At 41.6% G+C, this 57,671-nt stretch carries 47 protein-coding genes, 1 other RNA gene and 2 pseudogenes (2 of these 50 cut by a window edge); 31 read left to right on the top strand and 19 right to left on the bottom strand.

All coding sequences use genetic code 11. From position 1 onward, the window contains the following. Positions 1–882 carry the 5' portion of a hypothetical protein gene (locus tag ACGEDC_RS12285; RefSeq protein ID WP_394493500.1) on the bottom strand. It extends 87 nt beyond the left edge of the window, so the window shows 882 of its 969 coding nt (coding positions 1–882); the start codon lies at positions 880–882; its stop codon lies beyond the left edge, outside the window. Positions 883–1,120: 238 nt separating this feature from the next. On the opposite strand from ACGEDC_RS12285, the gene glnE reads away from it, so the two are divergent. The 3 genes from glnE (at position 1,121) to ACGEDC_RS12300 (ending at position 5,622) form a co-directional block, all read left to right on the top strand. Next, entirely contained in the window at positions 1,121–3,982 is a 2,862-nt protein-coding gene (gene glnE / locus ACGEDC_RS12290; protein WP_394498332.1) for a bifunctional [glutamate--ammonia ligase]-adenylyl-L-tyrosine phosphorylase/[glutamate--ammonia-ligase] adenylyltransferase, read from the top strand. A gap of 210 nt (positions 3,983–4,192) precedes the next feature. Next, the gene (locus ACGEDC_RS12295; RefSeq protein WP_394493502.1) at positions 4,193–5,161 is read left to right on the top strand and encodes a sensor domain-containing diguanylate cyclase; all 969 of its coding nucleotides are present in this window, start codon (positions 4,193–4,195) and stop codon (positions 5,159–5,161) included. Between the two features lie 179 nt (positions 5,162–5,340). Continuing rightward, positions 5,341–5,622 carry a DUF3081 family protein gene (locus tag ACGEDC_RS12300; protein WP_055022620.1) on the top strand — a complete coding sequence of 94 codons (282 nt, stop codon included), beginning with the start codon at positions 5,341–5,343 and terminating at the stop codon, positions 5,620–5,622. A gap of 70 nt (positions 5,623–5,692) precedes the next feature. On the opposite strand, the gene zapE is transcribed toward ACGEDC_RS12300, so the two are convergent. Then, positions 5,693–6,889, bottom strand: a complete 1,197-nt coding sequence (gene zapE, locus ACGEDC_RS12305; RefSeq protein ID WP_394493504.1) for a cell division protein ZapE — start codon at positions 6,887–6,889, stop codon at positions 5,693–5,695. A 276-nt stretch (positions 6,890–7,165) separates the two neighbouring features. After that, positions 7,166–7,786 (bottom strand): helix-turn-helix transcriptional regulator, encoded by a 621-nt coding sequence (locus ACGEDC_RS12310; protein ID WP_055022619.1) that lies wholly within the window; start codon positions 7,784–7,786, stop codon positions 7,166–7,168. A 226-nt stretch (positions 7,787–8,012) separates the two neighbouring features. On the opposite strand from ACGEDC_RS12310, the gene ACGEDC_RS12315 reads away from it, so the two are divergent. From ACGEDC_RS12315 to aroG, 6 genes are all read left to right on the top strand, one after another. Beyond that, the gene (locus ACGEDC_RS12315; protein ID WP_394493507.1) at positions 8,013–9,371 is read left to right on the top strand and encodes a polymer-forming cytoskeletal protein; all 1,359 of its coding nucleotides are present in this window, start codon (positions 8,013–8,015) and stop codon (positions 9,369–9,371) included. Between the two features lie 449 nt (positions 9,372–9,820). Next, positions 9,821–10,159, top strand: a complete 339-nt coding sequence (locus tag ACGEDC_RS12320; protein ID WP_055022618.1) for a P-II family nitrogen regulator — start codon at positions 9,821–9,823, stop codon at positions 10,157–10,159. Positions 10,160–10,169: 10 nt separating this feature from the next. Next, positions 10,170–11,420 carry an ammonium transporter gene (locus ACGEDC_RS12325; RefSeq protein ID WP_055022617.1) on the top strand — a complete coding sequence of 417 codons (1,251 nt, stop codon included), beginning with the start codon at positions 10,170–10,172 and terminating at the stop codon, positions 11,418–11,420. A gap of 115 nt (positions 11,421–11,535) precedes the next feature. After that, on the top strand, positions 11,536–11,880 hold the full coding sequence (locus ACGEDC_RS12330; RefSeq protein WP_065109834.1) for a hypothetical protein: 345 nt from the start codon (positions 11,536–11,538) through the stop codon (positions 11,878–11,880). A gap of 187 nt (positions 11,881–12,067) precedes the next feature. Next, entirely contained in the window at positions 12,068–13,288 is a 1,221-nt protein-coding gene (locus ACGEDC_RS12335) for a tetratricopeptide repeat protein (protein WP_394493510.1), read from the top strand. A 385-nt stretch (positions 13,289–13,673) separates the two neighbouring features. Further along, positions 13,674–14,726 carry a 3-deoxy-7-phosphoheptulonate synthase AroG gene (gene aroG / locus ACGEDC_RS12340; protein WP_080914932.1) on the top strand — a complete coding sequence of 351 codons (1,053 nt, stop codon included), beginning with the start codon at positions 13,674–13,676 and terminating at the stop codon, positions 14,724–14,726. A 41-nt stretch (positions 14,727–14,767) separates the two neighbouring features. On the opposite strand, the gene ACGEDC_RS12345 is transcribed toward aroG, so the two are convergent. After that, a complete protein-coding gene (locus tag ACGEDC_RS12345; RefSeq protein ID WP_119967651.1) occupies positions 14,768–14,941 on the bottom strand; it encodes a hypothetical protein in 174 nt (57 codons plus the stop codon). A gap of 366 nt (positions 14,942–15,307) precedes the next feature. Here ACGEDC_RS12345 and ACGEDC_RS12350 point away from each other — a divergent pair, with 366 nt between their 5' ends. Together ACGEDC_RS12350 and ACGEDC_RS12355 are read left to right on the top strand one after the other, a co-directional pair. Then, on the top strand, positions 15,308–17,095 hold the full coding sequence (locus ACGEDC_RS12350) for an ABCB family ABC transporter ATP-binding protein/permease (RefSeq protein WP_394493513.1): 1,788 nt from the start codon (positions 15,308–15,310) through the stop codon (positions 17,093–17,095). A 138-nt stretch (positions 17,096–17,233) separates the two neighbouring features. Then, the gene (locus ACGEDC_RS12355) at positions 17,234–17,482 is read left to right on the top strand and encodes a hypothetical protein (RefSeq protein WP_055022612.1); all 249 of its coding nucleotides are present in this window, start codon (positions 17,234–17,236) and stop codon (positions 17,480–17,482) included. A 97-nt stretch (positions 17,483–17,579) separates the two neighbouring features. Here ACGEDC_RS12355 and ACGEDC_RS12360 read toward each other — a convergent pair whose 3' ends face one another. Continuing rightward, positions 17,580–17,780: a hypothetical protein gene (locus tag ACGEDC_RS12360; protein WP_231919181.1), complete on the bottom strand. Its 201-nt coding sequence runs from the start codon at positions 17,778–17,780 to the stop codon at positions 17,580–17,582. Between the two features lie 212 nt (positions 17,781–17,992). Continuing rightward, a complete protein-coding gene (locus ACGEDC_RS12365) occupies positions 17,993–19,474 on the bottom strand; it encodes an FMN-binding glutamate synthase family protein (protein WP_394493516.1) in 1,482 nt (493 codons plus the stop codon). Between the two features lie 292 nt (positions 19,475–19,766). Between ACGEDC_RS12365 and ACGEDC_RS12370 the strand changes: the two are divergent. From ACGEDC_RS12370 to ACGEDC_RS12395, 6 genes and pseudogenes are all read left to right on the top strand, one after another. After that, positions 19,767–20,368 (top strand): annotated as a pseudogene (locus ACGEDC_RS12370) (DUF5610 domain-containing protein). Between the two features lie 58 nt (positions 20,369–20,426). Continuing rightward, positions 20,427–21,176, top strand: a complete 750-nt coding sequence (locus tag ACGEDC_RS12375; RefSeq protein ID WP_119967649.1) for a ferredoxin--NADP reductase — start codon at positions 20,427–20,429, stop codon at positions 21,174–21,176. Between the two features lie 322 nt (positions 21,177–21,498). Beyond that, positions 21,499–22,518: a Fe(3+) ABC transporter substrate-binding protein gene (locus tag ACGEDC_RS12380; protein WP_394493519.1), complete on the top strand. Its 1,020-nt coding sequence runs from the start codon at positions 21,499–21,501 to the stop codon at positions 22,516–22,518. A gap of 53 nt (positions 22,519–22,571) precedes the next feature. After that, positions 22,572–24,203 (top strand): ABC transporter permease, encoded by a 1,632-nt coding sequence (locus tag ACGEDC_RS12385; protein WP_394493521.1) that lies wholly within the window; start codon positions 22,572–22,574, stop codon positions 24,201–24,203. A 1-nt stretch (position 24,204) separates the two neighbouring features. Continuing rightward, positions 24,205–25,233: an ABC transporter ATP-binding protein gene (locus tag ACGEDC_RS12390; protein WP_394493523.1), complete on the top strand. Its 1,029-nt coding sequence runs from the start codon at positions 24,205–24,207 to the stop codon at positions 25,231–25,233. Between the two features lie 109 nt (positions 25,234–25,342). After that, a complete protein-coding gene (locus tag ACGEDC_RS12395; RefSeq protein WP_394493525.1) occupies positions 25,343–26,281 on the top strand; it encodes a Dyp-type peroxidase in 939 nt (312 codons plus the stop codon). A gap of 118 nt (positions 26,282–26,399) precedes the next feature. On the opposite strand, the gene argR is transcribed toward ACGEDC_RS12395, so the two are convergent. Next, entirely contained in the window at positions 26,400–26,870 is a 471-nt protein-coding gene (gene argR / locus ACGEDC_RS12400; protein WP_055022603.1) for a transcriptional regulator ArgR, read from the bottom strand. Between the two features lie 315 nt (positions 26,871–27,185). Here argR and mdh point away from each other — a divergent pair, with 315 nt between their 5' ends. After that, on the top strand, positions 27,186–28,121 hold the full coding sequence (gene mdh, locus ACGEDC_RS12405) for a malate dehydrogenase (RefSeq protein ID WP_055022602.1): 936 nt from the start codon (positions 27,186–27,188) through the stop codon (positions 28,119–28,121). Positions 28,122–28,183: 62 nt separating this feature from the next. On the opposite strand, the gene ACGEDC_RS12410 is transcribed toward mdh, so the two are convergent. Both ACGEDC_RS12410 and ACGEDC_RS12415 read right to left on the bottom strand, forming a co-directional pair. Next, positions 28,184–29,044, bottom strand: a complete 861-nt coding sequence (locus ACGEDC_RS12410; RefSeq protein ID WP_394493528.1) for an SDR family NAD(P)-dependent oxidoreductase — start codon at positions 29,042–29,044, stop codon at positions 28,184–28,186. Positions 29,045–29,047: 3 nt separating this feature from the next. After that, complete coding sequence (locus ACGEDC_RS12415; RefSeq protein WP_065109844.1) at positions 29,048–29,437, bottom strand: thiol-disulfide oxidoreductase DCC family protein; 390 nt, start codon at positions 29,435–29,437, stop codon at positions 29,048–29,050. A 141-nt stretch (positions 29,438–29,578) separates the two neighbouring features. On the opposite strand from ACGEDC_RS12415, the gene ACGEDC_RS12420 reads away from it, so the two are divergent. The 7 genes and pseudogenes from ACGEDC_RS12420 to ACGEDC_RS12450 all read left to right on the top strand — a co-directional run bounded on the left by ACGEDC_RS12420 (position 29,579) and on the right by ACGEDC_RS12450 (position 38,420). Further along, a complete protein-coding gene (locus ACGEDC_RS12420; protein WP_394493531.1) occupies positions 29,579–30,664 on the top strand; it encodes an efflux RND transporter periplasmic adaptor subunit in 1,086 nt (361 codons plus the stop codon). A 1-nt stretch (position 30,665) separates the two neighbouring features. Beyond that, positions 30,666–31,781 carry an efflux RND transporter periplasmic adaptor subunit gene (locus ACGEDC_RS12425; protein WP_394493533.1) on the top strand — a complete coding sequence of 372 codons (1,116 nt, stop codon included), beginning with the start codon at positions 30,666–30,668 and terminating at the stop codon, positions 31,779–31,781. Positions 31,782–31,848: 67 nt separating this feature from the next. Beyond that, positions 31,849–34,917: an efflux RND transporter permease subunit gene (locus tag ACGEDC_RS12430; RefSeq protein WP_065109845.1), complete on the top strand. Its 3,069-nt coding sequence runs from the start codon at positions 31,849–31,851 to the stop codon at positions 34,915–34,917. Between the two features lie 129 nt (positions 34,918–35,046). Next, positions 35,047–35,403: a dihydroneopterin triphosphate 2'-epimerase gene (gene folX / locus ACGEDC_RS12435; RefSeq protein WP_055022743.1), complete on the top strand. Its 357-nt coding sequence runs from the start codon at positions 35,047–35,049 to the stop codon at positions 35,401–35,403. Positions 35,404–35,470: 67 nt separating this feature from the next. Next, positions 35,471–36,115 carry a GTP cyclohydrolase I FolE gene (folE, locus tag ACGEDC_RS12440; protein ID WP_055022597.1) on the top strand — a complete coding sequence of 215 codons (645 nt, stop codon included), beginning with the start codon at positions 35,471–35,473 and terminating at the stop codon, positions 36,113–36,115. A gap of 115 nt (positions 36,116–36,230) precedes the next feature. Beyond that, the gene (gene folM / locus ACGEDC_RS12445; RefSeq protein WP_394493536.1) at positions 36,231–36,956 is read left to right on the top strand and encodes a dihydromonapterin reductase; all 726 of its coding nucleotides are present in this window, start codon (positions 36,231–36,233) and stop codon (positions 36,954–36,956) included. A 185-nt stretch (positions 36,957–37,141) separates the two neighbouring features. Next, positions 37,142–38,420, top strand: a pseudogene (locus ACGEDC_RS12450) (O-acetylhomoserine aminocarboxypropyltransferase/cysteine synthase family protein). A 95-nt stretch (positions 38,421–38,515) separates the two neighbouring features. On the opposite strand, the gene ACGEDC_RS12455 reads toward ACGEDC_RS12450, so the two are convergent. The 6 genes from ACGEDC_RS12455 to ACGEDC_RS12480 form a co-directional block, all read right to left on the bottom strand. Further along, positions 38,516–39,091 (bottom strand): 5-formyltetrahydrofolate cyclo-ligase, encoded by a 576-nt coding sequence (locus ACGEDC_RS12455; protein WP_394498335.1) that lies wholly within the window; start codon positions 39,089–39,091, stop codon positions 38,516–38,518. 462 nt (positions 39,092–39,553) lie between these two features. Continuing rightward, the gene (locus tag ACGEDC_RS12460; RefSeq protein ID WP_394493538.1) at positions 39,554–41,440 is read right to left on the bottom strand and encodes a hypothetical protein; all 1,887 of its coding nucleotides are present in this window, start codon (positions 41,438–41,440) and stop codon (positions 39,554–39,556) included. Positions 41,441–41,494: 54 nt separating this feature from the next. After that, positions 41,495–43,912, bottom strand: a complete 2,418-nt coding sequence (locus ACGEDC_RS12465) for a hypothetical protein (RefSeq protein WP_394493540.1) — start codon at positions 43,910–43,912, stop codon at positions 41,495–41,497. Between the two features lie 139 nt (positions 43,913–44,051). Further along, entirely contained in the window at positions 44,052–45,503 is a 1,452-nt protein-coding gene (locus ACGEDC_RS12470) for a glycerophosphodiester phosphodiesterase (RefSeq protein WP_394493542.1), read from the bottom strand. 328 nt (positions 45,504–45,831) lie between these two features. Then, positions 45,832–46,014, bottom strand: a non-coding RNA gene (ssrS, locus tag ACGEDC_RS12475) — 6S RNA. Positions 46,015–46,071: 57 nt separating this feature from the next. After that, complete coding sequence (locus tag ACGEDC_RS12480; protein ID WP_055022592.1) at positions 46,072–46,377, bottom strand: cell division protein ZapA; 306 nt, start codon at positions 46,375–46,377, stop codon at positions 46,072–46,074. 542 nt (positions 46,378–46,919) lie between these two features. Between ACGEDC_RS12480 and ACGEDC_RS12485 the strand changes: the two genes are divergently transcribed. The 6 genes from ACGEDC_RS12485 to gcvP all read left to right on the top strand — a co-directional run bounded on the left by ACGEDC_RS12485 (position 46,920) and on the right by gcvP (position 55,225). Then, positions 46,920–47,495: a UPF0149 family protein gene (locus ACGEDC_RS12485; RefSeq protein ID WP_055022591.1), complete on the top strand. Its 576-nt coding sequence runs from the start codon at positions 46,920–46,922 to the stop codon at positions 47,493–47,495. A gap of 76 nt (positions 47,496–47,571) precedes the next feature. Further along, positions 47,572–48,912: a 2-octaprenyl-6-methoxyphenyl hydroxylase gene (gene ubiH / locus ACGEDC_RS12490; protein ID WP_394493545.1), complete on the top strand. Its 1,341-nt coding sequence runs from the start codon at positions 47,572–47,574 to the stop codon at positions 48,910–48,912. Positions 48,913–48,964: 52 nt separating this feature from the next. After that, positions 48,965–50,176 (top strand): FAD-dependent oxidoreductase, encoded by a 1,212-nt coding sequence (locus ACGEDC_RS12495; RefSeq protein ID WP_394493547.1) that lies wholly within the window; start codon positions 48,965–48,967, stop codon positions 50,174–50,176. Between the two features lie 231 nt (positions 50,177–50,407). Then, the gene (gene gcvT / locus ACGEDC_RS12500; RefSeq protein WP_394493548.1) at positions 50,408–51,502 is read left to right on the top strand and encodes a glycine cleavage system aminomethyltransferase GcvT; all 1,095 of its coding nucleotides are present in this window, start codon (positions 50,408–50,410) and stop codon (positions 51,500–51,502) included. A gap of 253 nt (positions 51,503–51,755) precedes the next feature. After that, on the top strand, positions 51,756–52,145 hold the full coding sequence (gene gcvH, locus ACGEDC_RS12505; protein ID WP_394493549.1) for a glycine cleavage system protein GcvH: 390 nt from the start codon (positions 51,756–51,758) through the stop codon (positions 52,143–52,145). 176 nt (positions 52,146–52,321) lie between these two features. Then, a complete protein-coding gene (gene gcvP / locus ACGEDC_RS12510) occupies positions 52,322–55,225 on the top strand; it encodes an aminomethyl-transferring glycine dehydrogenase (protein ID WP_394493550.1) in 2,904 nt (967 codons plus the stop codon). 231 nt (positions 55,226–55,456) lie between these two features. Here gcvP and ACGEDC_RS12515 read toward each other — a convergent pair whose 3' ends face one another. The 4 genes in view from ACGEDC_RS12515 to ACGEDC_RS12530 are tightly spaced (at most 36 nt apart) and all read right to left on the bottom strand, a layout consistent with a single transcriptional unit that may run on beyond the window. Next, positions 55,457–55,822 (bottom strand): hypothetical protein, encoded by a 366-nt coding sequence (locus tag ACGEDC_RS12515; RefSeq protein ID WP_394493551.1) that lies wholly within the window; start codon positions 55,820–55,822, stop codon positions 55,457–55,459. Further along, on the bottom strand, positions 55,822–56,064 hold the full coding sequence (locus ACGEDC_RS12520; protein WP_394493553.1) for a hypothetical protein: 243 nt from the start codon (positions 56,062–56,064) through the stop codon (positions 55,822–55,824). The genes ACGEDC_RS12515 and ACGEDC_RS12520 overlap by 1 nt, the downstream gene beginning before the upstream one ends. 18 nt (positions 56,065–56,082) lie before the next feature. Continuing rightward, positions 56,083–56,946, bottom strand: a complete 864-nt coding sequence (locus ACGEDC_RS12525; protein ID WP_394493555.1) for a hypothetical protein — start codon at positions 56,944–56,946, stop codon at positions 56,083–56,085. 36 nt (positions 56,947–56,982) lie between these two features. Further along, on the bottom strand, positions 56,983–57,671 hold the 3' portion of the coding sequence (locus ACGEDC_RS12530) for a DUF6765 family protein (protein WP_394493557.1). Its footprint extends 385 nt past the window's final position; the window shows 689 of its 1,074 coding nt (coding positions 386–1,074); its start codon lies beyond the right edge, outside the window; it ends in the stop codon at positions 56,983–56,985.

Below are 57,671 nucleotides of genomic sequence, written 5' to 3' on the forward strand. Positions count from 1 at the left end.
TGAGCTAGCACTTCTAGTGCCTGTGGTACTTGCTTTGGGAGCAGAAGTACTTTGACGTGATAAGCTCGTTGAGCCAGTACGGGATTTAGCGTACGGGCTATTAAATTGTTTACCCTGAGAGTTAAAGGTTTTCTTGGTGTTTTCATAAGTGCGATTTTGAGCACTTGCTTGTTTTGGAGACGTGTAGCGATAACGACCAACGTCATTGTAATAGCTGTAACCACGATTGTTTGACCAACGATCATAACGCACTGGGTTCATGATATTTGAAAACATCGAGTACATGCCGTACCACGCCCAAAAAGACATGCCACTTGAATTCGTTTGCCAGCTACCATATGAAGGGTTACCGACGAGTTGACTACCTGCACCAAAATCTTCACTGCCATTAGCCAATGCAGCGGCTTCACGACTTATTGAGTTCACCCGTGCTAATTGACCGCCAGATAAGTCTGCTACAACGTTAACAGGATCAGACAACATGTCATTATAGAGACTTGGGTCTGCAGCTTGATAAATGTTCTGCGCTTCTTCGAGCTGTTGATCTAAATCGATAAAGTTGGCTGAATCAGAAAGCTCGCTTGTGCGTCGTTTTAGCGATTGAAACATTGGCCCTGTGGTGCCAGCATCTTTTGCTAACTCATCTAAAAGCGGCACCAAATCGGGTTTGCTGCTTTTTAATAATTGCGTGTATTGCTTTAATAAAGTGGCATTACGCAATTCACCAGCATCTAGCATGGCGCCAAGCTGAGTTATTCGTTGTTGAGACAATTGCTGATATTGCGCAATTTTTTCAGGACGGTCATCGCCGCAACCTGAAAGTGAGATGCATAATATCAACCCGGAAAATACTGTGAGGACACGGGGTAACAAACCAGCCATGTTTTCTCCAATGCTATAAAAATCAAATTAAAATAATTAACAAACCGAATAAATATGTATTCATATTCGACCAAATATTTATACGGTTAGGTATAACTGCTATACAGGTTATAGTAATCTTAATGCTATATACAATTAAGACTTACATTAAACTTTTGTTATGAATGGTATAGCATAATTCGACATATTATGTCGAATTAAACCTGCCATATCATGTGTAAATTGCCGAAGGGATCGAATAATAATGCTAATCGAAAGTAACTCTATTTTATCTGCCGAATTATCAGAAATTGCAGAACGTTACTGGTTGAGGTTAGGTAATTCTTCCCCCGAAGTCATTGATAGGTTATCAATCGACGAGCAAAAGGCATTAAAGTCAGTCTTTGGTTTGAGTGACTACATTGCAGAACAATTGTGTCGCCACCCTGAATGGATAAGCTTATTACTTGATGGCTTATTAACAGAAGTCGATAGGCAAAGCTTTGCGATTGAATTAGCAAATAAACTTGCTTCGATAAAGTCTGAAGATGAAGTTAAATCAATCCTGCGTCAATATCGTAACTTCCAGATGGTGAGATTAGCTTGGCGCGACTTTGGCAACTATTCAGCATTAAAAGAGTCATTACTGGATTTGTCTGCGTTAGCTGAAGCCCTCGTTATTGCCGCGAGAGATTGGCTATATCAAGAAATGTGTCAGCAGCTTGGTACACCGTCAGATGAACAAGGTAATCCTCAGCCATTATTAATTCTCGGTATGGGTAAACTTGGTGGGCGCGAGCTTAACTTTTCATCTGATATTGATTTAATTTTTACTTTTCCTGAGCATGGCGAGACTGTCGGAGGCCGTCGTGCCCAAGCTAATCAGCAGTTTTTCATACGTATGGGTCAGCGATTAGTTAACCTACTTGATCAAGTGACCGTTGATGGCTTTGTTTTTCGGGTTGATATGCGTCTGCGCCCATATGGTGAGAGTGGCCCATTAGTGGTGAGCTTTAGCGGTCTTGAAGATTATTACCAAGAACAAGGCCGAGATTGGGAAAGATATGCCATGGTCAAAGCCAGAGTATTAGGCCCATGGACTCAATTTAGCGATGACTTACATGACTTATTAAGGCCCTTTATTTATCGACGTTACATCGATTTTTCAGCAATCGATTCATTACGTAAAATGAAGCAATTAATTGCGCAAGAAGTGCGCCGTCGTCAGCTTACCAATAATATAAAACTGGGGGCGGGCGGGATTCGAGAAGTGGAGTTCGTGGTGCAAAGCTTCCAGCTTATTCGAGGTGGAAGGGAGCCAGCACTGCGTCAGCAAAGCCTTTTTGGTGCAATTGATACGTTATATAACTTAGGTCAACTCGAGTATCTTGCCGTTGATGAACTCAAAAAGAGCTATATCTTACTTCGCCGAGTAGAAAACTTACTGCAAGCTATTGATGATAAGCAAACTCAGACATTGCCAGATAATGATGTCGACTGGCAGCGTTTATGTTTTGCGATGAACTGCGAAAATGAAACGGTGCTGCGTGCTGACATTGATAGAGCAATGCGACAAATTCATAGACACTTCAACGATACTGTTGGTGGCGATGATGCACATGAACAAACGGAACATTGGACTAGTCAATTATGGGTCATTGAAGATCCCGACAACGCCGCAGCGCTATTAGAAGAACACTTAGTGGACGATGCTAATTTTTGGCCGACATTAACTGAGTGGCGATCTATAACGGTTAAACGTTCAATTGGCCCAAGAGGAAGAGAGACCCTCGAAAAGCTGATGCCAAGATTATTGTCCGAGCTATTAGAACATGCTTCACCTAGCGCGGCATTAACTGCCGTATCAGGGGTTTTAGAACAGATTTTAACCCGCACTACCTACCTTGAGTTATTGTGTGAAAACCCTGGTGCTCGACAGCAGTTAATTAGTTTATGTTGTGCAAGCCCATGGATTGCCCAAGAACTTGCCAATTTCCCAATGTTATTGGACGAGTTGATTGATCCTGCGCAATTATACGACACCACCTCTGTTGATGATTACCCTAGTGAGCTAAGACAATATTTGCTGCGGGTTCCAGAAGAAGATATGGAGCAGCAAATGGAAGCGTTGCGCCAGTTTAAGTTATCTCAACAATTAAAAATTGCAGCTGCGGATGTCACAGGTGTATTACCGGTAATGGAAGTCAGCGATCATCTGACTTTTTTAGCGGAAGCAATAATTGAACAAGTCGTATTGCAAGCATGGCACCAAGTGGCGAGTCGACATGGTGTTCCTGCTGGTACCAGCCCAGACAAAATGGGCTTTGCGGTAATTGGTTACGGAAAACTCGGTGGAATAGAGCTAGGGTACGGATCCGATCTGGATTTAGTGTTTCTGCGAAATAGCGTCAATACTGGTGAAACTGATGGCAAAAGACCCATAGGTATTGGCCATTTTTATTTGAAGCTTGCTCAACGAATTGTGCATTTGTTTGCAACACGTACGACATCGGGTGAACTATATGAAGTGGATATGCGTCTTCGACCTTCTGGTGCATCTGGTTTATTAATTACTGAAGTTGAGCAATTTAAAGAGTACCAACAAGCTGAGGCGTGGAACTGGGAGCATCAAGCATTAGTTCGCTCCCGTTTTGTATATGGTGATAATGCGTTGGCCGCCCGTTTTAGTGAGATTAGAACTGAGATTTTATCTAAACCACGTGATTTACCTGAGTTAGCTAAGCTGGTTCGGGATATGCGAATTAAAATGCGCGATCATCTATTAAAGGTAAGTCCTGATAAATTCGATTTAAAACAGAGTCCTGGCGGCATCGCTGATATTGAATTTATGGCGCAGTATTTGGTGCTAGCCCATGCTAGCAGCCATAAAGAGTTGGCGATTTGGTCTGATAACGTGCGTATATTTCAAATGTTAGCTGAACTAGAAATGATTCCATTTATGACTGCGCAGCACTTAACGCAGACCTACTGCTGGCTAAGAGATGAAAACCATCGACTGACATTGCAACAGCAAAAAGGACAAATTGATGTTTCAGAGGCAGAAAAACACGTTGCTCAGGTGATTGATATTTATCAGCATATTTTGGGAGAAGCGGATTAATAATACGCTTAATACCAATATTGAAACCCTAAAGGCAATAATCGAATTCGCATATTCTAGTGGCTTTAACGTTGATATGGTTTGCTACATACTTGTTAGTTAGTCAATTCGTTCACCCTAACTAGTAAATTTAACCTATTGATTTATTGCCATATCTGCTATTTGATATTAACGTTAGTATATTGTGTTTAATATTGATTGGCAGGGATTATGCTTACCGCACCAATACCAGAAAATGACGCTGCGCGTTTAGCGACACTGCGAAATTTAAATGTGCTTGATACTGCCGTAGAAGAACGGTTTGACCGCATTACCCGCCTAGCAAAACGGTTATTTTCAGTTTCTATCTGTCTAGTCAGTTTAATTGATGAAAATCGACAATGGTTTAAATCCTGCCAAGGGTTAGTCGCGAATGAAACTCCTCGAGATATTTCATTTTGCGGTCATGCCATCCAATACTCTGAAGCATTCGTCATTACCGATGCCTCAAAAGATGCACGCTTCAGCGATAATCCTCTGGTTACTCAAGCGCCTCATATTCGTTTTTATGCAGGTCACCCACTGACAATGCCAAATGGGATGAGAGTCGGGACCTTATGCATTATTGATGATAAACCCAAAGAGCTAGATAAAGACGAGATGCTAGCGCTACAAGACCTTGCAGAGATGGTCGTTTCAGAGCTGATTTCTATCCAGCAAACAACCCTAGATCAGCTGACAGGTATTTCCAACCGTCGTGGTTTTGAAGTGCTAGCAAAGCAAGCATTATCGACATGGGATCGCAATCATATTGATAGTTGCTTAGTGTTTTTCGATTTAGATTATTTCAAAGAAATTAATGATAATTATGGCCACGAGGCGGGCGATCGAGCCTTAAATCAGTTTGCTCAACTGCTTACCTCAGAATTTCGCGATTCTGATGTGATCGCTCGTTTTGGTGGTGATGAATTTTTAGTATTGTTTAGTGAGTGCAGTAAGGGTCAGGTTGACGTCGCACTTGCTCGTTTTCAAACAGCCTTGAATGCCCATAACTCACAGAGTGAAGAAGTATTTGAGCTGGCATACAGTGTGGGAGTTGCGACTCGACATGCTAATCAAAAACTTGATATAGCCGAGTATTTAGAAATTGCAGATCGAGAAATGTATCAAGTGAAATCCAAGCATCATCAACAACGTTGATTCAATTTGTTACACCTTAACCCCATATCATTGATGTTTTTTTGCTCTCTATCACTGTTCTGAATTGCGATTATTCTAGACTGATCTAACTATGAGCTCGCCTCGTATTCACCTCAGTGGTGCAATCGTCGAGTCTGTTTATAGAAAGCATCATAGAGGTATCAATCAGGAGATGTAGCATGCGAAATGCAATCGATATTTATCAAGCGTTAAAAGTCTTTAATAAAATCGTTGAATGTGGTGAAAAGCATAAAGCTGAAAATGGCTACAACTCTCGCTATCATTTATGTGGACTGCAAGCTGAAACAGGCTTTGATGGTTACACAATAACGCTGAGTGATGGCAGAACTTCGCTTAATATCTACTTTCATAATAAATATCAATTTGATTACCCTGATAACGAAGCGTTTGAAAACTTCATGCGTCGCTTCGGTGATGTGATAAAACACACTGTGCAATAATCGACAGTATGAAATACCTTAGCTAGAGTTGTAATGCTTTATCAGTAAAATCATAAGTTACTGATAAAGCTTATTTGGTTGCTGGTTTGAGCCAGCGCTGCATTTCAACTAAGCGACTCACCGTTCTACGAAACTCAAATGATAAGGCGCCGCCTGAATACAGTTCTGTAATGGTCCATTCTGAGCAGACCGTTAACGATACGCGTTGATCGTAGAGTTCATCGACTAAACTAATAAACCGTTTAGCGGGATCGTCACTGGTTGCATATTCTAATTGACGCTCGCTAGTCTTATTACTTTCAGCCCCATCTTCCGTACCACGTGCTTTTATCCAAGTTCTAATTTCACCTCCAAGTTGGGGCACTTCATCAATAATCACATGCTTAAATAAGCCTGCGAGCTCGATATAGTCTAAAGCAGATCGAGGCCCGTCACACAGTTGATCAAATTTAAACCAAATTACTTGATTCACTTTAGCTTGAAAAGCAATTGTACGATGACATATTTCGATATAGCTATGTGTTTCACAAACCGCGGCTTGATGGGGATAATGCTGTCCTGCAATAGTGACAAAATCTTGGTGGCTCATGTGCTTTGTTAACTGTATTTGTTGTTCAAGCGAACGGTCAGATTGCGCAGCTATTCGATGGTCAGTGGTGCCAGTTAAGTTAATTTCGTCTACATTAGTTTGTAAAATATCAATAAAAGGTAAAAATCGCTCACGCTGCAATCCACCTTCATATAAACGGCTAATTTCAATATTGGAGGTGGCGACTAAGATGACTCCATGAGCAAAAAGGTGTTCGAACAACCTAGCAAGAATAATTGCATCTGCAATATCATTGACAGAAAACTCATCAAAACAAATGACTTGATATTGAGCCGCATAATGACGAGCAATATGCACTAAAGGATCGGCAATCCCTTTTGTGAGGTTGAGTTCTTGATGCACCATAGCCATAAAGCGATGAAAATGTAATCTAAGCTTATTTTGCTGTTTAAGATGATTAAAAAATAAATCCATCAAAAATGTTTTACCACGACCAACATCCCCCCAAAGGTAAATACCTTTGGCAACTTGCTGCTGAAGACTGATATCAGCGAGTTCTGCTACTTCTTCATTAACATTCACATTATGTTGGAGTTGAATAAATAGCTCGTTGAGGGCAAGTAGCGCTGTATGCTGTTCAGCATCATCGTGTAATCGCAATTGAGATGATTGAGATTGTGCTATTTTGCTTTGATAGAGTTCTAATAACGTTGTCACGCCAAGACCATATTGATTGGTTTATGAGTCACAATATATCAATTAAAAACAAGCTCAAGTATTTAAGGGAAATATAACTAGCGCTATGTGTGAGCCGTCGAGTTGAAAACAACTTGAAGTAGTTTGCTACCCTTATAGGCATACCCATGGTTCAGGCTTCATTACTATCTTGTCTATATCGAGCGAAATAAGACGAGAATAAGAAAGTGCTAAAACGCGATCAACTTCGTAAACCCCGTTAGTACGTCAGACATCTATATAAACGACTAACCTAAATTACACTTGTGTAAAGACGTAAGAAAGCTGTCCACGGCTTGAAACATTTGTTTTTTTGAAAATGTTTTGAATGTGCATTTTGACTGTATTAATCGAAATACTTAAGTTTGCTGCAATTTGCTCATTAGATAAGCCTTGGCAAACCAAAGACAGCACTTGCTGTTCTTTTTTGGTGGTTAATGACAGTAGCTCTGTTTGACGTTGTGTAATAGGTTGGCGGTTTCTTGATTGAATATAATGAGACATCGCATCATGACTGAAATACAATTTATTGTTGTCCAGATTCTTAAAGGCTTCGATGATCTCAATAATCGATGCATCAAAAGACAGTCCACCATGAAACCCATTTGCGATGAGCAAACTTTCAGTGTCAGAGGTCAATTGAGGGCAAAAAGCCAAATGTTTGCCGTCTGCAAGTAATTCTGCCGATAAGTTAGGGATGTGTAATTTAGGATCACTGACATAGTGCAGTAGAATTTTTTTGTGGTGCTCTGCTTGTTGCCACTGGAGGTTAAGCGGGTCGTGGCTAATGGTATTACATTTTAAAAGTTCAGTAATCTGGCAAAGCTGTTGGGTCAAACTTTCAGGTATTTCACCTAAAAAAATATCCGATACAATCATGTCACATCCTTGTTTATAAAACTCGACTATTGAAGATCCTTAACAATAGGTTCGTGAATAATAATTATTCTTAATCACAGTGTCCAGCAATAAGTGATGAGTTAGCAATTTAATTGATTCGAAATGTTTACAAGGTGAATTTTATGTAAATGCAATGTTATTTGTTGTTTTTAATTAGTTAGTTTACTATAAGTCGAAAATTTATAATAAAAGGATACTGCTGGGTATGAATAACAAAGGAAATGGGGTGACTTTTATCGGTCCCGAGACTTCATTGGATGGAGAAATGACGGTAAAAGGACCTGCTTTGATCGCTGGTCAAGTCAAAGGTGTTATTCGTTCAACAGACCAAGTTAAAATTGAAGTAGGTGGCGAAATTGACGGTGAACTTTACTGTCAAGAGTTACGTGTTTGTGGTGTTTTCAAAGGAAAATTACACTGTAACAGTCTCGTTATCGTAAGCTCTGGTGTGGTTGAAGGTGATGTTTCGAGTCATAAAATGGAAATTTATGATGGTGGTCAATTCTTAGGTGCAAGAACTAAAGGCCCTGAGCAAGGTGTATTACCTGAGCTAGCAGCTGATGAACAGCCTGTTGCTCCTTATTCTCAACCTTTTAATGACGAGCCGGCTTACGCATCCCCAAAGCCTGAAGCGCCTATTGCAGAGGCGCCGATAGCTCAGGCTGCAAAAGTGAGTAATGTTAACGTAATGGCCGAGCCTATTACTAACGTTGCTGTTGACACTCCTAAAGTAAAAACTGAAATAAAGCCTGATGTAACGCCTGAGATTAAGCCAGAGTTTGTCGCTGATGAAATGACAGTTAAGTCCGAAGTCAAGTCAGAAAAACCGGCTCAAGCACAAGAGATTCGTACTCCTGCACCATTAAATAGCGTGCCAGAAAGCGAACCAATGCCAGCGCCTAAGCCGATGTCAAAACTTGAGATTAAGCCACAACCAAATCCTCAAGCTCAGTTAGCGGCAAAAGCAGCAGCAGAAAAAGCGCAACAAAAGAAATCAGGTGCGACTAAATTTGTTGTTGCCGGTGTGGTATTAGCTGCAGCGGCAGTTGGTGCAGTAGTTATAAAGCCTGAATTAGGCGAAGCCTTGATGGCGAAAATTAATTCAACGACGAACACGCAATCAGCAAAATCTGAACCAGCAGTAGAAGATGCAAGTATTGCCAACGTTGAAACTACTACAGCAGTTGAAGTTATTGATGCTGAAACAGCCCTCGCTGAGCTAGATCAAGCTGCAGCAGCTAAAGCCGTTGAAGCTGAAGCGGCGACAGAGCTTGTTGCAGACGTTAGCGAAACGTCTTCTGACAGTTTTGATGAGTCTATCAATGAGACTTTGGCTGATGAACAAGCTGATTTATTAGCAGAACTAGAAGGCGTTGACAGTGAATTGACTGCCGACATCAATACAGAAGCTGATGATATTGTCGAAAGTGCTGCAGCGTCAGTTGAAGATGACAAAACAAAAGTTGATAGCCTGCTTGCTGATTTATTAGCAGAAGAGCGAGCTGACTCTACAGAAGCGGCTGAAGCGACTGAAGAAGCAACGACAACAGCGGGTAATTTATAAGCCTTAAAGCTTAATTTTACATGTTTAAAGGCCCTCATTTGAGGGTCTTTTTTATGCCTGAAACCCAGTGTGATACCACTCGGCGCAACGCTTTTTTCCTCAGATTTTGACAACATACCAACTTCTTTAGCCCATCCTTTAATCTATCGTTGTTTTGATTTTTATCCGTAAGTTTACGTTTCTTCTTGGAGTTTCAATTGTTATTGAGTGCTTATTTCTATTAGAACACGAATGAATTAATAGCTCTTTTGAGTCAATTTGGGAGACGAGAAGGATGCGCTAATCTTGTGCGCACCGAAATAGCGCTGCACTTATATGGTGCGAAAGTTTGAGGTTATTGAATGCAATAAATTAAATATTTCAACAAAAACATTATCTTACAAGTTTGGCCTAATGATTGAATTGTTATTGCAAACAAATTTATAACAATCACACTTTTGGAGGTCGAGATGAAACTCGTCAGCGCTATCATCAAGCCGTTTAAATTGGATGATGTCCGAGAAGCAATTGCAGGAATGGGCATTGAGGGAATGACTGTTACTGAAGTTAAAGGCTTTGGACGTCAAAAAGGTCACACAGAACTTTATCGTGGCGCAGAATATCAAGTTGATTTTCTTCCTAAAGTAAAATTAGAAATTGCGACAAAATCTGAAAATTTAGACATGCTAATTGAAGCTATCACAACAGCAGCTCACACCGGCAAGATTGGTGACGGCAAAATTTTCGTAACTGATCTTGAACAAGCAATCCGTATTCGTACGGGTGAGCTTGATAACGAAGCATTATAAGGGGGCTGAAATGGAAGAGTTAGCAGCGTTAGGAACAACAGTAACAGAATTACGATTTGCATTAGATACATTCTACTTTTTGATTTCAGGTGCGTTAGTGATGTGGATGGCAGCAGGTTTTGCCATGCTTGAAGCGGGTTTAGTTCGTTCAAAGAACACCACTGAAATTTTAACTAAAAACGTTTGTTTATATTCAATTGCCTGTGTCATGTACCTACTTGTCGGTTACAACATTATGTATGTTGATAATGTTGAGGCGGGTTGGTTACCTTCATTTGGTTCATTAATAGGGTCACAATCAGCCGATGCGGATCACGCACTTGAGTCAGATTTCTTCTTCCAAGTTGTGTTTGTCGCTACTGCAATGTCGATTGTGTCTGGTGCTGTTGCTGAGCGTATGAAGCTATGGTCATTTTTACTTTTCTCGGTGGTATTAACAGGTGTTATTTACCCAATTGAAGGATACTGGACATGGGGTGGTGGTTTCATTTCTGCTGCTGGTTTTGTTGATTTTGCAGGTAGTGGTATCGTGCACATGGCCGGTGCAGCAGCAGCGATTGCTGGCGTACTGTTACTTGGGGCTCGTAAAGGGAAATATGGCGCGAATGGAGCAGTAAACCCAATTCCTGGTTCAAACTTACCAATGGCGACATTAGGTATGTTTATCCTATGGATGGGTTGGTTTGGTTTTAACGGTGGTTCTCAGTTATTAGTATCAGATGCTGAAAATGCATCAGCAGTAGCAAAAATCTTTGTTAACACAAACTCTGCTGCCGCATTTGGTGCAGTATCAGCACTCATTGTTTGTAAAATTGTTTGGGGTAAAGCTGATTTAACCATGATTTTAAATGGTGCATTAGCTGGTTTAGTTGCTATTACCGCTGACCCATTATCGCCTTCATTATTGATGTCTGCAGTTATCGGTGTCGTTGCTGGTGGTGTGGTTATTTTCTCAATCGTTGGTTTTGACCGCATTAAAATCGATGATCCAGTAGGCGCAATTTCAGTGCATGGTGTATGTGGTTTCCTAGGCTTAATGCTAGTGCCATTATCAAATGCTGACGCAAGCTTTGGTTCGCAGTTATTTGGTGCTGCAGCAATCTTCACTTGGGTATTTGCCGCTTCATTTGCTGTTTGGTTTGTCCTTAAAGCAACTGTTGGTATTCGTGTTACTGAAGAAGAAGAGTATAACGGTATGGATGCATCAGACTGTGGTGTTGATGCATACCCAGAGTTTGTATCGATTAAATCAGCGGGTTAATAACTGAAAAATCGTTTATAAAACCGTGTATACGTGTATAAAAGCAGAGCTATTTAGCTCTGCTTTTTTGTTATACTGATGAGATACCAATGCTCTTATTTGAATAGGTCTCACTATGGCTAAGTCACTTAGGTTAACGCTTCTTATTAGTGTTATAGCACTTGCGGGAATAACGATGACTACGCTAAGCCATGCGGGTAAAGTTGTGGTTCGTAAATCATCTGAACCCTTTGATGCCTTTGCCGTTAGAGATGCGGTTCAGCAAGATCATCAGTGGCAAGAAATGCTACGTATGCAACAACAAATTCAAATCCTTCAAGCGTTGCCTTTAGGGTGCCTCGCAGTCGCTGTTCCATACCATTATTATAATTGTGCAGGCAGTATGTACCGACCTTATATGCATCAAAATCAAGAGTTATTTATTCAAATTGACCCGCCTAAAATACCACAAGTAAAGTAATTACTATCTTCTTGGTAATGTGCTTCGCTATGTTCTTAGCGATATACATTGCCCAGTTTATTCCGTTTCAGTTGATTGTTGCTGAACAGCCTTAACCTTATTGAAAATATTTTTTGTCACATTTATATATCTCAATTTTCGTACATGCATCTATGCTTAATAAAGGTGTTTTATGCGGAGCATAAATATGTTTCAAAAATATGAAAATAACAAAAAAAATAATAATGCAATTTTACCTCGCAATAATATACAGCTAAGCCTTTGTTTGGCATTGCTATTACCTCTCTTTCTTTTTGGTTGCTCTAGCACTCAACCCCATAAAAGTTCAGCTAATGCCACGGAGTTATTTAATGACAGCTACTTCACGCCAACGGCAATACCAGCAACAGAAACAATCTATGAGTTACCTGAAGGAATGGTTAATGAGATTAAAAAAGCGTATGCCCACTCAGGTGGAGTTGTTGGAAATAAAAAGCCGGTTAATGTTTGGCTTGCTGAGTACATTGATGCAGAAAATGGTGGATTTGAATATCGTGATCATTATACGCGAATGGCCAGCGTTACCGCACAAGAACGAGCAGGCAATTGCATGTCTTTAGTTGTGCTGTCCACTGCAATAGCTGAGGCATTAAATGTCCCTGTTAAGTACCAAGACATAGATGTCGAGCCTATTTGGGATAGACGTGGCGGTTTTTATCTTGTTAATGGTCATGTGAATATGAAGCTGCTCCATCGAGACGACATCAACTCATACAGCTTTAGAGGGTCTGAAATTTTAGTCGACTTTTTACCTGAGCGTTCAATTAGAGCCTATAGAATAAAGCAGATAAACAAGCAGACTTTATCGAGTATGTACTTCAATAACGTTGCAGCAGAAGCATTAGTTAAAAACGAGTATGACTTAGCTTATGCACTATCTAAAAGAGCGATAGAATTAGATCCATATTATGTAAATAGCATTAATACCTTAGCTGTGATTTATCGCCATAAAGGTTTAAACAAACTCGCAGAGCAAGCGTATCGGCATGTATTACAGCTTGAGCCTGAGAACATTACGACTTTATATAACTTAGCCTTGATATTAGGTGAACAAAACAGATTAGATGAATGGCAACAAGTACATAAAGTATTGGAGCTTGCACGGATTAAAAACCCTTTCTACTACTTTGATATGGCGCAACAAGCTTATTTTGAAAAGCAGTATCAAGAGGCGCTAGTCTGGTATAAGCGCGCGGTTGAAAGAGCCGACTATCGACATGAGTTTTATTTTGGCCTGTCTCGCGCTTACTGGGCGACAGGTGATGAGAGGCGTGCGAAAAAGAATATGAAAAAAGCACTGGATTTGAGTATTGATGAAGTAAACCAACATCGCTACAAAGGCAAGTTGCAAGCTATGATGCGCCATTAGTCCGATAGCCCAGCAAATAAGTGTGAAAAACAAAAGCCTCGTCGTGGCTCGTTATAAAACCATGCTCAACGTGTGTTGCTCATGGTTTTTTCGTTTATGACTTTGAGCACGCTGTGCGATATTAACTCAATCTAGCTAAATAAGGGCAAATAATAAAAATTTCATATTCATTCAACTAAACCGAACTTAATGAATTTATTATATATTTTATTTTTGTTTATCTAAACTTATTGATTAACAGTCATTTAAATACATAAAACTGATAAAACCATAGATTGAACGAATTATTATGTGGTACTGTTTGAATTATAGAGCTGATCGCTATGCTTTACTGCCAATGTTAAACGTTGGCATAAATAAACTGTTTGCTGGAGTTGTATAAACTATGTATTACCAAAATGATGACGTTAGAATTGATGAAATAAAAGAACTATTGCCTCCAATTGCCATTTTAGAACGATTTCCAGCATCAGAAACTGCATCAGCAACAGTCTTTAACGCACGTGATGGCATTCACCGTATTTTAAACAGACAAGATGATCGTCTACTTGTCGTTATAGGCCCTTGCTCTATCCACGACCCTGTTGCGGCGTTGGATTATGGTAAGCGCTTATTAGCATTACGTGAAAAATATAAAGATCAGCTTGAAATCGTCATGCGAGTGTATTTTGAAAAGCCACGTACAACTGTTGGTTGGAAAGGTTTAATTAATGATCCTTACATGGACAATAGCTTTAAATTAAATGATGGTTTACGTACTGCACGTAAACTTCTCGTTGATTTAAACGAAGCTGGTATTCCTACCGCGGGTGAGTTCCTCGATATGATTACACCACAATATGTGGCGGATATGATGTGTTGGGGTGCAATTGGAGCTCGTACTACTGAGTCTCAAGTTCACCGTGAGTTAGCATCGGGTTTATCAAGCCCTGTCGGGTTTAAAAATGGTACTGACGGCACAATTAAAGTCGCTATCGATGCTATTGGGGCAGCAAGTGCACCTCATCACTTTTTATCAGTGACCAAGTTTGGTCACTCAGCCATTGTATCGACAAAAGGTAATCCTGACTGTCATATCATTCTTCGAGGCGGTAAAGAGCCAAACTACAGTCAAACTCATGTAGCAGCGATTGAAAGCCAACTAGAGAAAGCCAAGCTTGCAGCTAATATTATGATTGATTTTAGTCACGCTAATAGCAGTAAGGATTTTAAAAAGCAGATGTTAGTGGCAGAGGATGTGGCTAATCAGATTAGTGCGGGCAATCAGAATATTTTTGGTGTGATGGTTGAAAGTAATATCGAAGAAGGTCGCCAAGATTTAGTTGTTGGTAAAGCGCTTTGTTACGGTCAAAGTATTACTGATGCTTGTATTGGCTGGGCCGATACCGAAAGCTTATTAGAGACACTTAGCCAAAGCGTACAAAAACGTCGCAGCTAATTAAGTGCACTCATTTGATAAAAAAGGCGCTGAGAGGCGCCTTATTTATTGGTATTTGCTAAATATTCGTTTGCTTTAGCTAGGCTTCCAAATGCCGAGATGAGGTTGTTTCTTCCTTTGTCTTGTAGCTCAGGGTTACCTGATTCGATCATCATCCATACCCAAGTTTGTATTAGTTGTAATGGTGGGTGCTGAACTTTTGTTGCGTCTAACATGTTACTTCCTTTGAGCTGGGAAAAAATGTTAATGGCTGGTAATAAATGCCAAAAAGAATCAAATAAAGAGTACCAAATTCTTTTTCGTTTCAGAACTAGAAACAAGCCAAAATTAGCTAAATCTGCGTTTTTTTCTAAAAAATAGTCTTTTAGACTAGTCAAAAAAAGCAAAAGTAATTCTAAAGTATTATTTATCGGACATCTTACCGATATAATGCCGGAAAATCATGCAATTTTTATCGTGCTTTTTTGATTTTAAATAAGCTATGTAAAGCCGTTATAGTGTTAACGTTATGTAGAACTTAATGTCTTGCTTAACTGAAATTGTTGCATTGTGCTTGTATTCCCTCCCTATGGTGAAATTTAATGAGACCCTCTTTATATTTTGATGGCCCTGTTGGCAAACTTAACTGGAAAGTTGTGGGGCTATTATGGCCTTACTTATTCGAGTTCAAAGGGCGTATTTTTCTGGCAATGTTATGTCTTGTTGTTGCCAAACTTGCCAGTGTGGGCCTACCGTTTATTTTAAAGGATTTAGTTGATAGCTTAGATGCTCAAAAAACGGCAACAATCGTGGCCGTGCCTATTGCTTTGGTGTTGGCTTATGGCTCGGTTAGGTTTCTTAATGTCATCATTGGTGAAATTCGAGATACGTTATTTGGCCGAGTCACTGAACGTGCAATTCGACGCCTAGGTTTAGCGGTATTTGAGCATCTGCATCGTCTTGACTTGGATTTCCATTTAGATAGGCGGACTGGTGGATTGTCTCGGGACATAGAGCGTGGCACCAGTGGTGTTAGCTTTTTGATGCGCTTTATGGTGTTCAATATTGTTCCGACCTTGCTAGAAATCAGTCTGGTCATCATTATCTTTTTTATTAACTATGGAATCGGTTTTGCGTTAATCACTTTGATTGCGGTCGTTGCGTATATTGGCTATTCAATAGTGGCGACTGAGTGGCGTACCGGTTTTGTTCGTGATGCTGCCAATGCAGATTCATTATCCAATACACGGGCAGTTGATAGTTTACTTAACTATGAAACGGTTAAGTATTTCAATAATGAGCGCTATGAATCACAGCGTTACGATGAAGCATTGGATCAATGGGAAGTCGCCAAACGTAAAAACAGGTTATCGCTATTTGCTTTAAACGCTGGCCAAGCACTGATAATTGCGGTCGCGATGACAGCTATGATGGGGCTTGCTGCCTATGAAGTGACTGAAGGCAATATGACATTAGGTGATTTCGTATTAATTAACGCATTTATGATGCAGCTGTTTATCCCACTTAATTTCTTAGGCTTTGTTTATCGAGAGATTCGAGGTGCACTAGCCAATATTGAGCGAATGTTTTCTTTGTTAGATAAAGTACCAGCCATCCAAGATATTCCGTCAGCGTCTAATGTGACGCCTACTCAAGGTGAACTAGCGTTTAATCATATTTGCTTTAACTATGATGAGCGGCCGATCCTAAAAGATGTCAGTTTTAGCATTCCAGCAGGTCAAAAAGTGGCAGTTATAGGAGAAAGTGGCGCGGGTAAATCTACCCTTATAAAGCTGTTATTTCGATTTTATGACGTTGATAGTGGCTTAATAACCATTGATGGGCAAGATATTAGACAGTTAACTCAGCAGGCGCTGCGTCAATCAATCGCCATCGTGCCACAAGATACTGTGCTGTTTAATGACACCATCTATAACAATATTCTTTATGGCCAGCCAACAGCAACTGATGAAGCGCTCAAAGAGGCGGTACACTTGGCTAATCTGACTGATTTCATCGAGTCATTACCCCAAAAATGGCAAACTAAAGTTGGGGAGAGAGGCTTGAAGTTATCAGGCGGTGAGAAACAAAGAGTCTCCATTGCCCGAGCTATTCTAAAAGCAGCCCCCATTTTAGTGTTTGATGAAGCAACGTCATCACTAGATAGCCAATCTGAACAAGCCATTTTATCTGCCCTAAAAGTGGCGGCAAAAGGGCACACCAGTTTGGTGGTCGCTCATAGGTTATCTACGATTGTTGATGCTGATAAAATCGTGGTGTTAAGTGAAGGTCGAATTGCAGAACAGGGGACGCATAAAGCGTTATTATCGCAAAATGGTGTGTATGCAAAGTTATGGCGAATCCAAAATGAGCAAACTATCACACATTGATCGCATGCTTGTGTGTGTTTTCTCTCTTTGAAAGTGCAGTTTTTGTGTATAATTAACTTTAATTGCCTGGAAAGGATTGAGATCGTTTAGGTAAATAGGGAATTATCGGGTAATTAAGCCTAAGTATGGAGGTCGTTAGTGCAAAACATTTCTTTAATAGCAGCCCTAGAGGGGACACAACATAAAGTGACCACCGATTGGTTTGCGATTATGGCTACGCTTGAAAAGCGAGAAATGAACCAAGATGAACTGCAGGCTGTTTATGATGAACTATGTGCAGGATTAATTGTGACAACCCGTGGACTGACATTAGCTAAAATTAATGACAATGAAAGCGAAGACAGTTTATTAAAAGCGGATGATAGCGCAGCCGACATCTTAGTGTAATGGCACTTTGTGTCTTAATGAAAGGCAAAGTGAATGGTATTTATCCAATAAAAAAGCAATCATAATGATTGCTTTTTTATTGGATAAACTGAGTCGGTTAGCTGTTTTTAGACCAACTGTTACACACCATTTTTATTATTGCATCGCTAGTATTTAATTCCGTTAGACGAGTAATCTTGCCATGATCGAAGCAGACTTTTTCACCTTCGATTTCTGAAAGGCGCTCACAATTGGTACAAGTTAATGACATTGCTTTATGGGTATCATTATGTGCCATGATTGAATTTGTCTCTTTCAAATCTATATCCCTTCGCCAATATGCTTAACGTGATTAAAAGTGTGGTTTAAGTCACAATTTTATACTTAATCTAAAGATAGTTCAAAGTATAACCTTGTCAATATATTAGCAATTGGTCTAATAGTTTTTTCTAATAAGCGGCAATGCTGCTTAAGTTTATCATTCTACAGTGATTATCTATTAGGTTACGACTTAGTTTGCGATCAATGTACTCAATACTGTTGATAAAATTTGTCCAATGACACCGATATACCGCTCTCTGTGACAATTCTGGCGTGGTGCCGTGTTAACTGTCTTGCTTCACTTACTCCACATGAATGGGCGATAATTTTCAAGTCATGATGCAAAGAGCGATTATAATTCGCCACCCTTGCAGATTTGTTATGGGGATCTAACCCTTGTTGAAGATGCTTATTATGGGTAGTGATGCCGGTTGGACAAGTATCTTTATTACACTGTAAAGCTTGTATGCAGCCTAGTGCGAACATATTTCCCCGTGCAGAGGCAATAAAATCGGCACCTGTCGCCAAGGCCCAAGCAACCTGAGAGGGCAATATCATTTTGCCGCTAGCAATCACTTTGATTCGTTGTTTCAGTCCTTTTTGTTTAAACAGATTGATGACTATAGGTAAGCTTTCTTTAATCGGTAAGCCGACATGATCCATTAATGCTTGAGGCGCGGCGCCTGTTCCGCCTTCAGCGCTATCAAGGGTAAAAAAGTCTGGTGCACTCTCAATGCCTCGGTGTTTTATTTCTTCACATAAGTCGATTAACCACTGTTCATCACCAAGCACAGCTTTTATGCCTGTGGGCTTTCCTGTGATGTCACGAACATGGCAAATCATGTCAATAATATCCACGACGCTATTAAACTCAGCATGGCCATTAGGACTAATGGAATCTTGCCCTACCGGGATCCCTCTGATAGCTGCAATTTCTTCAGTGACTTTAACGCCAGGTAAAATGCCGCCTTTACCAGGTTTGGCACCTTGGCTTAGTTTAATCTCAAACATTTTGACATTGTCATGGGCTGCAATGTTACGGAGCTTGTCGTCATCAAGTTTTCCTTGCTCATCACGTACGCCATATTTAGCAGTACCGATTTGAAACACTAAATCACAGTTGCCTTTAAGGTGATGCTCGCTTAAGCCTCCTTCACCAGTATTAAGCCAGCAACCAGCTTGTGCTGCACCATGGGATAATGCTGTCACGGCAGGGCGGGATAATGCACCAAAGCTCATCGCTGAAATGTGGCAAACTGTTGCTGTCCTATACGGGGTTTTACAGTGCTCACCTACAGTAATAATGCTGTCTTGATGTTCATCTGAATCATATTTAGGAAATGCGGCATTAAGAAACATTATCGTGCCAGTTTTGTCGTGCACTTGGGTTGAGCCGAATGAGATGGTGCGATCGACATCTTTTGCAGCGCGATATACCCAGCTACGCTCAGCACGATTGAAGGGCAACTCTTCTCTATCTTGAGCAAAAAAGTATTGCCTAAAAAACTCACCTTGTTTCTCAAACAAATATCTAAATCGACCTATTACGGGGTAATTGTGACGAATAGCTTGTTTAGTCTGTAATTTATCTGCGATATACATATAAATCACTGAGATAAATAAAATGGCAATACAGGCGAGAAATAACCCTGTAAATATCTCTAATCCGACGATAAACCAATGTGGCTGCATTTTTGTTCCTTAAAAATGATCGATTGATATTGAGTAGATAACAGTTATTAGTGATTGATATTCGCTAAATTGTTTATTTTTTGGCTATCATCATTATGAATGAAGGTCGGTTTTTGTTCTAGGTAATTTAAAGGTACCGATAGCGACAAATGGAAATAATAACTCGCCACCATAAAGCTGCAGGTTTTTTGGTCGATAAACTCGCAAGCGTTTTTGGTTTTATCACATCATTTTTGACATCGGTATACCAAAGGTTGATACCCATTGTAAAAGTGATTATGAGGATACACTGATGGAAATTTATAACCCAACGCAGCTAAATGCTCAGGCTGCTAAAAATCAACAGCCTAGTGATGGTGCTAAAGATATTCCCAGCAACAACGATGTCTCTGGGAGTAAAGCATCAATCAGCGAGATAAGTAGGGATTTAAAAAATAGCAGTATTTTGGCTGCGCAAGAACAAGTGAGTATTCAATCTGGCGATAAATCCATGGCACTTCTTTATCGAGCAGCTATTGATTCAATTAACAGTGAATTGGCTCCAACCTTAGGCGAAAATGTCATTCAAAAAAATGCTGAAAATGAAGTGGATTATTCGCCAGAAGCCACTGCAGAGCGTATAGTCAGTTTTGCGACTAACTTTTTTCGGTGCACCAGCAGCAAAACAGTGGCATGGAGTTTAATGAGCAATTAGATAGCTTTATGGACATTATTTCTGGTGCAATTGATCAAGGTTTTAGTGAGGCCACTGAGATTTTAACCGGTCTGAATGTATTTGAAGGTGACATTGAAGCTGGCGTGGATAAAACCTATAGCTTGATACAAGCTGGGCTTGAAACCTTCAAGCAAGATACGGCAAAACAAGCGGACGTAGAAAGCGAGCAACTAACATAGAATTAGCGCATAAAGTTAGCGAATTGACATAGAGAACTGATTTTCTAAGGAACAGCTTATGTGGACAACAGGTACTGTTATTGAACGTATTGAATGGAACGATAAATTGTTTTCGTTACGCATCGAAGCCGATGTTGAGCCATTTATAGCTGGGCAATTTATCAAGCTCAGCCAAATTCGGGATGAAAAACGTATCGCAAGAGCTTATTCACTGGTCAATCCGCCAGGAAAACCTTACATCGAAGTGCTTGCCGTCGCAGTTGAAGATGGTCAGTTATCGCCAGATTTACAAGCATTAAAAGTAGGAGAGCAAATCGAAGTCAGCACCAAAGCGGCAGGCTTTATGACGCTTGAAGAAATTCCCACAGGGGCAATACAAGGACCGCATCTTTGGTTTTTGGCAACAGGTACTGCAGTAGGGCCTTTCATTTCAATGATGGAAACTGATGAGCCATGGCAACGATTTGAAAAAGTGGTTCTGGTTTATGGCGTCCGGTTAATCGAAGATTTAGCTTATTTACCGCAAATTAAGGCGTTACAACAAAAGTACCCGCAACAATTTATTTTTATACCGTCAGTGACACGAGAGCATTATTCCGAGGGGTTGTCGTGTCGAATTCCCGATGGCCTACAAAGTGGGTTAATTGAACAAACAGCAGGCATCGCGCTTAGTGCCGATAACTCTCAAGTGTTAATTTGTGGTAATCCTGAAATGATTGTGGATGCGCAATCAACGTTAACTGAAAAAGGATTAGTTAAGAACTTACGCCGAGCTCCTGGGCAAATTACGGTAGAGAAATACTGGTAAGACGCAGTGGTAGCCTGCGTTGATAACGGTTATTTTCCGCTCACTATTAAAGGCTGTATTTATCCTTAATATAGCCTTCAAAACCCCTTGTTTTACTCACTAATTAACTTACTTATTCCAAATAATACAGTCAGTAATCTTTAAAGAATACTTGCTCAAAAAGCGCCGATCTATTATCCTTTCCGCAATTGATAATTATTATCATTTCCATGGGTGATAACCTAATGCAATATAAGTAACATCTTAATTATTGGTTAAGAAAAGTGCTTAAATCAGGTTTTTGCAATAATAAAAAGCGCCGTAAGGGCAAGGAGAAATTGGAATGAAATCGTTAAAGAGTTTTGCGCTGTTAGGTCTTGCAGCTGTATCTTCAATGGGTTCTATCGCAGCACAAGCAGCAGATGATCTTACTGTATATTCTTATCGACAAGCGTTTCTTGTTGAGCCGATTTTAGAACAATTTACTAAAGAAACTGGCATTAAGGTTAACGTCGTATTTGCTAAAGATGGCATTGCTGAGCGTATTGCCCGTGAAGGTCGTCTTTCTCCTGCTGATGTTGTGCTTACATCAGATTTTTCACGTTTAATGGAATTGGTTGAAAAAGATTTGGTTGTAGACGTTAAAAGCGATACGTTGAGCAGCAATATCCCTGAGCAATATCGTTCTCCAGACAATGACTGGTATGCGTTAACCATGCGTGTTCGTAATGTTTACTCTTCAAAAGAGCGTGTGGGTAAGCTGGATCTAAATTATGAAGATTTAGCATCAGCACAGTACAAAGGTAAGATTTGTACTCGTAGTTTCAAGCATCCTTATAATATTGCACTAGTTGCTTCAATGATTGCTCACCATGGTGAAGCTGAAACTAAGACTTGGCTTGAAGGCGTAAAAGCTAATCTAGCACGTAAACCTCAAGGAAATGACCGCGCACAAGTGAAAGCGGTTAAAGAAGGCTTATGTGATGTGGCCATTGGTAACAGTTATTACTTTGGTAAAATGTTGACAGATCCTAAGCAAAAGAGCTGGGCTGATGCGGTTTACATCAACTTCCCGAATCAAAAGAATCGCGGTTCACACATCAATGTTTCAGGTATGGCTCTCGCTAAGTTTGCACCGAACAAAGATAATGCTATAAAATTAATGGAATTTTTATCATCTGATGTTGCGCAAAAATCTTATGCAGAAGTGAACATGGAATATCCAGTAAAAGCGGATGTTGCACCTTCTGAAATGGTTGCATCTTGGGGAAGTTTTAAAGCTGATGACCTTCCGATTTACAAGCTAGCAGAAAATCATCAAGCAGCAGTTAAACTACTTGATGAAGTTAAATTTGACCTATAAGAATGCAGCATTTCACCGCATAGTCATTATGCGGTGCTAACTGGAATGTATTTATGATTTTAGGCTTAACCAGAAGCTGGTCGCTCACTGGTTATGCGATTGCGGCAATATTAATATTGCCGCTTTTTGCACTTATAGTACAAGCAACAATTCCTGACGAAGCAGTATTTAGTCATTTATTTGATACTGTTTTACCAACCTATATCAGCAATAGCTTGTTACTCATGCTACAGGTTTGCATCGGCTCTTTGGTCATTGCTGTGCCTGCGGCTTGGCTCGTAGCACGTTGTGACTTTCCTGGACGGCGCTATTTCCAATGGGCGCTACTGCTACCTTTAGCAATGCCTGCCTATATCGTCGCGTATGTTTATACCGACATGCTTGATTATGCTGGGCCTGTGCAACGTATGCTAAGGCAAGTCTTTGGTTGGTCATCCCCACAAGATTATTACTTCCCCGATATTCGTACGCTAACAGGCGCAGCTATCATGTTGTCTTTAGTGTTATTTCCGTATATTTACCTGTTAGCCCGCACAGCCTTTATGGAGCAATCGTCTAGCTTATTACATGCCTCTCGCATTATGGGTTGTAATCCATGGCAAAGCTTTTGGCGCTTAGGTTTACCCATGGCAAGGCCAGCCTTAGCGGTGGGAATGGCGCTAGTGGCAATGGAAACCGCTGTTGATTTTGCCACGGTAAGTTACTTTGCTGTGCCGACGTTAACGACTGCGGTTTATGATACTTGGCTTGGCTATGGCAGCTTATCTGCCGCTGCAAAACTCTCGGCAATCATGTTGTTGGTGATTTTTGCCATGGTAGGGGTAGAGCGCTTTGCTCGCCGTAAACAAGAGTTATTTCAAAAGCAATCAAAACTGACAGAGTCAGACCGTTATTATTTAACAGGCTTTAAAGCTTGGAGCTCATTTTCTTACTGCGCTTTATTGATTGTATTGGCATTTTTATTACCTTTTATGGTGCTTGCAGGCTATGCAATTGACTACTTTGACGAAAGCTGGAATAGCCGCTTTTGGCAATACAGTTTTAATAGTTTATATATCGCAGCCGTAGTGAGTTTTATCTGTGTTGTACTGGCATTAATTATGATGTTTGTTCGCCGTGTTAGCCCACGTAAAAGTGATTTGCTACCCTCACGATTAAGCAGCACGGGTTATGCAATACCTGGCACGGTACTGGCAATTGGCGTTTTGGTTCCACTGACTTATCTCGATTTTGCCATTAATGATGTTTATGCCTACTTTGATAGCAGAGGACCTGGCTTATTATTTACGGGCAGTGTCATTGCGCTTATTTTTGCTTTTTGCGTTCGCTTTGTGGCGATTTCAATTGGCAGTATCGAAAATAGCTATAAGCGAATGTCTCCTTCGTTAGATATGGCAAGTATTACTATGGGGCAAACCCCAAGACAGCTGCTATGGCGTGTGCATTTACCTTTGTTACGTAAAGGCATATTTGCAGGAGCACTGTTAGTATTTATTGAAAGCATGAAAGAGCTGCCAGCAGCTTTACTATTGCGTCCTATCGGTTTTGAAAACCTTGCGACTCATGTTTTTCAGTTTGTTTCTGATGAGCAACTAGAGCATGGTGCTTTGGCTGCAATTGTCATCGTAATCGTTGGACTTATCCCATTGATTTACCTTAATCGTTCGCTGGAGCAAGAGAGCTAATATGTCCACACTGACCATTAAAAATGTTAAAAGTGACTACCAAGGGCAGGTCATACTTAATGGACTCAACCTAACGTTAGAGCAGGGAGAAATCGTTGCGCTGTTAGGGCCTAGTGGCTGCGGTAAAACCACGTTATTACGTGCTATTGCTGGTCTTCAAGCGATCAGTGAAGGTGAAATTATCATAAATGGTCAATCGCTGAGTGCTGATGGCGTATTTGTTCCCAGCGAAAAGCGTGGCATTGGGATGATTTTTCAAGATTATGCATTGTTTCCCCATTTAACCGTCAGTGATAATATTTTGTTTGGTGTTAAGGGGTTATCTGAAAAAGATCGCCAAGACCGCCTTGAGGATATGCTCGCTTTAGTTAAGCTTGAAGGCTTAGGAAAGCGTTACCCTCATGAGTTATCAGGTGGCCAGCAACAACGTGTTTCGATTGCCAGAGCCTTAGCGTATCAACCCGAGATTTTACTTCTCGATGAGCCTTTTTCTAATATCGATTCTCAAGTGCGTAGTGAGATGATGCTGGAAATCAGACAGATCTTAAAGCAGCGTAATGTCAGTGCAGTTTTTGTCACTCACAGTAAAGATGAAGCATTTGTATTTGCAGATAAACTGGCTTTATTTAAAGAAGGCGGAATTGTTCAGCATGGTATTGCAGAAGACTTGTACGGTGCGCCAAACGATCGTTACGTTGCAGAGTTTCTTGGTGAAGGTAACTACATTACTGTCACCATTAAAAGCGCCACGCAAGTCGCCTCCATATTAGGCTTAATAGAAAGCACTAGCCTGATAAAAAACGTGGTTAATACTCAGGGACAATTACTTCTCAGGCCGCAGCAAATCGAGATTCAACCTGCTGCACAGGGGCAAGGTGAAATTCTCGAGCGACGTTTTCTGGGTACAATTTGTCATTATTGGGTTAAAGTAGGTCAACAGACGCTCGAAGTGAGAAGTCAGTTAACCGAACTGACATTAGGCCAGAAAGTTAATTTGTCCATATCAGCGCATCCGCTAGTGATTTTTTAGTGACCTAAGTCTAAATTGATTAAATATTGCATAGAGCAGTAAGGAATAAATTGCTCAATTGCCTTAAACTCTTTATATCTTATTATTGTTAAAGGTGATTGATTCCAACATGGAAACACAGAATATGCCTCGCGAACAGTTAGGGATTTGTGCTGAAGGAAATCTGCATAGCGTCTATTTGATGTTTAATGCAAATGATGGTGTCGAAGATCAGCTTCGCCCATGTTTAGCCAATGTAGCCCAATATATTTATGAATTATCTGACCAATATGCAGATAGTGCATTTAATGGCTTTGTTGCTATTGGTGCGAATTATTGGGATACCATTTTTGACGGACAAAGACCTGCTCAATTGCGCCCTTTTCCTGCGATGAATGAAGGTAATCGAGATGCACCAGCAATCGAATACGACTTATTCATGCATATCCGCTGCGATCGTTATGACATTTTGCATTTAGTTGCCAATGAAATTAGCCAAATGTTTGAAGGTTTGGTTGAGTTAATTGAAGAAGAACGTGGCTTTAGATTTATGGACAGCCGTGACTTAACTGGCTTTGTCGATGGTACAGAAAACCCGAAAGGGCGCAGCCGTCAAGAAGTTGCTTTAGTGGCTGATGAGGATATCTCATTTAAAGGCGGTAGTTATGTTCATGTGCAAAAATATGCCCATAACTTGAGTAAATGGAATCGCCTACCGCTGAAGAAACAAGAAGATATCATTGGCCGTACTAAGCAAGATGATATTGAGTACGCTTCTGAAGATAAGCCATTAACCAGCCATATCAAGCGAGTTAATTTAAAAGATGCAGATGGCAAGTCGATGGAGATTTTACGTCAGAGCATGCCTTTTGGCTCGTTAAGAGAGCAAGGGTTGATGTTTATCTCGACCTGCCATAATCCAACTCATTTTGAAGAAATGCTACGCAGCATGATTTATGGTGACGGTCATGGTAATCACGACCACCTCATGCAGTTTACTAAAGCGCTGACAGGGTCATCATTCTTTGCGCCATCATTAGATTTTTTAGCGCAGTTTGCTAACGACTAATTTTGCAAGATACGCGTTCTTGTAAGCTTGGGTAGATTAAAACCAAAAAAAGCAATGCCAAGGCATTGCTTTTTTATTGCGTTTTCGTCCGTACTACAGACTCAACATAACGCTTGTTTTACTCGCTGTAGTTAAACAGTGATTTAACTGTTTCTAACGTATCATCGATGGTTTTAATGCTGGATGGACAAATGAAGATCGTGTCGTCACCAGCAATGGTACCTAAAATGCCTTCAGGCTTACCTATTGAATCAAGTAATCGTGCGATGAGTTGTGCTGCACCTGGACTGGTACGCACTACAATCATAGCTTGGTTATGATCAACATCTAATACTAAGTTTTTAACTGGGCTACCTGCTGTCGGTACACCTAATTCAGCGGGCAAACAGTACACCATTTCTTGCTTAGCATTTCGAGTCCGCACCGCGCCAAACTTACTGAGCATGCGCGATACTTTAGATTGGTTTATGTTGCCAAAACCTTCTGCTTGTAGTGCGTTGACGATCTCACTTTGGCTACCAAAGCGCTCTTCCTTTAATATCGACTTAAACGTTTTAACGAGTTCATCCTGATTCTTGGTCGCTGGCATATTTTTTTCGTCTTATAGTAATTTTTAAATTGAATACAATATATTCACAAAACGGGTTCATTTTGAATATATAAACGTCACAAGTCAAGAAATAAGCTAAATTGGTGAATAAAAATTCACTTTACAGTGTAAGTGCTAAATCAGGGATTATTGATATATATATCATAGAATAAGTTAATTGCTTTACTCCACTAAGGGATAATTGAAATTGTCTCGCTGATGCAGTAATGTGACGCCACAAGAAATATGATCTATGTCACAGACTGAGAATCATAAACTTAGAAGTCAAACATAAGAACGTTATTGGAGATAATTATGAAAGTAGCTGTACTTGGTGCTGCTGGCGGTATCGGCCAGGCCCTAGCTTTACTATTAAAAACTCAACTTCCTGCAGGCTCAAAGTTGTCTCTGTATGACATTGCTCCTGTAACACCAGGTGTTGCTGTCGATTTAAGCCACATCCCAACAGATGTTGAAGTGGCTGGTTTTGCTGGTGAAGATCCAACGCCTGCGCTAGTTGACGCTGATGTTGTTCTTATTTCTGCTGGTGTTGCACGTAAGCCTGGAATGGATCGTTCAGATCTATTTAACATCAATGCGGGTATCGTACGTAACCTTATTGAAAAAGTCGCTGCGACTTGCCCTAAAGCATTAATTGGTGTGATCACTAACCCAGTAAATACAACAGTTGCTATTGCTGCTGAAGTACTTAAAAAAGCGGGTGTTTACGATAAGAATCGTTTATTCGGTGTGACGACACTTGATGTTATTCGTTCTGAAACTTTCATCGCTGAGCTTAAAGGCCTAAACGTTGCTGATGTTAACATTAACGTTATCGGCGGCCACAGTGGTGTGACTATTCTTCCACTTCTTTCACAAGTTGAAGGCGTAAGCTTTACTGATGAAGAAGTTGCTTCACTAACAACTCGCATCCAAAATGCTGGTACAGAAGTTGTTGAAGCTAAAGCCGGTGGCGGTAGTGCGACACTTTCAATGGGTCAAGCGGCATGTCGTTTCGGTCTATCTTTAGTTCGCGGCCTACAAGGTGAAGCAAACGTTGTTGAATGTGCATACGTAGATGGCGGCAGCGAGCACGCTGAATTCTTCGCACAACCTGTTGTATTAGGTAAAAACGGCGTAGAAAAAGTACTTCCATACGGTGAAGTAAGCGCATTTGAAGCAAACGCACGTGATGCAATGCTTGATACGTTAAAAGGCGATATCGACCTAGGTGTTGAATTCGTTAAGTAAGCTCATTGTTTACGACAAAAAGCGAAGCTTAGGCTTCGCTTTTTTGTGTCTGTAATCTGCAGTTACCACTGCACTGTTTGACCTTGCCAATCAAGAAACTCTGCTTGGTTGTTAAATTCAATACCTTGGTGAATCGTGAGTAATTGCTGGGCGACGAAGTCTGCGGTGAACAATTTCCCTTCGGGAACGTTGGCCTGAAAAGGTTTAGATAACTCGGTATCGGTTGTACCGGGGTGAAACGCAATCAATTTTGTATTTTTAGCTCGGCGTGCATATTCAATCGCACTGGTTTTTATTAACATATTCAATGCCGCTTTTGATGCTCTGTAGCTATACCAGCCTCCTAACTGATTTTCACTGATACTGCCAACTCTGGCACTTAACACACTGATGATGCATGCCTGCTTGCCGTTTACGAGTTTAACGAGATGTTGAAGCCACATCATTGGCACTAACGTGTTGGATTGAAAGACTGACAGCATAGAAGCTGGGGTAATATCTTCAAGGCGCTTTTCTGGCGATAAAACAGTTGATGGCTCAATTTGTTGATTTTCTGGACTCTTTGAGGCCTGTGGATTATGTGTATGGACTGACATTTGATTGTTTAATGAATGCAATCTGCCATTACAAATAAACACCTTGGTGATATGACCTTTAATTGATGATAGAGCAAGGCACACTCTTGCTATGTTTTCGTTAGCGTCATTACTGGCGTTATTACCAAAGCCATTCATGGTGTAATCGCAGGGGATGTGGTGATGAATGTTATTGCTAACATTAAAAACCAATTCCTTTTGACTGATAGTAATGATTTGCTCAATCTCAGTATTATCAGCGATCTCGGTGACAATCGCTTTTGCAATACCTGAAGATGCGCCAATAACAATGGCAGTGTTAACGGCTTGAACACGACAAATATCCATAGGCTACTTCAACTTACAGCTACCGTCTTCACAACGTTGCTGTCCTGTGAGTAGATAAGAAATTTGGTAGCGATTTTTCGCAAATCCACGATAAGCGATATCAGCAAAAGGTTTAACACAAGGTAAGCGTAATAATTGAATCCACTTATGCTTACCTGTTAATGCCCAAGCTTTAGCCGTCACATCTAACCCCGTTAGAATTGTGCCGTCATTTGTTTCTGCATGCAGGATGTTATTGGCCACAGATAAATCAATATGGGGGTATTTTTCTTCGAAATTGTCTTGGTTTAAATCAGCCAATTCAATTTTGTGTAATCGATCGTGCTTCTTTAGTTGCGCCATTTCGTTAGAACATAATGGACAAGCGCTATCATAAAAAATTCGTAACTCCATAGTGCACCTCAGCCTGTTTGGGTTAAAAATCAATACGTCGATTGTCACAAGTTAGATCTTTTTTGTGCTCTAGTGCACCTATTATGGGGTGTCATTGAATGTTAGTATCGTACTAATTGCTCACTTTTGACGGAACAAAACATGAAGAAACTCAGCCAGTTTAGTTCTTTTTTAGTTATACTCCCCTCGATAATTTCCAGTGTTTTACTTAGTGTTGCCAACGCAGAAGAAGGCAGTGAAGCCACCAGTCGTGATATCCCTCGTCCAGTCAAAGTGCTGCAAGTTGATGTGGGCTCTGAATACCGTGAGCGCTTTTTACCTGGCGAAGTTAAAGCCTCAGAAAAAGCGGCATTGTCATTTCGAGTCTCAGGTGAAATTGCTGAAATCTTTGTTAGACCTGGAGATGCCGTTGAACCAGGAGACATATTAGCCACACTCGATAGCGATATTTATCAGCAACACTTAGCCATGGCGCAAGCACAATTCGAGTTAGCTAAAGTGTTGTTTGAGCGCAATGAGTCTTTGGTTGAGCAAGGGGTGGTATCGCGTAACGATTATGACCAAGCTAAAAGTGATTTTACCGTAGCTCAAGCTGCACTGGATAAAGCCAAAACCGATGTGACCTACACTAAGTTGCGTGCCCCCTATCAAGGGGTGATTTCTAAACGCAGTAAGCGTGAGTTTGAGTTTGTCCAAGCACAAGAAGAAGTCATGGGGATTCGAACTGATGCATCTGCAGATATTAGTTTCCAATTGCCAGAGCAATTTATAGGTTTTTTACAAAAATCTGATAAAGGCTTAGAAGATATAGACAACATAGAAGTTAAGTTTGATAGCCGCGATCAATGGTATGTCGCTCGCTTAAAAGAGCTTAATACCGTTGCCGACCCTACAACCAGTAGTTACACCATTATATTAACTTTACCAATGCCAGATGAACTGAATGTTCTACCTGGCATGTCAGCACGAGTAAAAGTAAAGTTGCCCGCAAGAACGGCCGATGCCCATCCGAAAATCCCTAAAGGCGCAGTGGTCAAAGAAAACCAACAAGCCTATGTATTTACTTGGTCACCGACTCAGCAACGAGTCAAAAAGGTACCTGTTACCCTACAGGGAACTCGAATGATGTCAGGGCTAAATGATGGTGATTGGCTCGTCGTCGCAGGAGCCGCTGAGCTTAAAGATGGCCAAGCAGCGGTGAAGTGGATTAAAGAGCGAGGCTTATAATATGCAACGGATTCAACATTCTAGAATGAGTTCTATCATTAATCGTCTAGGGGTTGTTGCCTTAGGCCTATTGAGCTTATCTGCCTGTGAGCGCACTGTAGACATTGAGCCAACAAAAACCTTAGTGAAAACTTATACCTTGCCTCATGCTAATAATGAAGTGATGCGTGAATTTAATGGTGTGGCTAGAGCGCAAGATTTAACGAATCTGTCTTTTAGAGTTGAGGGGCGAATAGAGCGTATACCTGCAACCAAAGGCAAGTCGGTTGAAAAAGGTGAGTTACTCGCCGTACTTGAAAAACGTGACTACACCATTGCCCTAAGCGATCGTCAAGCACGTTTAGAAGTCAGTTATAAACAGGCCCAACGAGGCAAGCAGTTAGTTGAAAGCAAGCTAATGGCACAATCTGACTATGATGAAATGAATGCCCAATATTTAGTGGCAAAAGCAGAAGAGCGCCAAGCTGAGTTAAACTTGCAATACACAGAATTGCGCGCGCCATTTTCAGGGATTGTCAGTGATGTATTTTTAGAGTCTTTTGAAAATGTGCAGCCGGGTGTATCTGTACTCAGTATTCAAAAAGTTGAGCGTATTGAAGTGGATGTGCAAATTCCAGATATGCTGATTGCTGTTTCAAAAAAGCAAGAAGACAGAGAGAGTCAAGCCAAGTTGAATGTCAGCTTTGAGGCTTTTCCTAATACTCAATTTAGCGGCCGTTTATTAGAGGTCAACACCGAAAAAGATCCCACGACATCAACTTATATTGCCACCATTGCAGTGGACTTAGACCCCAAATATAAAGTGTTAGAAGGCATGCCAGCAAAAGTACAAGTTAACTTGAGCGACATGACTTACACCTATCATCGAGAATATTTAGTGCCAATCGAAGCGGTTGTTATGCAAGATGGTAGTGATATTGATACACAAAATAGTGGTGTTTGGCTTTACAACGCTGCCGATAATTCGATTCAGTATCAACCAGTAACACTGGGGGTTATTGTCGGTGATGAAATTGAAGTGATCAGTGGCCTTGATGATGGCCAAACCATTATCACAACAGGCGCAGCCCGTTTAGTTAAAGGCCAGCAAGTACAGTTACTAGAGGAGGGAGCATGATGACTCGGTATCCAAAAGTACTCCTTAATAACGCCAATCACTCAACTGATTCAAGGGAAAGTGTGTAATGAATATAGCAGGCTACTTTGTTAAAAATACTGTGATCAGTTGGATGTTTACCCTAATACTGCTTATTGGCGGTTTGATGGCATTTACTGGACTAGGCCAATTGGAAGATCCGCCTTTTACCATTAAAGATGCTGTGGTTGTCACCTTATATCCTGGTGCAACGTCCACAGAGGTGGAAGAAGAAGTCACCTACCCAATTGAAAAGGCAATTCAAGCATTGCCCTATGTCGACTATATTCGCTCACTCAGTACCTCGGGTATGTCGCAAATTACGGTAACCATGAAGAACATCTATGGCCCTGAAGAATTGCCACAGATATGGGATGAACTGCGCCGTAAAGTCAACGACATGTCATCAAGTTTACCGCCAGGAGTACAAGCGCCTATCGTCAATGATGATTTTGGCGATGTGTACGGCATCATGTTGATGGTGAGCGGCACGGACTACAGCTATCGAGATATTCTCGATTACGTCGATTATGTAAAACGTGAGCTCGAATTGGTACCAGGTGTCGGTAAAGTGTCATTGGCAGGGAACCAGCAAGAGCAGGTGTTTGTTGAAATGTCGTTGAACAAAGCGGCGAGTTCTAACATCGATCCCTCATTGATTCAAAATCTACTTAACTCGCAAAACATGGTGTCAGATGCGGGTAATATTCGGGTATCTGCCGATAACTTAAAAATTCGTACCAGTGGCGGCTTTAAGTCTGTCAGTGAGCTTGAAGAGTTAATCATTCCCGGTACCCAAGGTGACAAGCTAATTTATTTAAAAGATGTCGCTACTGTTTCTCGTGGTTTTCAAAATATCCCGACCAATTTACTCAAGTTTAATCAGCATGACGCCATCAACATAGGTATATCGTTTTCGACTGGGGTCAATGTTGTTGAGGTGGGTAAAGCCATTGACGCAAAACTTGCCAGCATTGAAAGCGTGCGCCCTGCAGGTATGGTGATTGAAACCATGTACAACCAGCCTAATGAAGTTGATGCCTCAGTCGGCAGCTTTGTGTGGAACCTCATTGCAGCAGTGGTGATTGTTGTAGGGGTATTGCTGGTATTTATGGGCTTTAAATCAGGGATATTAATTGGATTAATCCTATTTTTAACCTGTTTGGGCACTTTTATGCTGATGTTGCAGGCTGAGATTGAACTGCAACGTATCTCCCTCGGGGCATTAATTATTGCCTTAGGGATGCTGGTGGATAATGCCATTGTGATTGTTGAAGGCATACTCATCGGTCGGCAACGTGGACAAACAACCCTAGAGGCAGCTCAAGGCATCGTTAAACAAACAATGTGGCCATTACTTGGCGCAACTGTCATTGCGATTACAGCTTTTGCACCCATTGGGCTCTCTCCAGATTCGACGGGTGAATTTGCAGGGTCGTTATTCTGGGTATTACTGTTTTCGCTGTTTTTATCTTGGATTACTGCGATCACGATTACGCCATTTTTCGCGCAATTATTTTTTGGCTCGGAAGCTGAAAAAGTGGAAGGTGAACCAAAAGATCCGTATGGCGGTGCCTTCTTCATGTATTACAAGGCACTACTTGACGTGTGTATGCGCTTTCGTTGGGTCAGTGTGATTGCCGTTGTTATTGCGTTTTGCGCCTCTATTTATGGCTTTGCTTACGTTAAGCAATCCTTTTTCCCGCCTTCTACCACACCTATATTTTTAGTCGATGTGTGGATGCCAGAAGGGACCGATATTCGTGAAACTCAAACCGTCGTTGAAGGGATGGAGGCCATCGCGTTTAACCTTGATAATGTCGAGTATGTGGCATCTACCATAGGTAAAGGTTTTCCTCGTTTCTTATTGACTTATTCGCCTGAGAAAAATTACGCATCCTATGCGCAAATTGCGTTAAGAACATCAGATTTTGAAACCTTATCTGATGTGATGGTGACCTTTCGCAGGGACGTAGAGCGCAGTTATCCGCAAGCGCAGCTTAAATTTAAGCGCTTAGAAATTGGTCCATCAACGGATGCCAAAATCGAAGCGAGGATCAGCGGCGCCGATCCTGATGTATTGCGTAGTATTGCAGCGCAAGTGATGGAGATATTTAATGCTACGCCAGCCACAGTCAATGTACGTCACGACTGGCGTGAACGGGTGAAATATATTGCCCCTCGGTTTAATGAAACCCAAGCTCGCCGTCTAGGTATTGTAAAAAGTGAAGTCGATGAGGCATTAAAATTTTCGTTCACAGGCTTACAAATCGGGGTTTACCGTGAAGGCACCACCTTGCTGCCGATTATCGGTCGCTTGCCTGAAGATGAGCGCATTGATATCGAATCCTTAGAGAGTATTCGCATTTGGAGCCCAGCGCTAAGTGCCTTCGTACCTCTGCAACAAGTGGTTGATGGTTTTGAGGTGAAGTTTGAAGATCCTATTATTCAACGTCGGGATCGTAAACGTACCTTAACTGTATTTGCCGATACCGATTTTGAGTACGGCATTCTTCCTGCTGAACTGTTTGCCAAAATCAAACCTAAAGTAGAGGCACTCGAGTTACCAGTAGGGTATGAGCTGCAATGGGGAGGGGAATATGAATCATCGACAGATGCGCAAGAGTCATTATTTGCGACCTTGCCATTAGGCTTTTTATTCATGTTTTTGATTACCGTGTTCTTGTTTAATTCGGTAAGAAAACCCCTGGTTATCTGGGCTTGTGTACCATTAGCTATTATCGGTATTACATCTGGATTGTTAATCCTTGATAAACCATTTAGCTTTATGGCGTTGTTAGGCATGCTCAGCTTATCGGGCATGCTACTGAAAAACGGGATTGTTTTATTGGATCAAATTAACACTGACATCAACGAAGGAATAGAAACCTTTGAAGCCGTGTTTAACTCAACGGTGAGTCGTGTGCGACCTGTTTGTATGGCCGCCATAACCACGATTTTAGGTGTGTTGCCGCTGTTAACCGACGCTTTCTTTGAGTCGCTTGCAGCAGTAGTCATGTTCGGTTTAGGGGTAGCAACCATGCTGACTCTGATCATTGTTCCAGTGTTTTATATCATTTTCTTCAAAGTTAAGTACCGAAACTATAAAGAGTTTTAGTTAGCAAAATTGGCGTTTTATCGCTATAACTATAAGAGTCAGCCATTAACGGTTGACTCTTTTTTATGTGATCTAACTTGCTCATTGTCACGTACTACCCAGTGAATTTATAAGAGGCTCACTATGTCCATTAGCCAAGCAATCATTAAAGTGACCAATCTTCGTTTACGAACGTTTATTGGTTTTAATCCTGACGAACGTGAAAAGCAGCAAGATGTTGTGATTAATATCGAAATCCAATATCCCGCCGACAAGTCATTTGAAACTGACGATGTTGCAGATGCACTTAACTATAAAGTCATTACTAAAAAAGTTATCCAACATGTTGAAGAAGGGCGCTTTTTACTGCTCGAAAAGTTGGTGGCAGATGTGTTGGCTATTTGTAGTGAGCACCCATCAATCACGATGTCACGGGTGACAATTGATAAACCTCATGCTTTACGTTTTGCCGACTCTGTTTCGCTGTCTTTAGAGCAACGCAAATAATCGGTAGCCGCTGGCTATCACGTAATAGTGTGGTTTTATTTGGCACGGGTTGCCATAAGGAAAACACATGATTTCAGATGAAGCACGCAAGGTGCAGCAAGTTCTTATTGAGCGAGGTCTTGAAACGCCATTGGTCGAAAATCAGATGACCAGTGACCAAAAAATAGAACGCATTCAAGGATTGATGACTGAAGTTGTCTCAACATTAGGTCTGGATTTAACCGATGACAGTTTGTGTGAAACACCACATCGAATTGCCAAAATGTACGTGAATGAAATTTTTTCGGGGCTCGACTATCAGCATTTCCCTAAAGTGACCCAAATCGATAATAAAATGGGCGTTGAAGAAATGGTTAAAGTCAGCGATGTCAGTGTTGTGAGTACCTGCGAGCATCACTTTATCACCATAGATGGCGTTGCCAATGTGGCTTATATGCCTAAATCAAAGATTATTGGCCTGTCTAAAATCAATCGGATTGTGCGCTTCTTTGCCCAGCGTCCACAGGTGCAAGAGCGTTTAACGCAACAAATTTTAGTCGCACTGCAAACGCTTTTAGAAACTGAAGATGTCGCAGTCAGTATGAATGCCACTCATTATTGTGTGAAATCTCGTGGCATAATGGACACCCAGTCGCACACCACCACATCAGCATTAGGTGGCTGCTTCAAAAGCAACCCTGCGACCCGAGCAGAGTTTTACTCAAAGGCTTGATTCACTCAGCTAACTCATGAATGATGGATAACAGACACGAGGTCATTAGTCGCTGCTAATGACCTTTATTATGTGAGTTTAACTACTGGCTCAATACAAGAATAAGAGAACTCAAATGAAACACACCATATTGATTACAGGGGTTGGTAAACGTATCGGCTATGCGTTAGCAAAGCATTTTATTGCCCAAGGCCATCAAGTGATTGGCACCTTTAGAACACATTACCCAAGTATTGATGAGTTGGCTGAACTTGGGGCCGATTTATACCAGTGTGACTTAACTCTCCCAGAAGAAATTAACGATATGTTACAGCGCATTGTTGCGCAATATAGCGAGCTAAATTGCATCATCCATAATGCATCTGATTGGCATAATGATAAAACCTCAAATGAGGTGAGCTCTGCGGATATTATGACAAGAATGATGAATATTCATGTGAGCGCACCTTATCAAATCAACCTTGCTTTAGCGCCATTATTAACTGCCAGTGCTAAGCAACAAGTTGGTGCTAGTAATATTATTCATATCACCGATTATGTCGCCGAAAAGGGCAGTAAAAAGCATATTGCTTATGCGGCCAGTAAGGCGGGATTGCATAATTTGACGCTATCTTTTGCGGCAAAACTTGCGCCTGAAGTTAAAGTGAACTCTATTGCCCCTGCGATGATTTTATTTAACGAAGGTGATGATAACGACTATAAAGTGAAAGCCTTAGCAAAAGCGATTTTGCCAGTCGAGGCCGGCAATAATGAAATGATATCGCTGGTTGATTATTTAACTTCCAGTCATTATGTGACAGGCCGAAGCTATGCGGTTGATGGTGGCAGACAATTAAAATAATGGATTGCGGTACTGATAGCATTAATTAAAAAAGTTTTAGACTTCTAGATGGCTAATTGCTAATGTGGATACAGGTTTGATTGAGCACTGCGATAAACAATCAGCAATGTTCAATCAATTTTCCGTTATCAACGATGAACGATTAGAAGGGGTCTATCATGGCAGCAGACAATAATGCTCAAGGTATGAAACTGGAGTCGCTGGCTTTACACCACGGCTATCAATCAGAAGCCACCACCAAAGCCGCCGCAGTGCCCATTTACCAAACCACTTCTTATACCTTTGATGATACCCAGCATGGTGCTGATTTATTTGATTTAAAAGTGCCTGGTAACATTTATACTCGTATTATGAACCCCACTACAGATGTGCTAGAATAGCGACTTGCAGCAATCGAAGGTGGCATAGCAGCTCTAGCTGAAGCATCAGGTATGGCAGCCATTACCTATGCGATTCAGGCGCTGACACAAGTGGGTGATAACATCGTTAGTACAAGCCAGCTTTATGGCGGCACCTATAATTTATTTGCCCATACGTTACCTCGCCAAGGCATTGACGTGCGGATGGCTGCTTACGATGATTATGCAGGGCTTGAAGCATTAATTGATGACAATACCAAAGCACTTTTTTGTGAATCTATTGGTAATCCTGCTGGTAACGTTGTTGACCTGCAGCGGTTAGCTGAAATTGCGCATAAGCACGGTGTACCATTAGTCGTTGATAATACCGTTGCGACACCAGTACTGTGTCGTGCTATTGATCACGGCGCTGATATCGTTATTCACTCATTAGCCAAATACATTGGCGGTCATGGCACCACCATTGGTGGCGTGATTATTGATTCGGGTAGCGAATAAAGCACGGTTTACTTTACTGAATGAGCCAGATCCTTCCTATCATGGTGTGGTATATACCGAAGCTTTTGGGCCTGCAGCCTTTATCGGTCGAAGCCGTGTAGTTCCCTTACGCAATACTGGCGCAGCCTTATCACCGCAAAGTGCATTTTTATTACTTCAAGGGCTTGAAACACTCAGCTTACGAATGGAGCGCCATTGTGAAAATGCATTGGCACTTGCTGAGTATCTAGCGGATCATCCATCGGTTAGTTGGGTGAATTACGCCGCCTTAACCGATAGTCCCCAACACGAGCGCTGTCAAAAGATTACCCAAGGTAAAGCCTCGGGTATCATTAGTTTTGGTATTAAGGCCAGTGATGCACAAGCCGGTAAAATTGCTGGTGGAAAATTCATTGATGCACTGCAAATGATTTTGCGTTTGGTCAATATTGGTGATGCTAAGTCATTGGCATGCCATCCTGCTACGACGACACATCGACAGTTAGACTCAGACGAGCTGGCTAAAGCTGGAGTATCTGAAGACTTAGTTCGTATCTCTGTCGGTATTGAGCACATTGACGATATTATTGCTGACGTATCTCAAGCATTAGCGGCAGCAACGCAATAGGCCGTTAACCATCAATATTCGCTGAGTTGGCGATTAGCTGAAATAAAAAACCGTTATGAAAATAACGGTTTTTTTATGTGAACTGCTGCCATTGGTCAGTCGTTGGCGATACGTTTGGTTGGGGTAATGATGATTGGTAATGGAATATCCCAATACTCCACGGGTAAATAACTCACCTGTTGGCAATCATGGGCATAGCCCACTGCTAATGGTTTATTGTCTTTTACCTGAGCTAATGTGCGATCGTAAAAGCCGCCGCCCATTCCCATTCGATTGCCATTATCATCAAACGCGACTAATGGCGTGACGATCATATCTAGTTTATCTACCGTAATAATATGGCGAATATCCAGTTTAGGTTCGGCAATATCAAAGCGGTTATTCACCATTACGGTATCAGGGGTGTAGCGGACAAATAATAAATGCCCTTTAGCAAAAGGATGTATACGAGGTAAATACACTTCTACATCTAGTTTCCACAATGCTTCAATTAATTTGTTGGTGGCAAGCTCGCCATCAAACCCCAAATAAATGGCCACTCTTTTGGCTGAAATTTGCTGTATTTCCGACAATAAATGGCGACTGGCAATTAACGCTAACTGATTTTGCTCTGCTTGGTCCATGCTATTTCGTTCTTGACGAATATGGCGACGAATACTATCTCGGCTCATATTTCGACTGTCGAATAACGGTTCAGCATCCCTTGGGCTATTAAAAGAATGCGGATAAATGACCTCGGCAGATGCTGATGGTTCTGCTGATGCTGGGCTAGCTGATGAAAAATACGTTATTGAAGGTTGTTTCGCTGTTGTAGCAGACTGATATTGGCTCGAACCAGTCATAAAGCGCGTCATGCTCATCGGTGAGAAGTTCTCCATCACTTACAAATGAAAGATAAAATAGCGATATGAACAAATGATGTTACAAGATGCAGATTATCCTGATATGTGAAAATATCAAAGAAGATAATCAATGGATTGACCAGCTTGAGTGTAAATGGGGGAAAATCAGCCGCTGGTATGATAAAAAAACGCCGATGATAACCATCATCGGCGTTGTCTTATATCACATGCTGTAACTCAGGTTTGTAATGAAAGCGGTAAGTTAGCTCTCCACTCAAACCTTGTTTCTCGCTACTTTTCCATGTTCATTGATTTTAATAATACAGGGCTGTCGTAATCAGCGACTTCAGTTTTTGCTTTTAACCAGAACTGACGACGAGTTAAGAAGTAGGCAAAAATGACCGTCAACATTGCCCATTCAATCAGGTTTTCAGCCATAAACAGGGTGCCAGGGCGTAAGGACTGCAACATCTCGAACGGGTATCTGTCATGGTTTTCGATAAAACCAATACGTGAATTGAGAATAAATAGGCCATAGTGCAAGCCGCAATACACGCCAATACCAGCGATAAATCCAGCTATTTTTGTGTACCACTTATTCGGCAATTTTGTGCCAATGACGACAACATATAGACCGACTAATAACGATGCAGCCATCAATGCATTGGTGATTTCTAGGGTATGTTGAATCACTTCAATACCGTTGTAGTACAAGGTGAATCCAATATGAGGTACCAATAAGGTTAAACTGAGCGCCAAAAGCCATATTTTGCCCTGACCAATGTTCTTCCAATACCACTTTTGAATACCTTTATAGCTTAACCAGAATAAACCAATGATGAGCAGGTAGTTACACCATGCAGGTAAGCCAAATAAGCCAAACTTCATGGTGACTAATGCCAGCATCCATTCAGGGATTTGAGTCACACTCATACGATAAGCCGTTTCTTGGGCAAACGTTGGGTACATGACAGCAAACAATATTCCTATTGTTAGGAATAGAAAGGCGAATTTAAACATACTGCCAATCATTTTAGGCGCAATGCCTTTTACACTTTGCTTTTTAAGCTGAGTCACTAAGGTTTGATAATTAGAAACAACCGCATCTTTAATATCACTTGAAACCCAGTTCTCCTCTAATAATGCAATCGAGGTGTTAGTTTCATTGGCTTCAATAATGTTTTTCACTGCGGGTGTTGAAAGGGCTGCTTTATCATTAGATTTACTGCCGCCAGCGAGTTTTTGTGCCACGCTCCATACCGCAGGATCGTATACCCCACCTGCATCATGCGTGCTGTTTTTGTTACCACCAAAACACAACGTCGTGTCGACGTTATCGATGTTGGCAGTAAATTGTAAAGTCGGTAATTTGGCCTTAAAAGCATAAATAAAAGTGCAACCGTCCAAAGCGCCTTTAACATCGACTTCGGTGATATCATCTAAGTGGTGAACGATTTTAAGTCCCGTCTTTTTGACGTAATCAGACGTCCACTCATGGTAATCACTGGTGTTATATTCCCACTTTGTACTCCGTTTAGCTTCACCATCAATGGTGTAACTGAAATAGAGGTAACCACCACCATCACAGGTACGACAGGTCACCTTGCCTGAACCACTGCAGTTATAGCAGGTTTTACTACCACTGCCCCAGCATGATGAACATGTCTCAGTGGTATGAACCGTGCGGTTATTCTCGTAGCGAGTCACATGATTTCGGCCACTGCCACTACAACCGCTACAGGAAGTGCTACCGCTGCCATGACAACTGCCGCAGTTTTGTTTACCAGAGCCACTACAGTTATAACAAACCTTGCTACCGACATAGGTTTCTGGCGCTGACTTTAAGCCACGATCTTTGATTAAAAAGTTTTCAGCAACGTCAGGGCCAAGTATTTTGATGAAACGATCGTTAAATAATGAATTTTGACCGCTGACATACTCTTTTGCTTTATTGTTAGCATCGTCGTAAGCGTTCGAGGCGCTGCCACACTTGATGCCTGATGGACAATGCCCACCATGTTCATGTTCGCTTACACCAATCTCAATGGTCCAGCCAAAGGTAAAGTTAAGCTCCGGTAACTTAGCCTCTTCATTACTCAATACAACTGATACATCAACACCAGTTAAGTCTTTACCATTACTTCGTATAAAGTCCTGGAATTGCGTTAGTTTACTCACGTAATACTTCCTATCAATCAATGCGTGAATGGTGATTTAACTCAGTTAAATACGTTATAAATTAATCGTGAATTCGGTTTCTTCGGGTTTTAAATAAACCCAGGTTCGAATAGCTTGATGACCACTGGCAGAGACTTTAATGTCATAGCCTCCTGGTGGCAGCATCATGCCTGTTTGATATTTGGGTTTAATATTCATTACTGCGATGTTGGCATTAGCCACATTGGTATTAATGGTTAATGGTAATAAGGCTTTTGCTGCTGAAGCAGGGCTAGACTGAGCACTCGTGTCATGCTCAGGTAATATGGCTAAATCGAATCGATTAATAGGTTCGCTAATCGCATCAAAACCTTTGGTGATTAACAGGTATTCATCAATGCTGGCACCAATAGGTTGCACCATCGGTTGAGTGACCAGTAACCATTTAAGCGCAAAAGAAATACCGGCTGAATCATTGTTTTCCATTTGCTCAAAAAAGTAATGCATAGCAGAGTCTTTAACTGTGTATTGATTGCTACTTAGGGTAACTGGCACCACAAAAATCGATAACAATAGCGCAGCAGAAATCCCCGCTTTGATATAGCCAGCTTTGGCTTTGTTTTGGCCTTCTTGTGACTCACCATCATCCTTGGTTTTTCTTCTGGCTTGTACTAACTCAGCAGCTTTCATTGGCAGCTTTAACACGGTTAACAACACCAAGGCTAAACTAATCGACATCGATATTGGCGGCACTATGGTCGCACGTAATGCCGACTTACCTGTGGACTCAAAGGCGCCGCCATCAGCAAATTCGGCTTGTTGGGCTTCAAGTACATTGAGATATTCAGTGGTTTTACGCTGAATATTGGGCTCAATAATGCGCTGTTTAAATTCTCGGTTATTCCAGTCAGCAAGCGTTGGGCTGATATACAGCTCTTTCATTTGGCGCTCAATACGCTTTTGAATATCTCCTTGTTGCTGGAATTGCTGCCAACTTAAATTAGGTGGCATATCCAAGCCTTTGTTTTTCATAGTCGAGCGCCAGCGATTATCCGCCTCTTGGCGGACTTTGTTTGCTACGGCATTATCAAAGCTTGTTCGGTCTGCCATCACCCAAGTTGAAGGTAATGTCAGCCCTTTTTGTTTAAGGGTGTTATTGACCTTAGTGCTAGTCAGTTGATGATGTCTAAATTCATGAATAGTGCTGATACCTAGCGGGTAGCCGCCAGATTCTTTAACAAAATCAGGCTCCATTTTGACCATTAAGACATTTTTATAATGGTTAACATCATTGGTATACACCATGCGGTGATCTTTAAAGCCACCATCACCGCCCGTTGCAGCATCAGCGGCTTGCATTGCAGTGAATAGACCAAAGGTCATAATGCCAGTGATAATTGAATTACCTACGTTTTCAGAGGTTGATATTTCTTCTCGGATTAACCAATCATCAGGTGGAATATAAGGAATGCTGTATTTGGCGATTTCCTTGTCATAACCGTTTTGTAGACGTTCATAACAATTGTCTTTGCGACTGCCTTTTTTCATGTCAGCGCATTTATTACGTCGCTCAAAAAAGTCATACATTTTAGGGGCAATTTTTTGCGCTCTCGACTCGACTCTTCCTTCGTAAGCACTGACGCCTTTTTGATACTTTTCCCAACCTTGTTTAACTTGGTTTTGGGTATCTAACCAATATTCATCAGAGCGGCTTGGAGCGGTACTTAGAGCTTGGTTATAATCGTTTGAACCTTGAGCATATTCTTTATAGTGGCTACGTAGGGTTTGACGAAAATCATCGTAGTTTCCGTAGTGTTCATCAAATCGAGATAGGGCGCGATCACGGACAAATTTCTCCATGATCATCCGTTTCTTTTCTTTGATATCATCAACTAACTTATCATCAGCATAAACAAGGCCACCAAAAACCGATAAGAAGGTTTTTTCGGTCGCGTTATGTTCTGAATCGGGATCGTAATTGATCCCTTCAAATTGAATCGACTTTTCAATGAGTGCGCTACGCAGTATTTGCGACAAATAAGCCTGCTGGCGTTCAGCAGGAGTTGAGGCATCAATGATAAAATGATCAACCAACCATTTTTGTCCAAAAAATACTGTCGGCCACACCAAAATCGCAATCAATGCAAAGTGGCCCAAGGCTCTACCGACTCGAGCGACACGCTTACCCTTGAGCAGCATATCGGCGAGTAATAATGTGACACCAATACCACTGATAGTACGACCAAATAGCTCCACTGCGCGTAAGTCTTCTTCTGACGAGTTTTTACCGCCTGCGACTTCGGTTAAAGCCGCATTGAACACGGCTTCGGGAAACAGATACAGGATTGAGCACATAAACATGAAAAGCATCCACCAAAAGGGCTTACCTAATTTGGTGATTTGTGCTTCACGCTCTTTATGGATTGCCGCTTTTGTTGCCTGAGAATGCTGTTTCTTTTGTACTTTTTTTAATTGTTTTTCAGCAGCCTGCATTTTTTGCTGTGTTGGTGTTTGGTCGAGTAAACTCGTTGCAAATGGGCTTTTTTATTGTCAGTCATTTTTTAGTTTTATTATTGTTTGTTGTTTTTATTGTTTGTTGTTTTTATTGGTTGTTTATCTAACAGCTAAACGGCTATTGAGTGCCATTTTCTGGCAAGGTTAAAATAATGGTTTCACCCGTTTTGTGTTCCAGCTTTTCATCTGTAATGGTTGGAAAACCATGCTCTAATAGCGGTGTTGGTGTGGTGTTTTTAGTAGTCACTTTCTTGGCCTTAACAATGGATTTAAGCCCCGAATTGAGTGATAAATAATACCCTTCTTGTTGGTAGCCCAACATTTCTTCAAAGCGATCAAAGTCAGCATCTTGTGGCAACGAGGCAATATAACGGCCGATATTACTTAATGGTTGGTAGCGTTTAGCGGGGACAGAAGCCTTAAACAGTCGCTGACAAATTTTGTATGGCGTAGCATCAACAATGACGCCGTCAGGCAAAGTGTTACGGCTAAGCGTTAAAAGCTGTTGTTGATGAAAATCGGTGCCATTAATCGAGTAGGTATACACCTTCATACCTAAACCCTTAGCGCGACTTTTTACCCCTGGGTTTTGCATATAACTACGAATATCAAGGTGTAAGCCTGAGTTAGTCCCTAACTTACTTTGCAGCTTTTTAAGCGCACTTGTGCTTGTATAATCTTGATAACGAGAGCGATAGCGCTTCGTTCCGTATCGACCCGCTAATTCAAGATCGTCTTGATTATCTAAGTAGTAAGCATCGTTTTTGACCCCTTTGCGTAAATCGCTGCGAAGCTTTTCTACGCTAGTTGGGTGACCGCCTTGGACAAAGCCAAGGTAAACATATGGGTTAATACCTCGTAGTTTATATAAGGTATCTTTATCTGCTGCGGAGTAGTAAAAGCCACTCAAGCCAATGTACTTACGCAACATGTTATCAAGATCAACTAACGCTTGGCCGTTAGCGTCGGATTTTATTTCCACATTTAGCTTTTGTGATGGGGCACGGTATGCCGCAAAAACCTTAAATGATTCAGCAGCGGTGATCGGGCGTTCATTTAAAAGCGCGTTAGTGTTTTTATCACGCAATTTTAATTGGCCGAACTCCTTGCGGTTCATGCGCTCAATCTTGTATTGCTCACCTGTATAATGCACTGTTGCACGCCCAGTTTGGCTATCGTGATGATTGACCCAAGTGCCATCTTTAAGCAGCATGACGTCAATTTCGACACTGTTAAAATTGTCATTAAGCGCCGCTGCTATCGCATTATAGCTACTTTCTGGTTGACGAAAGTCACCGCGATGGGCTGAAATATCGAGCGGACATTGCGCCGTCGATATCATTTTGATGTTGCCGTTTGCGGCAAGGTATAAGTTGCGATCGCCAAGGGCTAATTGTATGTCGACAATGTCTAAGCCTTGATTTGCAGCATCAAGGGGTAAATGCGAGATTGCAGCAGGAATAACATAAGCGGGTTGTTGAGGTTCTGGCGTTGACTTACATGCGGTTAAAAACAACGTTGAAGCTAAAAGTGAATAAAGAACGGCAGAATTTAGGAGGCGACTTGTCATAATCCCTAAGTGCAAGTTATTAATTTTGAAAACTTTATACCGCATTGTTTTATGTAAAACAATATTAACCTTAACTTTAACAAGTGTATTTAAAAGTACATTCCAAGTTGCTTACTTTGTCTCACATAGACGTTATCTTTTGATACATTTTATTATCAAGCTAGGTGTTTTAATAAGCGATGTTAATCGGTGTTTTATGATTGGCCTTATAGATGACAGATTAGGGCAGATGAAGCGAACTATCGTACCTCGTTAGGGCAAACATGGATTAGCTTGGCTAACCACAGATATAAAAAAGCCACCTAGTTAGGTGGCTTGTTTTATTAGGATGCTCCCCAGAATACCGACCGTCGGTGTAGCCCTTGAACCGTAGGTTCAAGGCGGGAAAATGTTCATCTCCTAAGGTTTCTCGGTACAAGCCGAGCATACACAATGTCAATGAAAACATTCACCCTGGGTTTGTAAATATCGGCACAGGGACATAACCTACAAGCGCATATCCCAGGGAGCAAAACCAGTGCGAATCATGTTGTTAGTCATTAAACTAGCAACACAAGTCAAAATTTATTTAATCTTCCTTGGTACGTTCCAGTAACGAGTTTTCCAACGTTGACTGAAGTAAAGAAATACGCTCGTCCATTTGCGCCATGTATTGTTTATTTTTTTGCTGCTCTTCATGTAACTCGTAGCCAATATTCAGCGCGGCCATAATGGCTAATTCTTCACGGCTTAAATTATTGGTACGTGCCTTCAAGTTAGTTAGCTGTTGCTCAACGCCTTTGGCAATCGAGCGCAACGCTTCCTCTTGTCCTTTCGGGCAAGCGATAGAGTAGGTGCGCCCTAATAGGGAAATATCAATAGCACTGTTACTCATAAGTCGCTGAAGATCCTTATTTGTCTAAAATAAAAATTGTAGCAGTTTACTCTTCCCTCTGACTGTAACGCTTTAGCATGAAAGCGTTTATCGGTGTGATCCAACAGTTGTTTTGCATCACTAATAGAGGAACTAGCCTGTTTGCGGACTATATAGCGCCCATATTAAAAGTGCAAGGTAACTTGCCCGCTTTAGCGCTATTTGCTTGATGAATGAGCATTTACTGTTTGTTCACTCTCGTTTAGCCGCCAAGCGCTTTTGTTTTAGACACTATTAAGGATACGTTGTTTATTGAAAATCGTTTAGTTCATCGAGTTATATTTGAGACCGTTAATATTAGCTTTTGATTTATTAAATCCCTTTTAGCCAAATGCTGATTCTTGGCGGCACTGTAAAACGAGCCTGAATTACGCTAATTGGCTTAAGGTGCTTTATACTTAACAGATTGACGAATTATTTTAACGACTTTCACTGTAGCATTTGGTGGCAGTTATTAACTCTGCTAGCATTGCAGCAGATTGTTTATTTATTGGAAAAATACCATGGCAACCCCTCCTTCTTTATGTATCGAAAAACTAAAAAAAGCCCTAGATTCTGCTGAAATAGGTCAGCACCCAGTTGAGGTGCATGGCGCATTAGTCGGATTAATTTGTGGTGGGGTAGAGCAAGCGAATACGGCTTGGTTATCACCGTTACTTGAACTGATGAATGACGGCCAACCTTTAACCACAGAGTTGCAGCAATTAATTGGCGAGTTATTTAAAGATACAGCAACCCGTTTAAGTGATGCTGAATTTGGTTTCTCGCCATTACTACCTGAAGAAGAAGAGCCATTAAGCCAACGTTTAGAATGTTTAGCTTTATGGGTTCAAAGTTATTTAACTGCCATTGCACTTATTCAGCCAAAGCTCAATGGCGCATCATCTGATGTACGTGAAATCATTCAGGACTTAGGTGCAATTGCCCAAGTTGAATTTGATGTCAGTGATGATGATGAATCAGAAGCCGCTTTCATCGAGCTACACGAATTTGTCAGAATGGCTGCGGTATTATGTTACTCAGAATTTGGTCCAGAAATACCACTTGATGAAACAGACGCAACCTCACCATTACATTAATGGTGCGAGTAAGGCATAGATAACCTATGCCTTTTATTGCTAAAAGTACGCCCTAATAATAAAAAGAATTCGTGTTATGACCCAGTCAATAAACCAAGCTGACAACGATGCTACTGAGCTATCCCATTCTTGTTCTAGTACAGAGCGTCGCGCTAATTCAGCACCCGCAGTAACGCACGTTGATATCACCATTGTTGGCGGCGCAATGGCAGGCGCCAGTTTAGCTTTAGGACTTGCGCAGCTATCGGCTAAATACCAACAGCAATTAGGGCGTCCGTTATCTATCGCCATCATTGAAGCCCAGCAACCAGACTCACAGCACCCAGGTTTTGATGCTCGCTCAATTGCAATAGCGCATGGCTCCGTGTTTGAGTTAACGCGGTTAGGCATTTGGCCAAAGCTTGCCAGTCTTGGCACAAGTATCGAAAACATTCATATCTCAGACCGTGGTCACTTTGGTATGACCGAACTGAATGCTGCGCAGTTTTCTTTACCTTCAATGGGACAAGTGGTTGAACTGGCTAAAGTCGGCAAAGTACTGTTTGATGAGTTAAAGCAGCAGGATATTCAACTGCATTGCCCTGCAAGGCTTGAACAGTTAGACACAGATACCAGTGGCCATACCCTAACATTAAATAACGGTCAGAAAATTCGTACCGCCTTGCTAGTGGCTGCTGATGGTGCACAATCAAAAGTGCGCCAAGCATTAAAGCAAGACATCGAGAAAGTGGATTTTGAGCAAGTTGCATTGGTTGCCAATGTGCAAACTGATAAGCCACATGATGGCTGGGCGTACGAGCGCTTCACAGGCTCTGGCCCATTAGCCTTACTGCCAATGTCGTCCGTATCGCTTGAGTCAAATGCACAACAGCCAAGGCTTTCTTTAGTATGGGCGCTTGATAGCGAACAAGCGCAAGCAATGAAAACCGCCTCTAAAGCTGAGTTTTTAGCCAAGCTGCAAAGTGCCTTTGGCAATCGAGCAGGGCGTTTTACCGATGTCGGAGAGCGAGTCAGCTATCCGTTAACCCTATTGTATATGCCAAGGCCGATTTACCATCGCAGTGTATTTATTGGTAACGCTGCGCAAACGTTACACCCAATAGCAGGCCAAGGTTTTAACTTAGGTTTACGTGATGTGGTTGGATTAATTGATGCCATCGAAACGGTTATTTGTGACAGCATCACAGCTAAACAAGCATTGGATCTTGGTCAACATTCGCTGATCCATCATTATTTGAATCTGCGTGAAGAAGATCGCCGTAATACCATTAACAATGTTGAATTTTTAGTGCGTGGCTTCTCAAATCAGTATTGGCCATTAGTGGCAGGGCGCAGTTTAGGGTTAAGATTATTATCATGGTGCCCACCGTTGAAAACGCCAATTGCCCATAAAGCCATGGGCTATAAAACGGCATAAGCCAGTTAACGTATATTGGGTTTACACTCGCTGAATCAAATGAAGGACTAACATGTTTCAAACTCAGACCTATGATGTAGCCATTGTTGGTGGCGGTATGGTTGGTTTAGCCACTGCCATTGGTTTAGCTGAGGCCGACTTAAACGTCGTGGTGATAGATGCTGGCCAAACACAGGCCGTAACAGGTGAGCCACGCCTTCGAGTAAGCGCGATTAACAAAGCCAGTGAGCGATTACTTACTAACTTAGGTGCTTGGCAATACATTAACTCAGCCCGCACAGCCCCTTATCAAAAAATGGCCGTTTGGGACAAAGACGGTCTAGGCAAAATTGCTTTTGATGCAGCGAGTATTAGTGAGCCTTCTCTTGGTGCAATTATCGAAAATCAGGCTATTAGTTACGCCTTAGCTAAGCGCACCGCGGAGCTTGCCAATATCACCCACCTTGAAGGCCAGCGATTAGAACGTGTGGCTTTTGGTGAACGTGAATCTTGGCTGACACTAGATAATGGCGATAATTTAAGTGCAGCCTTGGTGGTTGCAGCAGATGGAGCAAACTCTTGGGTGCGCAGTCAATGCCAAATTCCACTGACATTTTGGGATTATGGTCATCATGCCATTGTGGCCACTATTCGCACCGCACAGCCCCACGAAGATACCGCTCGTCAGGTCTTTCTGGCCGACGGCCCGTTAGCATTACTGCCGCTGTATGAAGATAACTTGTGCTCAATTGTCTGGTCAGTATCACCGCAAGAGGCTGAAAGGCTCCTTGCTTTAACGCCTGCAGAGTTTTCGAAAGCATTAACTGCCGCATCTGATGGCCGTTTAGGCATTTGTGAACTGGTTAGCGAGCGTCAATCACATCCATTACGTATGCGCTATGCTCGCCACTTTGCCCGCCATCGTTTGGTGCTAGCAGGCGATGCGGCGCACACCATTCATCCATTAGCTGGACAAGGGGTGAACCTAGGCTTTTTAGATGCTGCGAGCATTGTTGACACTGTCACCAACTTGCATGAGGCAGGTAAAGATATTGGTGACTACGCCAATTTACGAGCGCTGGAGCGATACCGTAAAGCCGAAGCTATTGAAATGATAACCGCGATGGAAGGGTTTAAACGACTCTTTGCTGGCAGTAATCCATTCAAAAAAGCCTTTCGTGATCTGGGCTTAAACCTAATTGATAATGCCGCTGGACTAAAAACAGTGTTCATCAAACAGGCTATAGGCAATAAACTCAAACTTCCTAAGTTATGTCGTGACTAAAATATCACCTTCCCTTCGGCCTAAAACTTGTTATATATCAGGGGATCGGCCGAAGTGGATGAAATACTTGTAAAAAAACTACACCCTTCGCATTAGTTAAACTAATGTTAATTCCCTCGGATTAGAAAATTTCCTACTATACAAAATTAACCCTATGGGTATAATTTTGGCGCATTTATAAAATGCCTTCATTCGTTTCACCTCCAGAAGGCTCATAAAAAAGAGATAATAATGGCTAATAAAACTGTACTCTTTAACAAGCACTTAGAATCAAATGGCAAGATGGTCGATTTCCACGGTTGGGATATGCCACTTAACTATGGTTCTCAAATTGAAGAACATAACGCTGTGCGCCAAGACGCAGGTATGTTCGATGTATCACACATGACGGTTGTCGATGTGACAGGTACTGAGGCTTGTGCATTCCTACGTAAATTATTAGCAAATGATATTGCTAAGCTTAAATTGCCTGGCAAAGCCCTATACAGTGGCATGCTTGATGACAACGCAGGTGTTATCGACGACCTTATTACTTATTACCTTAACGATACTCATTACCGCGTGGTGGTTAACTCAGCGACGCGTGTTAAAGACTTGGCTTGGATGGACAAGCAATCAGCAAGCTTCGATGTGACGATTACAGAGCGTCCAGAGCTGGCAATGATTGCCGTTCAAGGCCCAAATGCTAAAGCGAAAGCGGCTGAAGTATTCTCTGCTGAGCAAAACGCTGCAGTAGAAGGCATGAAGATGTTCTTTGGTGTGCAGTCTGAGTCATTATTTATTGCGACGACTGGTTACACCGGTGAAGCAGGTTACGAAATTATCGTGCCTGAAGCTGAAGCTGAAGCTTTATGGCAAGCACTATTAGAAGCAGGCGTTAAGCCATGTGGACTCGGTGCACGTGACACCCTACGTTTAGAAGCAGGCATGAACCTTTACGGTTTAGATATGGATGAAACCATTAACCCATTAGCCGCCAACATGGGTTGGACGATTGCGTGGGAGCCAGAAGACCGTGACTTTATCGGTCGTGAAGCATTAACTGCGATTAAAGCAGCGGGCCCAGACAAATTAGTCGGCCTAGTGATGGAACAAAAAGGTGTCCTTCGTCACGGCATGCCAGTGTTTTTCACTGACGCAGACGGTGTTGAACATGAAGGTTCGATCACCAGCGGGACTTTCTCGCCAACTTTAGGCTATTCTATTGCCATGGCACGCGTACCTAAGGGTATTAGCGACACCGCAGAAGTTGAAATGCGCAAAAAACGCGTAGCGGTTAAAGTTATCGCACCAAGTTTTGTAAGAAACGGTAAACAAGCATTTTAATGTTAGTGCGAAATGCTGGCTAAATCGTTTAACTTTGTTGTCGCCTGTACTCATTGATGCTTATCAACTCCGTGCAGGCTCCTCAAATTTAATCGATTTCACAGCACATTTTGCTACTAACATATTTTGGGAAACGGACTTATTTAGATAGTATCAATCAATAGTTAACGAGTTGATGATTAAGTACTTATCCCATTAACCCAAATAATACTAATAATTGCGCTTTAAATTTATAGATATAGGAATTATGACAATGAGCAACATTCCAGCTGAACTTAAATATGCTTCATCACATGAGTGGATCCGTAAAGAAGAAGACGGAACTTACACAGTGGGTATCACTGAGCATGCACAAGAGCTATTAGGTGACATGGTATTCGTAGAATTACCAGAAGTAGGCGACACTGTGACTGCTGGCGAAGACTGCGCTGTAGCTGAGTCTGTAAAAGCTGCATCAGACATTTACGCGCCTATTTCTGGTGACGTTGTTGCCGTTAACGAAGCACTAGAAGATTCACCAGAGCTAGTAAACAGCGAAGCATTTGGCGAAGGTTGGTTCTTCCGTGTTAAGCCATCTGACGAAGCTGAATTAGCTAACTTGTTAGACGCTGACGGTTACCAAGAAGTGATCGACGAAGAATAATCGTCGACGCTAACGAGAAGCTCCCTTGGGAGCTTCTTTTTGTTTTGCCTTTTAACTTTTTTAAAGGTTTTAGCGATCCTTCCGCTCACCTTTAAAGTATTGCACAACAACATTTTTCCCTAGACCAGTTTAATGCCCTACAGCTTGATTCTGGCAGATTTGGAACACGACTTCTCATGACAAAGCAAACCCTAACTCAATTAGAGCAACACGAATTATTTTTAAGCCGACACATTGGCCCTAACGAAACTCAACAACAAGAAATGTTGAACTACGTTGGCGCTGAGTCGCTTGAAGACTTAACCGCACAAACTGTGCCTGGGTCAATTCGTTTACCGCAAGAGTTAACCATTGGTGATTCATGTGGCGAAGCGGAAGGCACAGCCTACATCCGCACCATTGCTGATAAAAACAAAGTATTCAAAAGCTACATCGGCATGGGCTACTACGGTACTGAAGTACCAAACGTCATTTTACGTAACGTGTTTGAAAATCCGGGTTGGTACACTGCCTATACCCCTTACCAGCCAGAAATCGCTCAAGGCCGTTTAGAAGCCATTTTAAACTTCCAACAAGTGTCGATGGATCTAACCGGTCTTGACCTTGCATCAGCATCACTGCTTGATGAAGCAACCGCCGCTGCTGAAGCTATGGCCATGGCTAAGCGTGTCTCTAAAGCCAAAAAAGCGAATATCTTCTTTGTGGCAGATGATGTGTTCCCACAAACATTAGATGTTGTGCAAACCCGTGCCGAATGTTTCGGTTTTGAAGTGATTGTAGGGCCAGCTGAAGAAGCCGCTAACTACGAACTATTTGGTGCGTTATTCCAGTACACCAACCGCCATGGTGAAATCACCGACAACACAGAACTGTTTGCTAAGCTTGCTGAAAAGAAAGCCATTGTCACCGTTGCTGCTGACATCATGTCACTGGTATTACTTAAGTCGCCAGGCTCAATGGGCGCAGACATCGTATTTGGTAGCGCACAGCGTTTTGGCGTACCAATGGGCTACGGCGGGCCACACGCAGCCTTCTTTGTTGCTCGTGACGCACATAAGCGTTCAATGCCAGGTCGTATTATTGGTGTATCAAAAGACACCCGTGGCAACAAAGCACTGCGTATGGCAATGCAAACGCGCGAGCAGCACATTCGCCGCGAAAAAGCCAACTCAAACATTTGTACTGCACAAATTTTACTGGCAAACATGGCGTCGTTTTACGCTGTATTCCATGGCGCAGTTGGCCTTAAAAATATCGCCAGCCGCATTAATCGTTTAACTGACATTTTAGCAGTGGGTCTTAAAACCAAAGGTGTTGAGCTGGTTAACAACACATGGTTTGACACGGTTTCACTAAAAGGACTTGATGTTGACGCCGTTAATGCACGTGCATTAACCGCTGAAATGAACCTACGTATCGATGCTGACGGCATTGTGGGTATCAGCTTAGATGAAACCACCACCCGCGAAGATATTGCACAATTATTTGATGTCATTTTAGGTGAAGGGCACGAGCTTGATGTGACGGCCATCGACACCGACATCATTAATGGCGCTGCATTTGGCGAAGGCAAAGGTTCAATCCCTGCTGAGCTTATCCGTAACGACAAAATCTTATCTCACCCAACATTCAGCAGCTACCAAAGCGAAACTGAAATGATGCGCTACATCAAGCGTCTTGAGAACAAAGATTTAGCCCTTAACCATTCAATGATTTCGTTAGGCTCATGTACGATGAAGCTGAACGCGGCTGTTGAAATGCTACCGGTAAGCTGGCCAGAATTTGCTAACATGCACCCATTCTGCCCACTTGACCAAGCTGAAGGTTACACTCAGCTTATCAACGAATTATCTGACTTCTTAGTCAACATCACAGGATACGATGCCGTTTGTATCCAGCCTAACTCAGGCGCACAAGGCGAATACGCGGGTCTGCTTGCGATTAAGAAATACCACGAGTCACGTGGCGACGGACACAGAGACATCTGTTTAATCCCACAATCTGCTCACGGTACCAACCCAGCGTCAGCCCAGCTTGCAGGCATGAAAGTGGTTGTGACAGCGTGTGATAAAGACGGCAACGTTGATTTAGAAGACTTACGTGCAAAAGCCGCTGAACTTGCTGACAGCTTATCGTGCATCATGATCACTTACCCATCGACTCACGGTGTGTATGAAGAATCAATTAGCGAGATCTGTGAAATCGTGCATCAACATGGCGGTCAAGTGTATCTTGACGGCGCCAACATGAACGCACAGGTTGGCTTAACGTCACCAGGCTTTATCGGCGCAGACGTATCGCACCTTAACCTACACAAAACCTTCGCGATTCCACATGGCGGCGGCGGACCAGGTATGGGCCCAATCGGTATCAAAAAGCATTTAGCGCCATTTGTTGCAGGTCATCAAATCGTTAAACCAGGCCGTGAAAGCGACAACAACGGCGCAGTCTCTGCCGCGCCATACGGCAGTGCTAGCATTCTTCCAATCAGCTGGATGTACATTAAACTGCTTGGTACTAAAGGCGTGAAACAGTCTACGCAAATGGCACTATTAAATGCCAACTACGTGATGAAAAAGCTATCAGGCCATTACCCAGTGCTATTTACTGGCCGTAACGACCGTGTTGCTCACGAATGTATTATCGACCTGCGCCCACTTAAAGAAACATCTGGCGTGACCGAAATGGACATCGCTAAGCGTCTTAATGACTATGGCTTCCATGCGCCAACCATGAGCTTCCCAGTAGCGGGCACGTTGATGATTGAGCCAACAGAATCTGAGTCAAAAGTTGAGTTAGACCGTTTCGTCGAAGCGATGATCTCAATTCGCGGCGAAATCGCTAAAGTCGAAGCAGGCGAGTGGCCAGCGGACAACAACCCACTGCACAATGCGCCACATACCATGGCAGACATTATGGACCCAGCATTTGATTCACGCCCTTACAGCCGTGAAGAAGCCGTGTTCCCAAGTGCAGCAGCAAGAGCGAATAAGTTCTGGCCGACGGTGAATCGTATTGATGATGTTTATGGGGATCGTAATTTGATGTGTAGTTGCGTACCAATCTCTGATTACGAATAATTGCTGCTTGGGCTCGCTATTACGGCGTTGAACCTCGGCTCCAGTGCTCATTGACAACAGTCAACTCCGCGCTAGAGCCTTCGGCTCGCCTTGTACTAGCATCGCCAGCGACGCAATTATGGTGGTAGCTGACTTTGTATGAAGTTTAGTTATTTACCAAAGTGAAAAAGCGAACCGATTGGTTCGCTTTTTTGTTTAAATTATTTAAATCTACAGTTTAGTTATTTAAATTTACCGTAAAGTAGAAAAAGTTTTTGAGCGGGCAATGACAATTTTATTATGCTCTATTTCTAGTTCTGTAGTATCGCGACCTTTATTTTTTCCATCTTCAATTTTCTTGTCTAAAAAGTCGATGTGATCTTCTATGACTTGTTCTGTTCTAATCACCGCAGCTGGTTTTACTTTTAGTTTTGCAAAAAACCAATCAATCAATGTTACAATACCTGTAATAAAAAATGGAATTATAGTCGTATATAAATGTATTTCGTCTTGAGTTAAATTGAATATTTTTAATTGCAGAATACCAATTAAAGCAGCTGATATTGATGCCGATGATCCAGCAGTGCCTATTCCCCAATTTGCTTTACTTTTCTCCATTAGTATAACTTCCTACCAGTAGATTTTAGTAATGCATCAATTAATGCTTTGTTATCATCGATATTTACTTTGGATATTGTAGTTTCATTATTTTCTACCACTTCTATATTCACATATTTGGGCGGAAAGTATTTAACCATTACTATCTTACCAATTGTATAGCAAACACGATAAAAAAATGGCAAAGAAAGTATCAGTGATAACATTATTAATAATTGGATATATGCTTCATTTTCAGTCATTTGACTTCTCAGTTAAAATTATTCTGCACGTTTACGGATAACTTCAAGTAGTTCTCTTTTATATGTAGGACTAGTGCCATGTCGATGTTTTGTGATTGTTTTTAATTTTACAGAGAAAAGTGCTGTCTTGGAAAACTCTTGATTATTTTTATTAACTCGCTCAATGAATGCTTCATCTTTCATTGTTACAGCAACAAGTGAATCATCAGGAAGCTTAATTTGCCACCCACTAGTACCTTCAAAGTTTACTTTAGTGAAGTATACCTCTTTTCTCTCAGTGTCTTCTTTTATTTCTTCAACAACATTTTGAGAAATAGTTGTAAAGCTTTCTGCATCTTCCTCAGTAATCTCAAAAGTTTCAGTACCTTCGTCATCTTTTACTATGAACTTAGCATTTGTAGTGCCTTCGAGTGGTGCTTTAATTATTGTATCAATATTGTCTCTAAAGCTTTTACTTGCAATTAATTCAGCAATCTCACTAGGTATGTTCATTTCTGAGTCATCGCTTAATTTTACCGTTGACATGCCTTTTGTTGTTGGTTGTATTAATGTGATTTTACGTGATTTCAATTCTTTTAGTGCGCCCAAGACTGTCACAGCAGTACCAGTTACTCCCATGAACCCTAAAATTGATAATGGGTTTATTCCGGCATTGTTCAAATATGTTACGAATTCTACTACAAATGAGCCTTCTGAATGTGCTTTTACATCTAAGCCTAAGTCTGCACCTTCACCATTAATCACTTTATTGGCATTTTTTAGTGCCTTTGACATACTGACTATGGCATCACCAAGTTTTTCCGCATCAATTGTATGCCCCTCAGTTTCTTCAGTGTCATATGAAATTTGAAACACGTGTTTTACTGCATCTTTTTTAAACATTATAGAATCTCTAGTAATTTATTATTATGTTGGTATTCAAGCCGCGCAAATACCGTATTTGGGTAATACATCATGTAAAATATCTAGCCTGTGAGCTTGAAGCGCATCGTGAAATAATTTCCAGTCTGAATTTAAAAATTCAGGTTTATATTCAAATTCATCACTTTCATTATCTTTACTTTCAAGCTGCCCAATAGATTCATGTTTCCATGAACCTAATCCTTTCGGAATATAATTTATTTCGACAGCCCCAAATGAAAACTTACCCTCTGCAATCGCGGTAATCCATTTTGCATGTCTATCTTCGCCATCTTTATCTTTAATATTCTCTATTAACTCTTTTATGACATTTAGATCTTCATTTGGTATACCATTTATTTGAGCAAGGTTTATGCTTTGATCGTTACTTAGAAAGCACTTCATTGCTCGACACATCATATCTGTAGCTTCTAAAAATGACTTTGGGTTGTCTCGCTGTACTTCTTGTTGAAAGCCATTCTTATATTTCCAAGTAATATATGGTCTATCAGGATGGCTAAGTGCTGCCCCATGCCCAAGTGGAAATGCATTACTTACAAACCAATTTGAAATTTTGTCGAGCCAGCTGCCATCTAGCTCAGGGTCGTTGCTAGTTAGCTCAGAAACCTCATTAATTTTATGATTGTTTCCTGTAAATCCATAGTGTGTAAAAGTGTCGGCATACACATGCATTGTTATACCTAACC

The sequence above is a fragment of the Shewanella sp. ENK2 genome, assembly GCF_043568515.1.
GTDB lineage: Bacteria > Pseudomonadota > Gammaproteobacteria > Enterobacterales > Shewanellaceae > Shewanella > Shewanella japonica.

Bases quoted from the DNA above. Each gene is read 5' to 3' on its own strand.
- ACGEDC_RS12345 (WP_119967651.1), bottom strand. From the start codon at position 14,941: ATGTTAGACGCAACAAAAGTTCAGCACCCACCATTACAACTAATACAA.
- gcvH (WP_394493549.1), top strand. From the start codon at position 51,756: ATGAGCAACATTCCAGCTGAACTTAAATATGCTTCATCACATGAGTGG.
- gcvP (WP_394493550.1), top strand. From the start codon at position 52,322: ATGACAAAGCAAACCCTAACTCAATTAGAGCAACACGAATTATTTTTA.
- folM (WP_394493536.1), top strand. From the start codon at position 36,231: ATGAAACACACCATATTGATTACAGGGGTTGGTAAACGTATCGGCTAT.
- ACGEDC_RS12330 (WP_065109834.1), top strand. From the start codon at position 11,536: ATGGCTAAGTCACTTAGGTTAACGCTTCTTATTAGTGTTATAGCACTT.
- ACGEDC_RS12315 (WP_394493507.1), top strand. From the start codon at position 8,013: ATGAATAACAAAGGAAATGGGGTGACTTTTATCGGTCCCGAGACTTCA.
- ACGEDC_RS12325 (WP_055022617.1), top strand. From the start codon at position 10,170: ATGGAAGAGTTAGCAGCGTTAGGAACAACAGTAACAGAATTACGATTT.
- ACGEDC_RS12395 (WP_394493525.1), top strand. From the start codon at position 25,343: ATGGAAACACAGAATATGCCTCGCGAACAGTTAGGGATTTGTGCTGAA.
- ACGEDC_RS12375 (WP_119967649.1), top strand. From the start codon at position 20,427: ATGTGGACAACAGGTACTGTTATTGAACGTATTGAATGGAACGATAAA.
- ACGEDC_RS12385 (WP_394493521.1), top strand. From the start codon at position 22,572: ATGATTTTAGGCTTAACCAGAAGCTGGTCGCTCACTGGTTATGCGATT.
- ACGEDC_RS12520 (WP_394493553.1), bottom strand. From the start codon at position 56,064: ATGACTGAAAATGAAGCATATATCCAATTATTAATAATGTTATCACTG.
- ACGEDC_RS12420 (WP_394493531.1), top strand. From the start codon at position 29,579: ATGAAGAAACTCAGCCAGTTTAGTTCTTTTTTAGTTATACTCCCCTCG.
- ACGEDC_RS12380 (WP_394493519.1), top strand. From the start codon at position 21,499: ATGAAATCGTTAAAGAGTTTTGCGCTGTTAGGTCTTGCAGCTGTATCT.
- ubiH (WP_394493545.1), top strand. From the start codon at position 47,572: ATGACCCAGTCAATAAACCAAGCTGACAACGATGCTACTGAGCTATCC.
- ACGEDC_RS12515 (WP_394493551.1), bottom strand. From the start codon at position 55,822: ATGGAGAAAAGTAAAGCAAATTGGGGAATAGGCACTGCTGGATCATCG.
- mdh (WP_055022602.1), top strand. From the start codon at position 27,186: ATGAAAGTAGCTGTACTTGGTGCTGCTGGCGGTATCGGCCAGGCCCTA.
- ACGEDC_RS12525 (WP_394493555.1), bottom strand. From the start codon at position 56,946: ATGTTTAAAAAAGATGCAGTAAAACACGTGTTTCAAATTTCATATGAC.
- ACGEDC_RS12430 (WP_065109845.1), top strand. From the start codon at position 31,849: ATGAATATAGCAGGCTACTTTGTTAAAAATACTGTGATCAGTTGGATG.
- ACGEDC_RS12310 (WP_055022619.1), bottom strand. From the start codon at position 7,786: ATGATTGTATCGGATATTTTTTTAGGTGAAATACCTGAAAGTTTGACC.
- ACGEDC_RS12425 (WP_394493533.1), top strand. From the start codon at position 30,666: ATGCAACGGATTCAACATTCTAGAATGAGTTCTATCATTAATCGTCTA.
- ACGEDC_RS12295 (WP_394493502.1), top strand. From the start codon at position 4,193: ATGCTTACCGCACCAATACCAGAAAATGACGCTGCGCGTTTAGCGACA.
- ACGEDC_RS12465 (WP_394493540.1), bottom strand. From the start codon at position 43,912: ATGCAGGCTGCTGAAAAACAATTAAAAAAAGTACAAAAGAAACAGCAT.
- ACGEDC_RS12320 (WP_055022618.1), top strand. From the start codon at position 9,821: ATGAAACTCGTCAGCGCTATCATCAAGCCGTTTAAATTGGATGATGTC.
- folE (WP_055022597.1), top strand. From the start codon at position 35,471: ATGATTTCAGATGAAGCACGCAAGGTGCAGCAAGTTCTTATTGAGCGA.
- ACGEDC_RS12410 (WP_394493528.1), bottom strand. From the start codon at position 29,044: ATGGATATTTGTCGTGTTCAAGCCGTTAACACTGCCATTGTTATTGGC.
- ACGEDC_RS12300 (WP_055022620.1), top strand. From the start codon at position 5,341: ATGCGAAATGCAATCGATATTTATCAAGCGTTAAAAGTCTTTAATAAA.
- ACGEDC_RS12480 (WP_055022592.1), bottom strand. From the start codon at position 46,377: ATGAGTAACAGTGCTATTGATATTTCCCTATTAGGGCGCACCTACTCT.
- ACGEDC_RS12335 (WP_394493510.1), top strand. From the start codon at position 12,068: ATGTTTCAAAAATATGAAAATAACAAAAAAAATAATAATGCAATTTTA.
- aroG (WP_080914932.1), top strand. From the start codon at position 13,674: ATGTATTACCAAAATGATGACGTTAGAATTGATGAAATAAAAGAACTA.
- ACGEDC_RS12455 (WP_394498335.1), bottom strand. From the start codon at position 39,091: ATGAGCCGAGATAGTATTCGTCGCCATATTCGTCAAGAACGAAATAGC.
- ACGEDC_RS12470 (WP_394493542.1), bottom strand. From the start codon at position 45,503: ATGACAAGTCGCCTCCTAAATTCTGCCGTTCTTTATTCACTTTTAGCT.
- ACGEDC_RS12495 (WP_394493547.1), top strand. From the start codon at position 48,965: ATGTTTCAAACTCAGACCTATGATGTAGCCATTGTTGGTGGCGGTATG.
- argR (WP_055022603.1), bottom strand. From the start codon at position 26,870: ATGCCAGCGACCAAGAATCAGGATGAACTCGTTAAAACGTTTAAGTCG.
- ACGEDC_RS12365 (WP_394493516.1), bottom strand. From the start codon at position 19,474: ATGCAGCCACATTGGTTTATCGTCGGATTAGAGATATTTACAGGGTTA.
- ACGEDC_RS12485 (WP_055022591.1), top strand. From the start codon at position 46,920: ATGGCAACCCCTCCTTCTTTATGTATCGAAAAACTAAAAAAAGCCCTA.
- ACGEDC_RS12415 (WP_065109844.1), bottom strand. From the start codon at position 29,437: ATGGAGTTACGAATTTTTTATGATAGCGCTTGTCCATTATGTTCTAAC.
- ACGEDC_RS12390 (WP_394493523.1), top strand. From the start codon at position 24,205: ATGTCCACACTGACCATTAAAAATGTTAAAAGTGACTACCAAGGGCAG.
- ACGEDC_RS12350 (WP_394493513.1), top strand. From the start codon at position 15,308: ATGAGACCCTCTTTATATTTTGATGGCCCTGTTGGCAAACTTAACTGG.
- gcvT (WP_394493548.1), top strand. From the start codon at position 50,408: ATGGCTAATAAAACTGTACTCTTTAACAAGCACTTAGAATCAAATGGC.